Origin of the sequence: Streptomyces sp. MNU76 (assembly GCF_020982545.1) — a bacterium.
Classification (GTDB): Bacteria; Actinomycetota; Actinomycetes; order Streptomycetales; family Streptomycetaceae; genus Streptomyces.
The window spans coordinates 1-52,319 of record NZ_JAJKLK010000012.1; the positions used below are offsets into that span (position 1 = coordinate 1).

36 protein-coding genes, 2 rRNA genes and 5 pseudogenes are annotated in these 52,319 nt (G+C 68.3%); 31 read left to right on the plus strand and 12 right to left on the minus strand.

What is annotated here, in order from left to right; genetic code table 11:
• Positions 1 to 539 precede the first annotated feature (539 nt).
• The 10 genes and pseudogenes from E4N62_RS49630 (at position 540) to E4N62_RS49650 (ending at position 11,373) form a co-directional block, all read left to right on the plus strand.
• Positions 540 to 884, plus strand: coding sequence for a hypothetical protein (locus tag E4N62_RS49630; RefSeq protein ID WP_374117058.1), 345 nt, complete (start codon positions 540 to 542; stop codon positions 882 to 884).
• Positions 857 to 2,702 (plus strand): annotated as a pseudogene (gene infB / locus E4N62_RS25300) (translation initiation factor IF-2). Before E4N62_RS49630 ends, infB begins: the two are co-directional and overlap by 28 nt.
• A gap of 237 nt (positions 2,703 to 2,939) precedes the next feature.
• Entirely contained in the window at positions 2,940 to 3,233 is a 294-nt protein-coding gene (locus E4N62_RS25305; protein ID WP_184899995.1) for a DUF503 domain-containing protein, read from the plus strand.
• Positions 3,234 to 3,296: 63 nt separating this feature from the next.
• Positions 3,297 to 3,755: a 30S ribosome-binding factor RbfA gene (gene rbfA / locus E4N62_RS25310; RefSeq protein WP_230218110.1), complete on the plus strand. Its 459-nt coding sequence runs from the start codon at positions 3,297 to 3,299 to the stop codon at positions 3,753 to 3,755.
• Positions 3,752 to 4,666, plus strand: a complete 915-nt coding sequence (gene truB / locus E4N62_RS25315) for a tRNA pseudouridine(55) synthase TruB (RefSeq protein WP_230218113.1) — start codon at positions 3,752 to 3,754, stop codon at positions 4,664 to 4,666. The genes rbfA and truB overlap by 4 nt, the downstream gene beginning before the upstream one ends.
• Positions 4,667 to 5,231: 565 nt before the next feature.
• A pseudogene (locus tag E4N62_RS49635) lies at positions 5,232 to 6,239 on the plus strand (trypsin-like peptidase domain-containing protein); the annotation flags it as partial.
• A 203-nt stretch (positions 6,240 to 6,442) separates the two neighbouring features.
• Positions 6,443 to 6,941, plus strand: a pseudogene (locus tag E4N62_RS49640) (serine protease); the annotation flags it as partial.
• A 376-nt stretch (positions 6,942 to 7,317) separates the two neighbouring features.
• Positions 7,318 to 9,483 (plus strand): hypothetical protein, encoded by a 2,166-nt coding sequence (locus E4N62_RS49645; protein ID WP_374117059.1) that lies wholly within the window; start codon positions 7,318 to 7,320, stop codon positions 9,481 to 9,483.
• A 155-nt stretch (positions 9,484 to 9,638) separates the two neighbouring features.
• Entirely contained in the window at positions 9,639 to 10,601 is a 963-nt protein-coding gene (locus E4N62_RS25325; RefSeq protein ID WP_230218226.1) for a bifunctional riboflavin kinase/FAD synthetase, read from the plus strand.
• A gap of 424 nt (positions 10,602 to 11,025) precedes the next feature.
• Positions 11,026 to 11,373 carry a hypothetical protein gene (locus E4N62_RS49650; protein WP_374117060.1) on the plus strand — a complete coding sequence of 116 codons (348 nt, stop codon included), beginning with the start codon at positions 11,026 to 11,028 and terminating at the stop codon, positions 11,371 to 11,373.
• Here the strand turns inward: E4N62_RS49650 and E4N62_RS48850 are convergent.
• Positions 11,373 to 12,212, minus strand: a pseudogene (locus E4N62_RS48850) (AAA family ATPase); the annotation flags it as partial. The gene E4N62_RS49650 and the pseudogene E4N62_RS48850 overlap by 1 nt on opposite strands.
• Before the next feature lie 333 nt (positions 12,213 to 12,545).
• On the opposite strand from E4N62_RS48850, the gene E4N62_RS25340 reads away from it, so the two are divergent.
• Positions 12,546 to 12,893 carry a hypothetical protein gene (locus tag E4N62_RS25340; protein ID WP_230218116.1) on the plus strand — a complete coding sequence of 116 codons (348 nt, stop codon included), beginning with the start codon at positions 12,546 to 12,548 and terminating at the stop codon, positions 12,891 to 12,893.
• 1,337 nt (positions 12,894 to 14,230) lie between these two features.
• On the opposite strand, the pseudogene E4N62_RS49655 reads toward E4N62_RS25340, so the two are convergent.
• From E4N62_RS49655 to eccE, 3 genes and pseudogenes are all read right to left on the minus strand, one after another.
• Positions 14,231 to 14,314: pseudogene (locus E4N62_RS49655) on the minus strand (SCO5717 family growth-regulating ATPase); the annotation flags it as partial.
• A gap of 298 nt (positions 14,315 to 14,612) precedes the next feature.
• Positions 14,613 to 15,392: a hypothetical protein gene (locus E4N62_RS25345; protein WP_374117061.1), complete on the minus strand. Its 780-nt coding sequence runs from the start codon at positions 15,390 to 15,392 to the stop codon at positions 14,613 to 14,615.
• Positions 15,392 to 16,726 (minus strand): type VII secretion protein EccE, encoded by a 1,335-nt coding sequence (gene eccE / locus E4N62_RS25350; protein ID WP_230218126.1) that lies wholly within the window; start codon positions 16,724 to 16,726, stop codon positions 15,392 to 15,394. The genes E4N62_RS25345 and eccE overlap by 1 nt, the downstream gene beginning before the upstream one ends.
• 175 nt (positions 16,727 to 16,901) lie before the next feature.
• Between eccE and eccB the strand changes: the two genes are divergently transcribed.
• Positions 16,902 to 18,440 (plus strand): type VII secretion protein EccB, encoded by a 1,539-nt coding sequence (gene eccB / locus E4N62_RS25355; RefSeq protein WP_230218135.1) that lies wholly within the window; start codon positions 16,902 to 16,904, stop codon positions 18,438 to 18,440.
• 66 nt (positions 18,441 to 18,506) lie between these two features.
• Positions 18,507 to 19,745, plus strand: a complete 1,239-nt coding sequence (gene mycP / locus E4N62_RS25360; RefSeq protein ID WP_230218143.1) for a type VII secretion-associated serine protease mycosin — start codon at positions 18,507 to 18,509, stop codon at positions 19,743 to 19,745.
• A 107-nt stretch (positions 19,746 to 19,852) separates the two neighbouring features.
• Here the strand turns inward: mycP (E4N62_RS25360) and E4N62_RS25365 are convergent, their stop codons facing one another.
• Positions 19,853 to 20,188: a DUF397 domain-containing protein gene (locus tag E4N62_RS25365; RefSeq protein WP_230218145.1), complete on the minus strand. Its 336-nt coding sequence runs from the start codon at positions 20,186 to 20,188 to the stop codon at positions 19,853 to 19,855.
• Between the two features lie 403 nt (positions 20,189 to 20,591).
• Between E4N62_RS25365 and E4N62_RS25370 the strand changes: the two genes are divergently transcribed.
• The 7 genes from E4N62_RS25370 to E4N62_RS25400 all read left to right on the plus strand — a co-directional run bounded on the left by E4N62_RS25370 (position 20,592) and on the right by E4N62_RS25400 (position 26,775).
• Positions 20,592 to 20,981 (plus strand): WXG100 family type VII secretion target, encoded by a 390-nt coding sequence (locus E4N62_RS25370; RefSeq protein ID WP_230218148.1) that lies wholly within the window; start codon positions 20,592 to 20,594, stop codon positions 20,979 to 20,981.
• 19 nt (positions 20,982 to 21,000) lie between these two features.
• Positions 21,001 to 21,312, plus strand: coding sequence for a WXG100 family type VII secretion target (locus tag E4N62_RS25375; protein ID WP_230218150.1), 312 nt, complete (start codon positions 21,001 to 21,003; stop codon positions 21,310 to 21,312).
• A gap of 259 nt (positions 21,313 to 21,571) precedes the next feature.
• Positions 21,572 to 22,003, plus strand: coding sequence for a hypothetical protein (locus E4N62_RS25380; protein WP_230218152.1), 432 nt, complete (start codon positions 21,572 to 21,574; stop codon positions 22,001 to 22,003).
• A 20-nt stretch (positions 22,004 to 22,023) separates the two neighbouring features.
• A complete protein-coding gene (locus E4N62_RS25385) occupies positions 22,024 to 24,366 on the plus strand; it encodes a hypothetical protein (RefSeq protein ID WP_230218154.1) in 2,343 nt (780 codons plus the stop codon).
• Positions 24,367 to 24,395: 29 nt separating this feature from the next.
• The gene (locus E4N62_RS25390; protein ID WP_230218156.1) at positions 24,396 to 25,088 is read left to right on the plus strand and encodes a hypothetical protein; all 693 of its coding nucleotides are present in this window, start codon (positions 24,396 to 24,398) and stop codon (positions 25,086 to 25,088) included.
• Between the two features lie 366 nt (positions 25,089 to 25,454).
• Positions 25,455 to 25,838: a transposase family protein gene (locus tag E4N62_RS25395; protein WP_230218158.1), complete on the plus strand. Its 384-nt coding sequence runs from the start codon at positions 25,455 to 25,457 to the stop codon at positions 25,836 to 25,838.
• Positions 25,798 to 26,775: a transposase gene (locus E4N62_RS25400; protein WP_230218160.1), complete on the plus strand. Its 978-nt coding sequence runs from the start codon at positions 25,798 to 25,800 to the stop codon at positions 26,773 to 26,775. The genes E4N62_RS25395 and E4N62_RS25400 overlap by 41 nt, the downstream gene beginning before the upstream one ends.
• A 394-nt stretch (positions 26,776 to 27,169) precedes the next feature.
• Here the strand turns inward: E4N62_RS25400 and E4N62_RS25405 are convergent, their stop codons facing one another.
• The 6 genes from E4N62_RS25405 to eccCa form a co-directional block, all read right to left on the minus strand.
• Positions 27,170 to 28,396, minus strand: coding sequence for a hypothetical protein (locus tag E4N62_RS25405; RefSeq protein WP_230218162.1), 1,227 nt, complete (start codon positions 28,394 to 28,396; stop codon positions 27,170 to 27,172).
• A 22-nt stretch (positions 28,397 to 28,418) separates the two neighbouring features.
• Positions 28,419 to 28,850: a hypothetical protein gene (locus tag E4N62_RS25410; RefSeq protein WP_230218164.1), complete on the minus strand. Its 432-nt coding sequence runs from the start codon at positions 28,848 to 28,850 to the stop codon at positions 28,419 to 28,421.
• 43 nt (positions 28,851 to 28,893) lie between these two features.
• Entirely contained in the window at positions 28,894 to 30,273 is a 1,380-nt protein-coding gene (gene mycP, locus E4N62_RS25415; protein WP_230218166.1) for a type VII secretion-associated serine protease mycosin, read from the minus strand.
• 27 nt (positions 30,274 to 30,300) lie between these two features.
• Positions 30,301 to 31,821 carry a hypothetical protein gene (locus tag E4N62_RS25420; protein ID WP_230218176.1) on the minus strand — a complete coding sequence of 507 codons (1,521 nt, stop codon included), beginning with the start codon at positions 31,819 to 31,821 and terminating at the stop codon, positions 30,301 to 30,303.
• Positions 31,821 to 32,348, minus strand: a complete 528-nt coding sequence (locus E4N62_RS25425) for a hypothetical protein (RefSeq protein WP_230218178.1) — start codon at positions 32,346 to 32,348, stop codon at positions 31,821 to 31,823. Before E4N62_RS25425 ends, E4N62_RS25420 begins: the two co-directional genes overlap by 1 nt.
• Before the next feature lie 79 nt (positions 32,349 to 32,427).
• Positions 32,428 to 36,387, minus strand: a complete 3,960-nt coding sequence (eccCa, locus tag E4N62_RS25430; RefSeq protein WP_230218180.1) for a type VII secretion protein EccCa — start codon at positions 36,385 to 36,387, stop codon at positions 32,428 to 32,430.
• 163 nt (positions 36,388 to 36,550) lie between these two features.
• Between eccCa and eccD the strand changes: the two genes are divergently transcribed.
• The 6 genes from eccD (at position 36,551) to E4N62_RS25460 (ending at position 43,829) form a co-directional block, all read left to right on the plus strand.
• Positions 36,551 to 38,020, plus strand: coding sequence for a type VII secretion integral membrane protein EccD (gene eccD, locus E4N62_RS25435; RefSeq protein WP_230218188.1), 1,470 nt, complete (start codon positions 36,551 to 36,553; stop codon positions 38,018 to 38,020).
• A 196-nt stretch (positions 38,021 to 38,216) separates the two neighbouring features.
• Complete coding sequence (gene rpsO, locus E4N62_RS25440; protein ID WP_033529274.1) at positions 38,217 to 38,504, plus strand: 30S ribosomal protein S15; 288 nt, start codon at positions 38,217 to 38,219, stop codon at positions 38,502 to 38,504.
• A gap of 461 nt (positions 38,505 to 38,965) precedes the next feature.
• Positions 38,966 to 41,185, plus strand: a complete 2,220-nt coding sequence (locus E4N62_RS25445) for a polyribonucleotide nucleotidyltransferase (protein WP_184900024.1) — start codon at positions 38,966 to 38,968, stop codon at positions 41,183 to 41,185.
• Complete coding sequence (locus E4N62_RS25450; protein ID WP_230218197.1) at positions 41,182 to 42,561, plus strand: pitrilysin family protein; 1,380 nt, start codon at positions 41,182 to 41,184, stop codon at positions 42,559 to 42,561. Before E4N62_RS25445 ends, E4N62_RS25450 begins: the two co-directional genes overlap by 4 nt.
• 44 nt (positions 42,562 to 42,605) lie before the next feature.
• Positions 42,606 to 43,358, plus strand: coding sequence for a 4-hydroxy-tetrahydrodipicolinate reductase (gene dapB, locus E4N62_RS25455; protein ID WP_230218218.1), 753 nt, complete (start codon positions 42,606 to 42,608; stop codon positions 43,356 to 43,358).
• A gap of 15 nt (positions 43,359 to 43,373) precedes the next feature.
• Positions 43,374 to 43,829 carry a hypothetical protein gene (locus tag E4N62_RS25460; RefSeq protein ID WP_230218220.1) on the plus strand — a complete coding sequence of 152 codons (456 nt, stop codon included), beginning with the start codon at positions 43,374 to 43,376 and terminating at the stop codon, positions 43,827 to 43,829.
• Positions 43,830 to 43,965: 136 nt separating this feature from the next.
• On the opposite strand, the gene E4N62_RS25465 is transcribed toward E4N62_RS25460, so the two are convergent.
• Positions 43,966 to 44,523: a hypothetical protein gene (locus E4N62_RS25465; RefSeq protein ID WP_230218222.1), complete on the minus strand. Its 558-nt coding sequence runs from the start codon at positions 44,521 to 44,523 to the stop codon at positions 43,966 to 43,968.
• Positions 44,524 to 44,712: 189 nt separating this feature from the next.
• Between E4N62_RS25465 and thyX the strand changes: the two genes are divergently transcribed.
• From thyX to E4N62_RS25490, 5 genes are all read left to right on the plus strand, one after another.
• Complete coding sequence (gene thyX / locus E4N62_RS25470) at positions 44,713 to 45,453, plus strand: FAD-dependent thymidylate synthase (RefSeq protein WP_230218224.1); 741 nt, start codon at positions 44,713 to 44,715, stop codon at positions 45,451 to 45,453.
• A gap of 211 nt (positions 45,454 to 45,664) precedes the next feature.
• Positions 45,665 to 46,564, plus strand: coding sequence for a 4-hydroxy-tetrahydrodipicolinate synthase (gene dapA / locus E4N62_RS25475; RefSeq protein ID WP_215449295.1), 900 nt, complete (start codon positions 45,665 to 45,667; stop codon positions 46,562 to 46,564).
• Positions 46,565 to 46,745: 181 nt separating this feature from the next.
• On the plus strand, positions 46,746 to 48,431 hold the full coding sequence (locus E4N62_RS25480) for a ribonuclease J (protein ID WP_184900037.1): 1,686 nt from the start codon (positions 46,746 to 46,748) through the stop codon (positions 48,429 to 48,431).
• 508 nt (positions 48,432 to 48,939) lie between these two features.
• Positions 48,940 to 50,467 (plus strand): 16S ribosomal RNA (locus tag E4N62_RS25485).
• A 308-nt stretch (positions 50,468 to 50,775) separates the two neighbouring features.
• Positions 50,776 to 52,319, plus strand: a 23S ribosomal RNA gene (locus E4N62_RS25490); the annotation flags it as partial.

Here is a 52,319-nt window from a genome sequence, read left to right on the forward strand (position 1 = left end):
GGCTCCGGCCGCCCCCTCGTCGACCCCCGCGTCCGGGCGCCCGTCCGGGCCGGGTGCGCCGCGTCCCGGTGGCCAGCAGCGCCCGAGGCGGTCCCGGCCAGGAGCGTGGCGGCCAGGCCCCGCGCCCGGTGGTGGCCGTCCCGGCGCCGGTGCGCCCAAGCCGGGCGGTGCCCGTCCCGCGGGTCCGCGTCCCGGTAACAACCCCTTCACCTCCGGTGGCTCCACCGGCATGGGTCGCCCGCAGGGCCCCCGTCCCGGCGGTGCGCCTCGACCTGGTGGACACGGCGGCCAGGGCGGCCCCGGCGGTGCCCAGGGCGGTCCGCGTCCCGCGGCTCCCGGCCAGGCGCCCCGTCCGCAGGGTGCCGGCGGCGGTCCCCGTCCGCAGGCTCCGGGCGGCGCCCGTCCGACCCCGGGCGGCATGCCTCGTCCGCAGGGCGGCGGTCCCCGTCCCGGCGGCGGCCCCGGCGGCCCCCGTCCGAACCCCGGCATGATGCCGCAGCGTCCGGCTGCCGGCCCGCGTCCCGGCGGCGGTGGCCCCGGTGGCCGCGGTCCCGGTGGCGGTGGTCGTCCCGGTGGCGGTGGCGGCGGTCGTCCCGGTGGCGGCGGCGGTTTCGCCGGTCGTCCCGGTGGCGGCGGTGGCGGTTTCGCCGGTCGTCCGGGTGCTCCCGGTGGTGGCGGCGGTTTCGCCGGTCGTCCCGGTGGTCCGGGTGCCGGCGGCGGTGGCCGTCCCGGCTTCGGTGGTCGTCCAGGTGGTCCGGGTGCCCGTGGTGGCACGCAGGGCGCCTTCGGTCGTCCCGGTGGTCCCGCGCGTCGCGGTCGCAAGTCGAAGCGGCAGAGGCGCCAGGAGTACGAGGCCATGCAGGCCCCGTCGGTCGGCGGCGTGATGCTGCCTCGCGGCAACGGACAGTCCGTCCGCCTGTCGCGCGGTGCGTCCCTCACCGACTTCGCGGAGAAGATCAACGCCAACCCGGCGTCGCTCGTCGCCGTGATGATGAACCTCGGCGAGATGGTCACCGCCACGCAGTCCGTCTCCGACGAGACCCTCCAGCTGCTCGCCGGCGAGATGAACTACGTCGTCGAGATCGTCAGCCCGGAGGAGGAGGACCGCGAGCTGCTCGAGTCCTTCGACATCGAGTTCGGCGAGGACGAGGGTGGCGAGGAGTTCCTCGTCGCGCGTCCGCCGGTCGTGACCGTCATGGGTCACGTCGACCACGGTAAGACCCGACTGCTGGACACCATCCGCAAGACGAACGTCGTCGCGGGCGAGGCCGGCCGGCGGTATCACGCAGCACATCGGCGCGTACCAGGTCGCCACCCAGGTCAACGACGAAGAGCGCAGGATCACCTTCATCGACACCCCGGGTCACGAGGCGTTCACCGCCATGCGTGCCCGTGGTGCGAAGTCGACCGACATCGCGATCCTGGTCGTCGCGGCCAACGACGGCGTCATGCCGCAGACGGTCGAGGCGCTCAACCACGCCAAGGCGGCCGACGTCCCGATCGTCGTCGCGGTCAACAAGATCGACGTCGAGGGCGCGGACCCGACCAAGGTGCGCGGTCAGCTGACCGAGTACGGTCTGGTGGCCGAGGAGTACGGCGGCGACACCATGTTCGTCGACATCTCCGCCAAGCAGGGTCTCAACATCGACAGCCTGCTGGAGGCCGTGGTTCTCACCGCGGACGCCTCGCTCGACCTGCGGGCCAACCCGGAGCAGGACGCGCAGGGCATCGCGATCGAGTCCCACCTCGACCGCGGTCGCGGTGCCGTCTCGACGGTCCTGGTCCAGCGCGGCACGCTGCGTATCGGCGACACCATGGTCGTCGGCGACGCGTACGGCCGTGTCCGGGCGATGCTCGACGACAACGGCAACAACGTCGAGGAAGCGGGTCCGTCGACCCCCGTCCTGGTCCTGGGTCTCACCAACGTCCCGGGTGCCGGCGACAACTTCCTGGTCGTCGACGAGGACCGTACGGCCCGTCAGATCGCCGAGAAGCGGGCGGCGCGCGAGCGCAACGCCAACTTCGCCCGGCGTGGCGTCCGGTTCTCCCTGGAGAACCTGGACGAGGCGCTCAAGGCCGGTCTGGTGCAGGAACTCAACCTCATCATCAAGGGCGACGCGTCCGGTTCGGTGGAGGCCCTCGAGTCCTCGCTGCTCCAGCTCGACGTCGGCGAAGAGGTCGACATCCGCGTCCTGCACCGCGGCGTCGGTGCGGTCACGGAGTCCGACATCGACCTGGCGATGGGCTCCGACGCCATCGTGATCGGCTTCAACGTCCGCGCGGCCGGCCGTGCCGCGCAGATGGCCGAGCGCGAGGGCGTGGACGTCCGGTACTACTCGGTGATCTACCAGGCCATCGAGGAGATCGAGGCGGCCCTCAAGGGCATGCTCAAGCCGGAGTACGAGGAGGTCGAGCTCGGCACGGCGGAGATCCGCGAGGTCTTCAAGTCGTCCAAGCTGGGCAACATCGCCGGTGTCCTGGTCCGCTCGGGCGAGGTCAAGCGCAACACCAAGGCGCGCCTCGTCCGCGACGGCAAGGTCATCGCGGAGAACCTCACCATCTCCGGTCTGCGTCGCTTCAAGGACGACGTCACCGAGATCCGCGAAGGCTTCGAGGGTGGTATCAACCTCGGAAACTTCAACGACATCAAGGTCGACGACGTCATCGCGACGTACGAGATGCGCGAGAAGCCGCGGGCGTAAGCCGGTGGTTCACGCCGGCCGGGGGTGCCATCGGGCGCCCCCGGCCGGCGTGGCCGTTCCTGGGGGCTTCGCCCCCGGACCCCCTTCGCGCAGTTCCCCGCGCCCCTGATCACCCGGGCCGGGGTCGCGAACAAATCCCGTCGAGGGCGTACGCCTTTCGATGTACGGTTCTGATGTTGCCGCCCGGCCTACGGGTGGGCCATCGATCCCGTACCGGCGGGTGAACCGGATACACACATGTACGTGGGGACTCTGTCCTTCGATCTCCTCCTCGGCGACGTACGGTCGCTGAAGGAGAAGCGCTCCGTCGTCCGCCCGATCGTGGCCGAGCTGCACCGCAGGTTCGCGGTGAGCGTGGCGGAGGTCGACCATATGGATCTGCACCGCAGGGCCGTGATCGGCCTGGCGGCGGTGTCCGGTGACACGGGGCACCTGACCGACGTACTGGACCGGTGCGAGCGGCTGGTCGCCGCGCGCCCCGAGATCGAGCTGCTCTCGGTACGGCGGCGCCTGCACGGCGACGACGACTGAACCGGCGGCTCGGGGACAGTTGAAGAAGCAGTAGTCAAGCAGAACGAGCTAGGAGACGGACCAGTGGCCGACAACGCGCGTGCCAAGAGGCTGGCGGACCTCATCCGAGAGGTGGTGGCCCAGAAGCTGCTGCGCGGGATCAAGGACCCGCGGCTCGGCTCACACGTCACCATCACGGACACCCGGGTGACCGGGGACCTGCGGGAGGCGACCGTCTTCTACACCGTGTACGGGGACGACGAGGAGCGGGCGGCCGCCGCCGCGGGGCTGGAGAGCGCCAAGGGCATCCTCCGCTCCGAGGTCGGCCGCGCCGCGCAGGTGAAGTTCACACCGACCCTCACCTTCGTGGCCGACGCCCTCCCGGACACCGCCCGGACCATCGACGACCTCCTCGACAAGGCACGGGCCTCCGACGCCCAGGTCCGCGAGAGCGCGTCGGGCGCCAGGTACGCCGGTGAGGCCGACCCGTATCGCAAGCCGGGCGACGACACCGATGACGACGAGGATGCCGCCGCCGAATGACCCAGCAGCGCCAGAAGAACACCACGCCCGACGGCCTTGTCATCGTCGACAAGCCGTCGGGCTTCACTTCGCACGATGTCGTCGCCAAGATGCGGGGCATCGCCCGGACCCGACGGGTCGGGCACGCGGGGACGCTCGACCCGATGGCCACCGGAGTACTCGTCCTGGGGGTGGAGAAGGCGACCAAGCTGCTCGGTCACCTCGCCCTCACCGAGAAGGAGTACCTCGGCACCATCCGGCTCGGGCAGACAACGGTCACCGACGACGCCGAGGGCGAGATCACGGCGTCGGTCGACGCGTCGAAGGTCACCCGGGACGCGGTCGACGCCGGTGTGGCCGAGCTGACCGGAGAGATCATGCAGGTGCCGTCCAAGGTCAGCGCCATCAAGATCGACGGCGTGCGGTCGTACAAACGGGCCCGGGACGGCGAGGACTTCGAGATTCCCGCCCGGCCCGTCACCGTCTCCTCCTTCGCCGTGTACGACGTCCGCGAGGCCGTCGCCGAGGACGGCACCCCCGTGCTCGACCTGGTGGTGTCGGTGGTGTGCTCCTCCGGGACGTACATCCGTGCCCTCGCCCGCGACCTGGGCGCGGGACTGGGCGTCGGGGGCCACCTCACGGCGCTGCGCCGCACCCGCGTCGGCCCGTACAAGCTGGACTCCGCGCGCACCCTCGACCAGCTCCAGCAGGAGCTGACCGTCATGCCGGTCGCCGAGGCCGCCGCGGCCGCGTTCCCCCGCTGGGACGTGGACGAGAAGAGGGCCAGGCTCCTGCTGAACGGCGTCCGCCTGGAGATGCCCGAGGAGTACACGGACCGGGGCGCCACCGCAGTCTTCGACCCCACGGGCCGCTTCCTGGCCCTGGTCGAAAGCCAGAAGGGCAAGGCGAAGAGCCTGGCAGTCTTCGGCTGAGCCTGCGCCGACCCCGTGGGTCAGCCATGGGCCAGTCACGGGTCAGTCATGGGTGGGCACGGTGGCTGAGGGTTCTTGCGGCCCCGGGGCCTGCGGGTTTTCAGGGGCGCGGGGCCGGCGGGTTCTCAGGGGTGCGGGGCGCGGCGGGTTCTGGGAGGCGCGGGGCCCTGCGGTTTCTAGGGGCGCGGGGAACTGCGCGAGCAACCACGCACGACCCGCACCCACGAAACCCAGCGAGACAACCCGAGTGACAGGTAGGCGGGGCTCCCAGGGCGCAGCCCCTGCCCCTGCCCGGAGCCACACGCACCGCACCGCCCCCGTCACGACACGGCCGCCCCCAGCGGGCGTGGGCGGCGGTCACGGGGTAGCTGTTCCCGCCGCTCCACGGTCCCCCCTCGGTTCCCCCATCCAGAGGTGTATCCATCTGCTCGGAGCTATTCACCCCTTCGTGCAGGCGCTCGGAGTGAACCGAGGGAGCGGAAGGGGGCGCGTTCGCCGCGCGATCTGTTCCGCTGATCTTCACGTGCCTACCGTCGGAACACAGGTACGACGGGGAGGTCAGGACATGGTGGTACGGGGCCGTCGGGCGACCGACGACGGCCGCCGGGCGGCGCGGGACGAAGTCCTGGTGCGGGTCGGCGATCTGGCGGGACGACCACGCGGCACGGGCTTCGTCGCCGACCACCACGGCACGGTCGTCACCAGCCACGAGGTGGTGGACGGCCTGGCCCGGATCGTGGTGCGCGCCACCGGCGACCGTGTCTGCGTGGTCACGTCCGACGCGGTCACCCCGCTGCCCGCCCTCGATCTCGCGCTCATCCGCACCCAGGGCCTGTCCGTGGATCCGCTGCCCTTCGCCCCGAGGGACGGGGTCGAGACGGGCGCGTACGTCCTTATCGCGGCCGGCGGCTGGCGCGAGGCCCGGGTGCTGGGCACGGCGGACGTGACGTACACCGCGACCGACGGTTTCCATCTGTTGCGCGGTGCCCTGGAGTTGGCGATCGGCACCGCCGGGAGCGAGGCGCTGCGGCTGGGCGGTGGCGCGGCCGGGGGACCCGTGCTCGACATGACCACGGGTGCGGTCCTGGGTGTCCTCGGTACGGCGCTGGAGGCACAGCACCGGGCCACCGGCTTCGCCGTCCCCCTGCGCGGGTGGCGGGCCGAGCAGCCGCTGGCCGAGCTGCTCGCGCGCAACGCGGCGACCGTACCGGCGTACGGGACCGATCTGAACCTGGCGGGGGTACTGGAGCTCACGGCCACGACGGTGGGCTCGGACGGGCCGGGGCGGGTGCGGGGCCGTGGCGGCGACCGGTGCCGATCCCGTCGAACGGATCGATGCAGTAAGGGAGTTCAGCGCCTTCTCCGAGGGCCCCGCCACGGTTCTCGGTCTCGTCGGACCGCCCGGCAGCGGCCGTACGACGGAGCTGGCCGCGCTCGCCGCCCGACGCGGCCGGGGTCCCGCCCCGCTCCCACCCTCTGGCTCCGCGGCGCCGACCTCCTCTCCGACGACACCTCCGTGGCGGACGCGGCCCGCCGCGCCCTGGAGCGCGCGGGACGGATCGTGGCGGCGTCCACGGCGGCGGTCTCGGCGGTCGGGGCGGACGCGGAGAGTTCGACGGGGAGTGGGGCGCTTCGCCGGAGGCGGGGAGGCCGGTGGGTGGGCCGCGTCGGACTTCTCGGCCGCCTCCGCCGCTTCCCGCGGGTGCGTGCGGCGGTGAGAGTTCCTCGGGCGTTGGGGTGGGGCGGCCCTGGCTGCCCGGCCGCTACCAGGGTGAGTTGGGGGACATCCGGCCGGAGCGGCTGGCGCGGCTCGCGGAGGCCGAAGGGCGGCCGCTGCTGCTGCTCCTCGACGGACCCGAGGAGATGCCGCCGACGCTCGCGCACCGGCTGGCCGAGTGGACCGCGGGGACGGTCGAGTGGCTGCGGGCGAACGGGGCTCGGCTCGTGGTGGCCTGCCGCGCCGAGTACTGGGAGCGGGCGGGGCGCACTTCCCGGCGGACCTGCTGCACGGTGCGGGGCACCACCGACCGGCCTGCGTGCGCCTGGGCGACCTCACCGAGAGCGAGGCCCGCCGGGCCCGCATGCGATACGGGATCCCCGAGGACGCGCTCCCCGCGGCGGACGCCCGCCACCCCTCACCCTGCGACTCCTGTCCGAGGTCCGGGCCGCCCTCTCGGCCCCCATGAACGGCGGGCCCGGCGAGGATGGCGCCTTCGCCTACCACCGGACGAGCCCCCGGCTGGACCCACCTGGGCGGACCGGCCCGACGGGGCCTCGGAGGACCGAGTACCGGTGGACGGAGGGCCGGAGAAGCAAGGCCGGGGTGGTCGTGGGTCGGAGGACCAGGGCGGGTACGGCGGGGCGCCCGGGAACCGGGGCCGGGACGGTTGGGAAGGGAAGGGACCGGAGAAGCAGGGCGCGTACGGCGCGGTCTCCCCGTACGGCACGGCTTCCGCGTACGGCGCGGTCTCCCGTACGGCACGACATCCACGTACGGCGCGGCCTCCTCCCCGGATCCGATGGCCTCTTCTCCCGACTCGACCGGCTCCGGCCCGACCCCGACCACCCACGGCTCCGGCCCGACCCCGACCTCCTCCGGCCCAACCGCACCCCCAAACCCCCACCCCTCCAGCCTCCCCGGCAGGGACGACGTGTTGGCTGCCTATCTGGATCTGATGTGTCTGCGGGTCGCCGTGCGGCTCGCCGCGGTGAACGGGGTGCGAGGGGCCGGCGTACGGCGCCTGGCGGCGCAGGTCGCGGGGCAGGTGCACGAGGCCGCCCGGCGGTGTCTCGGCCCCGGGCAGGGGGAGTTGGACCGGGCGGCGTTCGAGGCCGTGTTCCCGTGGGGACCCGTGCCGGGACGGCGACTCGGCGGCACCACCGGCTGGGCCTCGGCCGTACTCACCGAGGGCCTGCTCGTCCCGGCCGGCGACGGCTACCGCTTCGCCCACGAGGAGCTGGCCGACTGGATCCAGGGCGCCCACCTGGACCTCGACGCCGCACTGCACGCGCTCGTGCACCACGGCTGGGTCGCCCAGGCCGAGGCACGGCGTGGCTGGGGCACGATGCCCTCGGAGGCGCGTGTCCGCAGGCAGGCCCGCCGGGCCACCCGCAACCTCCCCGTGCCCCGCCACCGGATCGGCCCCGTCGTCCACGCCCTTCTCCTCCTCGGCCGGCAACAGGGCCCCACCGAACTGGCCGGACGCCTGGAGGAGTTGCTCGACGCCCTGGACGCCCTGTTGCCCCCGGGCGCCCTCGCCCCGGACGACCCCACCTGGTGGGCCACCCGTCTCCTGGCCGAGGCCCTGCTCCGGGTGCCCGACGCGACGCCGTACACCAGGGTGCTGCGGTTCCTCACCGAGCGGATCGGTGCCTGGCGTGCCCAGAGCCGAGGCGTGCCGGCCGAGTTCGGGCCGGACTTCTGGGCCTCGCTGCCCCTGCCCGAGGCGGAACGGTTCGATCTGCTGCGACGCCTGGTCGTCGCCGACCCGGCCACCGGTGAGGGGCCTCGCTACCTGGACGCGGTCTCCCGGCTGCTGGCGGCCGACCCCGCCGCCGTACAACCGCTCCTCACCCGCTGGTTCCTGGACGACACCCCGTTGGTCGCGACCCCGGACGCCACCGTGGCGACGGCCGCGCAGGCACTGCTGCACACCCATCGCCGATGCGCCCTGGACGATCTGACCGAAGCCCTCGTCGAGAGCGCGCACCGGCGGGGCGACGAACTCCTCGCCGTACTGTCCGAGGAGGAGCCCTCGGCGGTGTGCCGGGCCGTCGACCGGTGGGCGCACGACGAGCGTCCGGCCCGGCGCGTCGCGGGGCTCGCGTACGGGCTGCGGACCGCTCCGCACGTCAGCACCGAGGCGGACCGCGAACTCCTCCGCCACGCGGCACTCGCCCTGCTGGGCCACCCCGCCGACGTCACCCTGCACAGCGGCGCCCTCGCCCTGCTCGTACGGGATCCGCGGACCCGGTCGCGGTATCTGCCGCAGGCGCTGGCGCGTTTCGCCGACGGTGACCCGCAGCTGCCCGCCGGCGCCGTGGTCACCGCGCTGGCCACCGACCCGGACCCGGTCCTGGAGGCCTTCCGCGCGCGGCTGCGCGTGCCGGGCGCCGAGGGCTCGGACGGGGAGGCCCTGCGTACGCTCGCCGAGGTCACCACGCCCGGCCTCGCGCGCCGCGTCACCGCCCTCGTACGGGAGGTCGTCGCCCTGCGCCCCGAGGTGGCCGGACACGTCGCCGTGTACGTCGACCGCAGACTGGAACACGGTCCGGGCACCCGCGCCGTACTGTTCCCGCTGGTCAGCGGCCTCATCGTCGACGGTCCCGTCCAGGTGCGCGCGGCCCTCGCGGCGGTCTTCGCCGAGCCGGGCACCGCCGCTTCCGGACCGCTGCGGCGCGAACTGCTCGACCTGCTGATGGCGACCGAGCGGGACCCCTCCGTCCTCGACGCGCTGCTGCGGGCGGTCGTCGCGAGCACGACGGGCAGATCGGATACGGCGGGCAGATCGGATACGGCGGGTGTGGCGAATACGGCGGGTACGGCGAACATGACGGGTGCGGCGGGCACGATCGACGGCGCGTCCGTCCGGGTGCTGGTCCACCGGATCGGCTTGCTCCTCGTCCGTACGCCCGAAGGGGCCACCCGGTTCGACTGGGCACTCGTCGACATGGCGCGCCATGTGCCCGGTTTCGCGGAGCTGGTGGCCGGCTGGCTCAGCGGCACGCCCCAGGAGTGGGCGGCCGTGGTCGGTCCCAGCACCCGCCGGATGATCGAGAACCTGGCGGGCGTACCGGGTGTGCGGGTGCCCGCGTGAGGAGGGACGCGCGTGCCGGGTCGAGGGGCTGGGTGCCGTGCTCCGGGTCACAGCCCGGATGCCGATGAGGGCGGAGCGCATCGGGCATGGCACCCTTAGACCTGCGCAAGGGTTAAGCGTCAATACGGACACGGGTTCGACGAGGAGCGGTCACAGTGCAGCGCTGGCGTGGCTTGGAGGACATCCCCGAGGACTGGGGGCGCAGCGTCGTCACCATCGGCTCCTACGACGGGGTGCACCGCGGGCACCAGCTGATCCTCCGGCACGCCGTGGAACGGGCCCGTGAGCTGGGCGTTCCCTCCGTCGTCGTCACCTTCGACCCGCACCCCAGCGAGGTCGTGCGCCCCGGTACGCATCCTCCGCTGCTCGCCCCGCACCACCGCCGTGCCGAACTGATGGCCGAGCTGGGCGTGGACGCGGTCCTGATCCTGCCCTTCACGACCGAGTTCTCGCGGCTGTCGCCGGCCGACTTCGTCGTCAAGGTGCTGGTCGACAAGCTGCACGCCAAGTTCGTCGTCGAGGGCCCCAACTTCCGCTTCGGCCACAAGGCCGCCGGGGACGTGGCGTTCCTGGCCGAGCAGGGCAAGACGTACGACTTCGACGTCGAGGTGGTCGATCTGTTCGTCACCGGCGAGGCGGGCGGCGGACAGCCGTTCTCCTCGACCCTGACCCGGCGGCTGGTGATCGAGGGCGATGTCGAGGGCGCGCGCGAGATCCTCGGCCGCCCCCACCGCGTCGAGGGTGTCGTCGTACGCGGCGCCCAGCGCGGCCGCGAGCTGGGTTTCCCCACGGCCAACGTCGAGACCCTCCCGCACACCGCGATCCCCGCCGACGGTGTCTACGCCGGCTGGCTGCACGCCGCCGGCGAGGCCATGCCCGCCGCGATCTCGGTCGGCACCAACCCGCAGTTCGACGGCACCGAACGCACGGTCGAGGCGTACGCCATCGACCGCGTCGGCCTTGACCTCTACGGCCTCCATGTCGCCGTCGACTTCCTCTCCTTCGTGCGCGGCCAGGCGAAGTTCGACTCGCTGGACGCGCTCCTCGTGGCGATGGGCGAGGACGTGAAGCGGTGCCGGGAGCTGATCGGCGCGTACGAGGGCGACGAGGCGAAGTAGCCGCCGAGACCTGGAGATGGACCGAGGCCCGTACCGTTCACGATCCGTGAACGGTACGGGCCTCGGTCGTGCCGCCGTGCGGCGCCCGGCTACTGCTGGGGTGGGGCCGGGGTGCGGCTGACCCTGCTGCGGCGGATACGGCTGTCCGGGGGCGGGCTGGCCGGGCTTGGCCGGGGTGGCCAGGGTGGCCGTAGGGCTGCGGGCCTGGCCGGGAGCCGGCTGACCCGGATAGGGCTGACCGGGATACGGCTGCTGCCCCTGCTGTGGATGCTGCGGGTACTGCGGCGCGTACGGCTGCTGACCGGGCGTCTGCTGACCGGGCGTCTGCTGGCCCGGCGTCTGCTGGCCCGGCATCGGCGGGGCGACGACCGGCGGCGGGTTGCCGTCCGACGTCCACAGGCCGTGCGACTGCTGGTGCCGGGCGATGTCCTCGGCGACCATCGCGGCGAGCGTGAAGTACGCCTCCCGCACCTTCGGCCGCATCATGTCGAGGTCCAACTCGGCGCCCGCGGAGAGGTGTTCGTCGAACGGCACGACCACGACGCCCCGGCAGCGCGTCTCGAAGTGGGAGACGATGTCCTCCACCTTGATCATCTTGCCGGTCTCGCGCACGCCCGAGATGACCGTGATGGAGCGTGCCACGAGATCCTGGTACCCGTGCGCGGAGAGCCAGTCCAGTGTCGTACTGGCGCTGCTCGCACCGTCCACGGACGGCGTCGAGATGATGATCAGCTGGTCGGCGAGGTCGAGCACTCCGCGCATCGCGCTGTAGAGGAGGCCGGTGCCCGAGTCGGTGAGGATGATCGGGTACTGCTTGCCGAGGATGTCGATCGCCCGCCGGTAGTCCTCGTCGTTGAACGTCGTGGAGACGGCGGGGTCCACGTCGTTGGCGATGATCTCCAGACCGGAGGCCGCCTGCGAGGTGAACCGCCGGATGTCCATGTACGAGTTGAGGTACGGGATCGCCTGGACGAGGTCGCGGATGGTGGCCCCGGTCTCGCGCCGCACCCGACGGCCGAGCGTGCCGGCGTCCGGGTTGGCGTCGATCGCGAGGATCTTGTCCTGCCGCTCGGTGGCGAGGGTCGAACCGAGGGCCGTGGTGGTCGTCGTCTTGCCCACGCCGCCCTTGAGGCTGATGACCGCGATGCGGTAGCAGGACAGCACCGGCGTCCTGATCAGCTCCAGCTTCCGCTGCCGCTCGGCCTCCTCCTTCTTGCCGCCCAGCTTGAACAGCCCGCCGCCCGAGGCCGGACGGCTGCTCTTCTGCTTCTGCTTCTTGCTGTTCAGCAGTCGGTCCGACGACAGCTCGACCGCTGCCGTGTAACCGAGCGGTGCCACACCCGGGTTGGTCGGCTGCCGCTGATCGTGCTGCACGGCCTGCGGCCAGGCGGCGCCGGTGCGGGGGTCGACGGGGCGGACGGCTGGGGCTGCCCACCGGGCTGACCGGCCTCCGGGCTGTCCCGGGTATCCCGGGCTGGCCGGGGAGGGGGCTGGGAAGGCTGGGGTTGACCGGGGTGGCCCGCCTGCCCCGGCTGGGCGGGGGCTGGGGAACCCAAACCGGCCTGCGGCGCAGGGGAGTTGGGCTGACCTGGAGGGGCGGCGCCGGGGCACCCGGAGCGGCGGCGGGCGGGAACCCGTAGCCGGGCTGGGGCGCCGGGGTACTGGGGGCCGGGCTGCCCCGCCTGCTGAGGAAAGCCGTAGCCCTGCTGCGGAGGAACGGGTGCCGCCGGGGGCCCCTGCTGCTCCGGCTGGACCGGCCCCGGCTGGCCCGGTTGGCCCGGTTGGGCCGGAGGCTGGGGAAGCCGTAGCCGCCTGCTGGGGATGGGTGCCTGCGGGGAGGGGAGCGCCGGGAGGCGGGAAGCCGTAACCGGGGTGGGCTGCGCGAGGGGTGCCGCGACGGGATGGGGCGATCGGCGGCTGGCCCGGATGCCCAGGCTGACCCGGATGTCCAAGCTGACCGGGCTGTTCTGCCTGTCCCTGCTCCTGCTGCTGTGCCTGCTGCTCCGGCTGGACCGGTCCCGGCTGGCCCGGTTGTGGCGGCTGGCCTGGCTGGGCCGGGAGGCTGGGGAAGCCGTAGCCGCTCTGCTGGGGATGGTGCCTGCGGCGGCACGGGCCCGCCCGCGGGCGGGAAGCCGTAACCGGCGGGGAGGGGCGCGGGCGCCTGCGGGAGGCGTCGGACCGGGTGCTGGGGTCGGCGCAGCGGAGGCGTCGGCGGGCGGCACGGGTGCGCCGGGGGCGGCGGCGTGGGACGCGGCGTCGACGGGGCTGCCCCAGGCGGAGGGCGCGCCCTGAGGGGCCTGCGGGTGGAACGGCTGCTGAGGCGGCACGGACGGCTCCTCTGCGCGGCCGTCGACTGCTGCCCGTCGGGCGTTTCGGGAACCACAGGTGTGGTCGGCGCCTGCGGTGCGGACGGGGCCAGGCGCCGCCGGGGCAGCCCGGGCGTCAGCGAGCTGAAACGCGGGCGGCAACGGCGGAGTCCACTCTGCGGCGGCGGAGGCGTCCAGGCGGGAGGCGCCTGCGGTACGGCGTTGGGGGCGCCGGAGCGGCAGCGGAGGACGGGGCAGCGGAGGACGGGGCAGCCTGAGGAGTGCCGGGCTGCGGCGGGAGGTGCTGGGGCAGGGTGGCCCGAGGAGTGGCACCCTGAGGCGCGGTGGCAGGGGAGCGGACTCCTGCGAAGCGGTGGCCCGGGGCTCGGCGCCGGGAGAGGAATCGGCGGCCTTGGGGGTGTCGGGAGCGGCGTCCTGCGGGGCGGGATCCTCAGGAAGGGCATCTTGCGGAGTCGCGTCCAGCGGAGCCGCGCCCTGCGGAGCGATGCCCTCGGTGGGAGCTCCCTGTGGGACGGCGCCGGGGGCGGGACTGTCCTGCGAATCCGGGCCCTGGGCGGACGGCTCCTGTGGGTCTGAGCCCTGAGCGGACGGTTCCTGCGGACCGGCAGGCTGCGCAACGGCGTCCTGAGATCCCGAACCCACCGGCTCGGCCGCATCGGTGACGCTTGCGGAGACGTCCTCGGAGGCCGCGACGCCGCCGGACTGCTCGCCCTCAGCGGCATCGGCAGAGCCAGACGCCACCTCGGCGGCAGAACCCTCGGCGCTGCCACTTCCCTCGCCGTGCTGACCGTGGCCGCTCGCCGCGCCGTGTCCCTCGCCGGATGGGGCGGCATCCCCCGACGTCTCGACGACCTCAGCGGCAGCGGAGGCGGCGCCACTGTCTTCGCTCGCACCCGAAGCCGCACCCGCACCCGCAGGCTCGCTGGAGGCACCCGTGGGCACGGCCACGTCCGCGATCTCACGCTTCAACGCGGTAGCGGAGATGCGCATGGTCGCGCCACTCTCGATGTCCGCACCTTGGCCGCCGGCCTCGGGCGCGGCGGCCACCGGAGGCCAGGGCGGCGGCAACGTGCCACCCGAAGCGCCAACCGGCGCACCGGACGTGTCGACAGGCGGACCGACCGGCGGCGCGGGCGGAGGCGTCACGGCCCCGCCGGGGGACGGCATGCTCCCCGCGCCCACCCCCGTGTCAGCGTTCGCAGCCGCACCCGAACCCGACCCCGATTCCGAACCGGCCCCCTGCGAAGAAGCGTTCTGCGTGTACCAGGCAGGCGGCGCGTAGTCGATGGTGAACTCGCCCGTCGCCTCGACGGCGGACTCCGCGTCGGACTGGTCATCGCCGGGTGTGGCCCAGCCCCCGCGGATCCCGTCCCGATCGCTGTTCACAATTCCTCCTGGTGTGGTCGAGCACCCTCAAAGCCGTGCCGGGGCCGACCGTTCTGGTCGTTCGAGCCGTGTCGTCGTGACGTCGTGATGTGCGCCCCCGGTCCCAGCCTAATCACCACAAGCGCCATGACGGCAGGCCCGTCCACCCCTCCGTGCCTGCCCGCTCCGTCACGCCCTGCCCTGAGATGGCACACATATCCCCAACGAGTGTCAACAAATCGGTCATTGCAGGTGAACAACTCGAAAGAAGAGGGAGGCGAAGGGTTACGGGACCGGTACCCCGAGGCGGTCGTATCCGTCAGTCCATCCGCCGGGGCGTACCCAGCAATCCGATCTCGGCGTCGGTCGGCTGGGTCATCACGTACTGCCGGTCACGGTCGGCACTCCAGAGAGTGACACCGTCGGCGAGCGAGGGCAACGACTCGACGTCCGCCCGGGGCAGAGCCATGGTGCGCCCCAACTCCGCCGCCTCGTCGGGCGAGACCCGCTGCACTCCGACCAGACGAGCCTGTCTGATGAGCCGCGGAGCCACCGGGCTGAGGTAAGGCAACAGCGTGAGTACGGACTGCCAGGGCCCGGCGACGACCCGACCGCGCGGCGGCCGCATACCGCAATCACGCACCACCAGCACGGGACCGGCGGCTGACGCACCCTGCGGCGGCACCCGCCCGACGTCGTACACGGCCAGACCGTTCTGGCCGCCGCCCATCGCGTGCACCAACTGCATCCAGGACTGCGCGCGCCCAGTCTCCACGGCGACCCGCGCCCCGGTGGCCGCCGCGCGCAGCGCGAGTACCTGGGCGGTCCACAGTCCGCCGATCAGGACGACGTCATAGGGGGTGGGTCGGTTGATCCCGAGGACGGCGGGTCGGCTCTCGGCGTCGACGCCGATGACGACGCCGTCGTCCCCGACGGGCAGCGCGAGCGAGTCGAACTGCTCCACTGACAGCGCGTGCCGTCCGTGCCGGGGCCCGATCAGTCCGAACCCGGAACGCAACCGCTCACGCATCCGCTCACCCATGGAAGGTTCCGGAACGGTGGAACCAGGTGCGTGGGGGCCCGTACCGGTCATGGTCATCACCGAACACCTCCCAGGGGCAGCGTGGCGAGGACGCCCGGCACCTGTTCACGATCGAGCCGCGCGAGCCCGGTCCCGGCCTGCCGGGCCGCGTGCTCCAACGCGCGACGGGCGACGACGAGTTCGTCGTCGCCACGGCCCGTCACCCGAACGTGTCCGGTGACCGTCACCTCCTGTCGCACTCCGCGTGCCACGGTCAGACTGAACGTGGTGGCGAGTGCGGGCAGGGCTGTCAGCTGTCCCACGAGCTGCGGAAGGGAGGGACCCCGGCCACCCAACTGCGGCCATCGCCGCACCCAGTAGGTGGTGTGCCGACGGTTGTCGCACCGCCAGTTGCGCCCGGACTCCTCGGTCCGTCGCTGCGGTGTCTCCGTACGCCCCGCCTCGGCCGTCACCAGGGGGTTGGCACAAGCCGAGGTGGCGACGGCGGTTATCAGCTCCTGCTCGTCGAGCACGGTCGTACGGAATCCGGACCCGGTGAGCCGACTGGCCAGATGGTCCGCGACCCGCACCACGCACTTCTGTGCCCCGAGGAGACCGCCCCCGCGCGCGGCCACGGCTTCCGGGCACAGCTCCGGATCGAGCTTCAGCGCGATCCAGGTGATCCGGATGGCCGGCGTACCCGTCTGGGCCTGCAGCGGCGCGTAGTTGCTCACGGCCACCGACTGCTGGGGCAACTGGATCGCGGGCGCCGGCTGGGTGTGCAGCACGATCTGCGCCCCCTCCAACCGGATCCCGTCGACCTCCAGCGAGTCCCGCACCAGGCCCAGCGGCAACGGCTGCCGGCTCCTGTCCGCCCGAAGCGCCGTGGCGTCCGCCTCGACCTGCAACACGGCACTGACGAACGTGCCGTCCCCGATGATCCCGACGGCACGCCGGTCCCGCCCGCGGTAGGTGTAGCTCCGCAGCGTCGGGTCGCACTCCACCGCCGGCGCGAGACCTGGCTCGGTCCCGGGCGGTATCACAGTCTCGGCTGCCTTCCGCTGCCGTGCCTTCAACGCCCTTGCCGTGGCCAGCCATTCGGGCAGCGAACGCCCCCGGCGACGTACCACTGCGAGCAGCACCAGCAGGCTCGCGACGAGGGCCGCGGGCACGAGAACGAGGGGGTGCACCGCCCAGCCGACGAGCAGCACGGCGGCGGCCGCTTCGACGAGGAGGACCTGCCGAAACCGGAATGCGCCGAAGTGCCCGGAACCCGCCTTGAGATGCGGTGCGAAGGGACCGGGAGCGAACGTCGTCACCGCGGGCGGGGCCGGGGAAACGGCGGAAGGAGCGGAACGCGGGTCGACCGCTTCAGTACGCGATCGTGATCGCGTCCGGCGTGCGGAAGCCATTGCTGCAAACCCCCCGTAGTCACCTGAAACGCCCCACTCGACAGCGGCCTCGATGGGGAACGAACCCTACCCGCCCCACGTGCGCAGTGGCGCAACAGGCATAGTAGGGGCGGGTCTGACAGCGGAGTGCGGGGGCGTTGCCCCCGGGACGCGGTACGGGGAGAAACAGGCACTCATGGCATCACGGCGGGACGAACTCAACGCCTACACGTTCGCGAAGCGACGCACTCTGGCCGCCTTTCTCCAGCCGTCCCCCTGGGGTTCGGAAGAAGGCGCTCCCAAGCCGTTGCGGGCCGTCGTACCCAGCTTGATCGCCGGCGCCCTCGTCCTGGGCGTCTTCGGTGCCTGGGGCATGTTCCAGCCGACCGCGCCCAAGGGGTGGAACCAGCCGGGCACCCGGGTCATCGTGGGAAAGCAGTCCACGACGCGCTACGTAGTCCTCAAGACGGACGGGACCACCCGCCTGCACCCTGTTCTCAATCTGGCCTCCGCCCGTCTGCTCATGAACGGCGCCGACTACCAGGTCGTCCAGATCAGTGACGAGATCCTCGACTCGGGCAAGCCGCCCCGCGGTCCGATCCTCGGCATCCCCTACGCGCCGGACCGGCTCCCGACCGCCGACGAGGCGGGCGTGGCCAAACGATGGGCGGTCTGCGAGCAGCCCGGCGGCAAGGGAAGCACGGTTCAGGAGGCGACGTTCGTCCTCGCCGATCGGGACGCGAAGAGGACGGACGGCTCCGAACGCCTTTCCGGCGGCGAGGTCCTGTACGTCAAGACCCGTACCGGGGAACGCTATCTGGTGGACGCCGCCGGGAAGGCGTACCCCGTCGCGGGGGCGGCCACGGAAGAGGACGACCGGAAGCTGACGGACGCGCTCGTGGGCTCCAAGCAGCCGCAGCTCGTCACGCAGGAGTGGATCGACACCCTGCACAAGGGCGACCCGATCGCGTTCCCCGAGCTCCCCGCAGGTGTCGGCTCTCCGGCCGGAGTCCCGGGCCAGCTCTCGAACGACGAGAACCGGGTCGGCATGGTACTCGAGACGGAGACGGGCGAAGGCAAGAAGTACTACGTCGTGCTGCCGGGCGAAGTGAAGCCCGTCAGCGAGTTCACCGCCTGGCTGCTGATCACCTCGCCCCGGACCGGCGTCCTCAACATGAACAGTGAGGCCGCCAAAGTGGGCCTCCAGGACTTCACCGCCGACAGCAGCCCCTTCGCCGGACAGCCGGCGAACTGGCCGGCACGGCGCGCCTCCATGGTCAACTCCGCCTCCGCGGAATCGGGCCGCAACACCGTCTGCAGCGTTCTGCGCGATGTGGACGACGACAACGACACCACGCTCAGCACCTGGGCGGGCAGCGAGTACCCTGCCGAGATCGCCGCAGGCGGCGCGAGCACGTACGTCACTCCCGGAACGGGACTGCTCTACACCCAGATCCAGGGCACCGACACCGACTCAGGATCACTCTTCCTCGTGACGGACACCGGCCTGCGGTACGCCGTCCAGGCGAACGGCGACAGCGACAGCGAGCAGTCCGGCGTCGGCACGGACGGCAAGCAGAAGACGTCGGACGGGACGCCTGAGCTGAGCGAGGCCCAGGTGAAGCTCGGCTACGAGAACGTCCGGCCGGCCAAGGTCCCGCTGGTCTGGTCGGAGTTCCTGGCCAAGGGCCCCCGCCTCGACACCAACAGCGCGCGACAGCCACAGGGTTCGTGAGGACGGGCGCCGGCCCACCACCTCTGCCACGGCTTCACACGACAGAAGGACGGGAGCGACGTACAGGTGTCGCCGAAGAAGAAATCGCTGCCGGCAGCGGCCGCGCTGTTGGCTGTGCTGAGCACCGCACCGCCTGAAACCGGAGTCGACGTCTCCGCCGATGCACGTGTGCCCGTGCGGCTGGACGGCAGCGGTGAGTGCACCTTCCCCGCCAAGCCGGTCAAGGGCACCCCCTGGGCACTGCAGCGGGTGCTCCTCGATGAGCTCTGGCAGGGTACGGACAAGGGCAAGGGCATTCGGATCGCGGTCATCGACACCGGAGTCGACGACAGGAACCCACAGTTGAAGACGGCGGTCGACAAGGCGGCCGGGCGTGACTTCCTGACCACCGGCAAGGGCGCCGATCCCACGAACGACCGGGAGGGACACGGGACGAAGGTCGCGGGCATCATCGCCGCCCGGCCGCACGACGACACGGGCTTCGTGGGCCTGGCCCCCAACGCCACGATCATCCCGATCCGCCAGAACGACGCCGAGAACAGCGGCGACTCGGACTCCATGGCGGAGGCGATCACCTACGCCGTGTCGCAGGGGGCTGACGTCATCAACATCTCCCAGGACACGACGAAACCCCTGTCCGGCACGTCCAGGCTCGCTCAGGCGGTACGCGCCGCCATCGCCCAGAACGTCGTCGTGGTCGCCTCCGCGGGCAACGACGGCCTCGACGGCACATACAAGAACACCTACCCGGCGGCTTTCCCCGGCGTCCTCGCGGTGGCGTCCTCCGACCGGAACAACGAACGAGCCTCCTTCTCACAGGCGGGCGAGTTCGTGGGCGTCGCGGCCCCCGGTGTCGACATCGTGTCCACGGTCCCGGGGGGCGGCCAGTGCACTGACAACGGCACCAGCTTCTCCGCGCCGTTCGTCGCCGGCGTTGTCGCGCTCTTGAAGGAGAAGCACCAGGACTGGTCGACCGCCCAGATCGTGACCCAGATCGAGCAGACGGCCGAACGCTCCGTCAACGGTCACGACAACTTCGTCGGCTGGGGGGTCGTGGACCCGGTCCGAGCCGTCCAGGACTCCGATCTAGAGGACCCACCCTCGTCACCGAGCCCGGACCCCGGGGTGTCGAAGCCCGCAGCCCCCGACACCGCCCGCTTCTCCCTCGCCGAGACCCCACACGAACGCGACGAGCGCTACGCCACGTACGCCCTCGGCCTCACCGCGGCCGTGGTCGCGGTCATCACGGGCACGGCGGTCGTTCTACGTGATCTGCGCCGTCGGAGGCGCGGAGGGGGCGCCTGAGCACGAACTTCGGGCCCCGCCTTCTCCGCTCACCTCGGGGCCCGGCGCACCGCGCGGCGGCCGTCAGGCCGGGCACCCGCCCCGCAGCTCCAGCCACTGACGCGCTCTCACCGGGGGGCGTCGACGTCTTGGTCGAGGCCGCCGTCACGACCACTGTTGTGAGGCGCCGGTTCCAGGTCGAACTCCCCGTCCCGCGCTCCGAGGACGAAGGCCCGCCACTCGGCCTCGGTGTACCGCAGCACCGTGTCCGGATCGAGCGACGACCTCATGGCCACGGCACCGTCGGGCAGGTACGCGATCTCCACCCGCTCCTCGTGCTCCTCGGTGCCCGGCGCGCTGTGCCACGCCACCCCCGAGATGTCGAGCGCGTACAGCTCGTCCTTCTCGCGCTCTTTGCGTTCCTTGAGTGCCCTCTCGGCATCCCTGTCCAGCCCATCGGCCATGACGGCGCGGTTCCTTCCCGACGTACGAACGAGCTACGCACTCACAGTACTTGTGTGGTGGCAACTCCGTGACCGACTGACCCAACAGCGACGTGTCACATGGAGCGATGCCTGCGTCACCGCCCGCTCGCACCCGAATTTCTCGTGCCACTCTTGTCCCGATAGTTGCTCAGCCCTTGAACTGCCCTGTTACGGCTTTGCAGTTGGAAGCGTCACGTCAAGTGACTAGAGTGGTATGCGGTATCACATGGGTGGTACGACACGGGGGCGGTGTAACGCTGTGGCCGCGCGACGCGTGGCAATCACGGTGATTCTTGCCCGCCTGGCATGTGGACGTCGGGCCTCGATGGACGCGTCGCGGCGGTCGGTGCCGCCGTTACTTCAAGAGGAGGGTGGAGAACCTGTGAGTGACATCACGGCGGACCAGAAACGCGAGAACGACCAACTCATCGCGCTTGCCAACAAGATCCAGAACTTCCACGTCGAGGTGAGTCGACGAGTGACGTCGCTCAACACCGTCGTGGACATGATCCAGGGCGGCTGGCAGGGTGCCGCGAGCCAGGAGTACGACAGGGTGCAACGCGAGGTGAACGTCCACCTCAAGAAGCTCCAGGACAACCTCGTCGACCTGGAAGACGTCATGCGCATGGCCGTCAACGGGTTCGAGGACCACGAGCAGGAGCGCATCGCGGAGATCCGGAAGGTGGACAACTCCGCGGAGTCCCAGGCCCAGGCCGAGGCCGGCATGGGAGGCCAGACGTACACCACCAACCGCATCACCAGCCTCGCCTGAGCCACGGAGGAGACCCACGATGAGTACAGGCTTCGACCGCACAGCGATCAACTACGCCACGGTCACCCAGGCGGCGAGTGACGTCCGCAAGACAGCCACTGACCTCACGCAGGAACTCGAAGTCCTCATGCAGGAGGTGAAGCGCGTCGCCGAGACCTGGGAGGGCGAGGCGAAGACGGCGTACGGAGACATCCAGCGCAAGAACACCACCGAGATGCAGGCCATGGCCCAGCAGCTCAATGTCATCGCCAGCCTCCTGGACAGGTCGGTCGTCGGTTACCAGGGCACAGACCTGGATGGCGCGAAGCGCATCCGCATGTTGATGGGCTGAAACACGGCTGAGGGGCGGGGGGCAGCGGGACACGCTGCCCCCCGTGGGCTGACAACGGTCACCCAACAGACTCCGGAGACTGAAGAGGAACCTCGGTCGGGCCGTCAGCTCGCTGCCGTGGAGCACGTGCTGTAGTGGTCCACCTGGCGCAGCCCCTGCCATCAACACCGCGCCCGCCTGTACCACCGCCGCTGGCACGCGTACGCCGACCGCACGGATGTGGTGGGGTGACCTGCCCGGATTGACTCGAGAGGAATTCATGGCGTTCGAACAAGAATGGGCCGAACTGCGCGCGGCGGCGGCCGAGCGGACTGCCATGCAGATCAACAGCGTTCCGGCCGCGGGCGGCGGAGGTGGTGGTGGCGGAAAAGACCTAGTGGTCAATCGGGACGACCTCGGCGCTATCGGCAATGAGGCGTATGACCTGCTGGGGCGGCTGGCGAAGGAGGGCGACATCGCCCGTCCCGCCACGTTCGACGCGGCGATAGCGCTGACCAACGGGAACTTCGTGAGCGGTTCATCCGTGCTGAAGGTGCATGACTACTGGCAGACCCACCTGAGGACGCTGCTGGACGCCTGCGCTCAGATTTCGAATCATCTCGATTACAGCAAGGCCCAAGACGCCAGGGACGAGGTGAAGATCGTGGGAGATCTGACCCGGATATCTGCGCTCACGGAACACATGAAATAGGGCTCGGGGGAGCGCACACTTTGCTGAAGTACGAGGACATCATCGACGCGCCGGTGGCGAAGCTGAAGGCCGCCGTCGACGACTGGTCGGAGATGGCGAAGAAGCTGGACACTCTTGCCACGGACGCCACCGACGGGATGAAGGCAAAGGCGGACAAAGCCTCTTGGGAGGGCGTCAACGCGGGGGTCACCAAGGCGTTCATCGGAAAGACGGCCAAGGAGTTCGCGGACGCCGCGGCCGAGGCCAAGGGCGTGAAGCAGATCCTGGAAGAGGGTCACGCGGCCATCAAGAAGGCCAAGGACGACCTGATCAACATCCGGGACCACGAGGGGCCCGCGGCCGGTATCCGGGTGGACGGCAGCGGCAAGGTCATGGCGAAAAACCCCTTGTCCCAGATCCCCGCGGCGCGCCACGACCCCGACTACAGCGATCTTCTACGGGAGGAACAGCGGAACATCGAGTCGTGGCAGAAGAGGATCGACCTAATCGTCGACAACTGCAACGACACCGATGTCGCCCTCAGGAACACCCTTGAGGCCAATGTCACCGACCGCAAGGACTTCAGCGCTCCGACGTACAAGAAGCTGGACCAGGAGGAAGCCGCCCGGGCCGCCGCTCTGGCGGGCAAGGGCCGAGACCTCACACACTCCGAACTTCAGCAGCTCAACGAACTGCTGAAGGACAACAGTAAGTCGGTGGAGTTCTCCAAGAACTTCTACGAGAGGCTCGGCCCCGAGAAGTCCCTCGCGTTCTTCGGTCAGCTCTCCACAGACACGTACGAGTACGGCAAGGTCGACCCGGAGCGACTCAAGGACGTCCAGCAGCTCCAGGAGAACCTCGGCCTCAACCTGGCCACCGCCTCCCATGACAAGGAATTCGCCGACAAGTGGAGTCCGGAGCTCCGCAAGTTGGGTACGGAGCGCATCCCGCTGTCCAAACACGACTACGGAGGGCCGTTCGGATACCAACTGCTCGGCGGGATCATGCGGTACGGGAACTACGACGCAAAGTTCCTCAACCCGATCGCCGAACACGTGGCGCAGTTGCACGCGAAGGACCCGTACATGTTCGCCGAGAACAAGGTGGTGAACAGTCCGTTCAAGAACCCGTTCAACCCTTCCGGAGTGAACGGGGCCGGCTACGACCCGGCCACCGCCATGCTGGAAGCGCTCGGCAACAGTCCGGAAGCGGCGAAGAAGTTCTTCACCGACCCCCCGACCGCGTACAACGAGGACGGCACGGTCAACCACGGTGCCACGGCCGCCCTCGGGAAAGGCAAGGACGGCGAGGCGATCGACAACTACTTCGACTTCTTCGGCAGCGATAAATGGGAGTCCTTCCCCGACGTCAACTCGCTCGACGAGAAGGAGCTCAAGGAGTCGCTCGACCAGATGCCCGACGCCCTTGGCCACGCCCTGGAGGCAGCGACCCTCGGCTATCCGGCCGGGCACCCGGACGCCGGCGTGGTGCGGGACGCGGACAACGCCGCGGTCATGCAGCAGGTCATGGAGAAGTACGGTGCGGACCCGGGTCTGCTGAAGGAACATCACGAGGCGTTGGCCGACAGCCTGGGCGTCATGGGCGGCGGCTACATCGACGACATCAACTGGGCGCTGGACAAGAACCATCCGGACAGCGTGTTCGCCCCGGGCAGGAATCCGGACGGGCACATCGACTTCGCGGACGGGAACGGGCGGAGTATCGTCCGGGGCTTCCTCAGCACCCTGGGGCAGCACCCGGACGCCTACGCGACGCTCTCGACCGCGGAGCAGGTCTACACCTGCAGCGTGCTGGAAGGGACAGTGGGCCCGGACGGAAAGATCAATGAGGGCGCTGCCAGGGCGACCGTGCTCGTGGGCGCCGAGGTGCAGGGCATGCTCGACCAGTCCCGGGCAGACCAGGTGGAGGCGACGAACCTCAAGACCCACGAGGACTACGAGAAGGCGGTCGCCAAGCGAGCGGGCTGGGTCCAGTTCGGGGCAGCGGCGGGCATCGCGGCAGGCGTCGCGTTCCTGCCCGCGACCGCGGCCGTGGGCACGGCCGCGGTGCTCATCCCGCTGGCGACCGATACCGCCAGTGGTGCTGCCGAACAGGTCATCGGTCAAATGGTCGGCGATATGTCCGAAAAATCCGTGGATGAGCACAAGGAGAAGATTGAGGAGCTCACCAGGGAGGAGAGGACGGCGATCTACTCCGGCGGTGAGCGCATGGCCGAGGCTCCGATGGAGGATTTCCTGGAGCGTCACGTCGCGGAACCCCTCAAAAGCCCGTTCGCACGGGACCTGCGCGAATCGATGGTGATCGGCTACGGGGTCGGCAACGACCGGGAGAACCAGCAGGGCAACGACCCGGAGACCGGCTGAGGCCGGTGGACGGCCGAGGACACGTGAGGATGCGGACAGTGATCAATCGCAGGTCGGTACGCGGGGGACTCCTCGCCGCGGCCATAGCCGGCTCGTTGTTTCTCGGGGCCACCGGTTGTGGAGGAGACGAAGACGACGACGGCCTTCCGAAGGACTACAAGGTCGTGGCGGGGACACAACTCTGCGGTGGCAGGGCCATGTCCGCCGACGCCTCCAGAGCGCTGAAGGTGATCACGGGGTCGTCGCGCTTCGAGGCGTCGGGAGAGCAGTACACCGTCGCGCAGGCCGCGTCGAACCTGGCCATGGCGTTCGGGGACCCCATGACGTATCGCGGGGACGCCTGCCGCGTCTACACGCCCCTCGGCACACCGGACTTCGAACTCAGAATCACTTGGAGGCTGGCCGACAGTGCCCCGACGGACGGGCCAGCGGCCCCGGAGTTCACCGTGCTGAAGATGGGGGAGGAGGCCTTGGCGGCGGCAGACAAGGCGTACGTCCAGTTCGCATGCAAGAGCGACAAGTTGGGTGACTCGTCGGATGCGGCCCATATTGTGATCGGCGTGGAGCACCGGGATCCATTTCATGAACCCGAGGGTGACCTCAAGGCGTTGAAGGACGCCTACGCGACCGTGGCCCACTCCGTCTCGCTTGCCATGGCCAAGCAACTGCGCTGCGAGAACGACGGAGGGCTCCCCGCTAAGCCAGTGCTGGATCCCGCGTAGCCCTTGACGTATGCGGAAACGGCCGTGATCAAGGCGCCTTTCTGTCACTGCAATGGCCTTGAGTCCGCCACCGGCACGAAATCCAAAGCGCCCGATCCCGACCGTTCGTGGCGGCGATACGGGTGTGCGACAGCGTGGACGTGTTCTGGCGCGGAAGCTCCAACCCGCTCCTCGACGACTCGTAGATCGACACACCAGAGTCGGCAACCTGGGTCTTCGAACTTGAGCGGTGCGTCGGTTCAGGCAGGCTGATTGGCTGTCACGTAGCGTGATGGTCAGTGTTGTTGGGGCCTGGCAGCAGGATGCCCGTGGCCATGAGTGTTCATTTCTGTTCTCTACGCAGACTGATCACCGGAAACCACCGGCTTGGACAACGATACGACGTTGCTGCTCGACCTGGACGGCCTGGCCGTCGTGCGGGTCGAGCAGATGGAGAACGGCATCCGCCGGGTGCACCTGGTCACGACTGACGAGCAAGCGCGCGCCTGCCCCGAGTGCGGGGTGTTCGCCACGAGAGCGAAAGGCTCGGCCATCACCCGGCCGCGCGACCTGCCCTTCGGCGAGCGCGGGCTGGAACTGGTGTGGCGCAAGCGCCGCTGGTACTGCACCGAACCCGCCTGCCCGCGCCGGACGTTCACCGAGCAGGTGAGCCAGGTCCCGGCCGGTGCCCGGATCACCTGCTCGGCTGCGGAACGCAGCGGGCCGGCGTGTGTGCGATGCCGGGTCCACGATCATTCAGGCGGGCCGTGACCTGCATCTTTCCTGGCCGACCGTGATGGACGCCTTCCGCGCCGCCGGGCAGGCGGTGACCGCGGCACCGCTTCAGCCGGTCCAGGTGCTGGGGATCGACGAGACCCGGCGCGGGCGCGCGCAGTGGCGGCAGAACCCGGACACCGGCCGCTGGGAGCTGGCCGCCAACCAGTGCCACACCGGCTCCGTCGATGCCTTCGGCATCCAGGGCCTGCTTGGACAGGTGGAGGGCCGTGCCCCCAGCGACGTCCTGGCCTGGCTGTCCACCACCCCGCTGCAGTGGCGTCGGCAGATCTGCTTCGACGCGATCGACATGTCCACCACCTACCGTGCGGCGATCCGCACGGGCCTGCCGCACGCCACCGTGGTCGTCGACCACTTCCACGTGGTCCAGCTCGCGAACAAGATGCTGAACATCGTCCGCCGCCGCATCACCGCCACCCTGCGCGGTCGGCGCGGCCGGGCCACCGACCCCGAGTGGAAGGCCAGGCGCCGGCTCCTGCGCAACCGCGAGGACCTGACCGACCAGCAGTTCACCAGCATGTGGAACGCACTCATCGATGCCGGAGCCATCGGCATGACCCTGCTGACCGCCTGGATCGCGAAAGAACGGCTGCGTGACCTGCTCGCCGTTGCCCGCACCGGCGCCGACCGGCACTGCATCGGCCAGCTCCGCTTCAAGTTTCTCACCTGGTGCGCCGACTCCGACATCCCCGAAGTCCGCCAGCTCGCCGTCACCGTCGACCGCTGGTGGCCCGAGATAGAGGCGTTCATTGCCACCGGCCACAGCAACGCCAAGAGCGAGGGCATCAACCGCATGATCAATCTCACCGCCTGCGCTGCCCACGGCTTCCGCAATCCCGCCAACCAACGCCTACGCACACGCTGCGTCACCACCCGCCGAGCCCGCGGACACCTCCGCACCGCTCAACTTTGAAGACCCTCATAGCCCCGGATCGTTCTGTTGCCAGGGCACTTCTGTGTGGCATGGGCTGGGCGTCACTCGGTTGGTGTGCAGGGCATGGATTTTAAGTGGATCGAAGATCGGGTGATTGAAGTCCGCGTGGGGATATATCGCCTGAGGTCGAGATTTCCCTCTGTGTCTTCGAGCGCTTTCAAGTCACCTGAAGAAGCCAACCATTATGAAGAACGCTCCGAGTGGGATCCAGAATCCGCCCACAATGCGCAGTGTTTGCGGGGTCGCAGTCCCAACGGTTGGAGTTAGTTGCGCATAGATTCGGAAGGCGCGTTCGGCGCTCTTGGCGATATTGAAAGCGAAGAGAACTCCGAGGGTGAAAAATAGGAGTCCGATGACACCGAAAGACATTTGCTTATTCCTCTTCTTCCCAAAGCGTCCAGCCATCCGCCTGACTGAATCCAGTGGATACTTCGTTTCCCACGCCTAGTCCTATGCCACCCGAGAACGTGGAAACATCTTCTCCCTTTGAGTTGGTCGCCCCAATTGCGTTCTGATGGCTCCCCCAGGCGCCGATTCCGGCATGAAATGAACCACTCTTGTCCCATCCCGTTCCTTTGAGCTGACTGATGTCGTCCGCGTTACTTTTTACTATCCCGACGTTGCCTGACGCGCCGAAGTCCCACCCGGCAGTTGTGGCTGTTTTGGAATACATCAAGTTGATCTGGGAGCGCCCGTCGGGTGTGAGAGTATTCACCAGTGAAACCTCTCCGCCGATGCCTACACCAAATCCAATGGATCCACTCAGGGAAATCCCTTTGGTGTTATTGAAGCCGGTGAATTCTGCAACCCCTTCGATGGTGGTGCCTACAAATTTTGTCCCCACGTCTCCCGGTTGCTTTGAAAATGTATCCACTGCATAGCTGATGCCCCTGATTATGGTCTTCAGGTTTTCTTCTTGGTCTCCCTCTTTTTCCTTCTCTCGTTCGGCCGCGGCTTTCCGTTCTTCTTCTTCCTTCTTGGCCCCTCTTTCGTATGTCTCTATGTCGTCGACAGCAGCCCCGTTGAACTTGTGCCCCTGTCCTAGCGCCTGATCGATCAGGCGTCCGGCCCAGCCCTTAATGCCGACTGCTTCACGCAGGGCGAGCTTTACACCCTGGTCGGCTTGGGCGACGGCCTGCACGGCGGTTTTGATCACTTCCGTCCAAGCGGCTTCGGCTTCCTTGGCCTTCGATACATGGGTAAGGTACTCGGGGTCATGTCGCATAGCGGTGAGCTTGCTGAAGTCGTATGTGGCCTCACCCATGGTGTTGATGTGCATATCGGCATGTTTGGCTTCTACGGCGAGATCCTTCACCCGTCCGACCAGCCGGGAGAACCGCTCATGAGCGTCCCGCAGAATCGAGGCGAGTGCGCGGGCCTCCACCTGGGCATCGGCGAACTGCTTCCGGGTGGCCGCGAACCGGTCTCCAGCTGCTCCCGCGCTGACTCCTATCCAAGTGCCATCGGTGGCGACCCCCTCCACCTTCGCTGCGTAAAGCGACTCCAATTCATCGAAGGCGCCCGCCATATCATCCCAGTCCTTGGCCGCCGTGCGCAGAACGTTGATCCGCACGGTGATCACATCCTGATAGGTGAGCACAATCTTCCCCCGCTGTCATCTGTTATGTTTTCGGGTCACTACCCGCGCGGATTTGCGCTATCTCGCTTTGAATTGCGAGGCCAAGGTACTGGAAGTCCCTTTTGATCCCTGTTAGTGCCTCTCGGTCTCCTTCAAGACGGCTCTTGAGGCTCTTTATCTGGAGCTTCCATTCGCTGTACGCATCCTTGAGGCCGGTGCCGGTTTCCCAGTCTGTGAACTCCCGTGCGGCCGCGCCTGAATTCTCCTCTACATGGCGTCCAGCTTTTTCCATTTCTAGGGGGAGGCCATCGGGCTGCAACAGCTTGATGGCCACCGTCTTGCCCAATGCGTTCGTTTTGAGATCCGCAGTGTTACTCCCACCCCCGTCAGCGGGCAGTAGGTTCAGCTGCATGTTGTTTTCTTGGCGGGCTGCAGCTGCGCCCCGCGCCTGCCCCCACGCTTCGTCGAACGACATTGCTATTTCCCTTCGTGTTGCTCACGGTATCCCGACGTCGTGGCTATGGACACTTGCGAGAGCTATCCCGCGTCGGGTCTGTCTCCGGGGGTTGAGCCGACACGTAATGCTGCGGTGGGCACGGATGAGTGGAACTGCTGGGCGCGGACATCGGTGGTCGCGGACTGGTCAGCAGCGCATCGCTTCGACGGTGAGCTCGGGCAAGGGAAACAGCGACTGCGGTACCGACAATGGCTGCCGCTCCAAGACCTAGACCGATCCAAAGGGCTGTTCTGTAGTCCTCCGGAGCGGACGTGGAGGAGGTAGGCTCTCCGTCCTCCTTGCTTTTACCAGAGGAGCTGGTGGATTTCGATGGCTCAGGGCTCGGGGACACAGAGGCTGCTGCAGTGAGATCGGACAGAGGGTACTCGTCGGCGGGGCCCGGGTCACCAGGGTTCTGCAGCGCGATTCGCGGACGGACCATGCCATAACCGATGGCGTTGTTCCAGGTCCACCTCTTTTCGTTGCCCTTCATCGTGTTGATCAGGACACGCAGAACCTGGTTGTTCGTCCAGGTCGGGTGCTTCGACCAGATGAGGGCGGCGGAGGCCGAGGCGATGGCGGCGGCGCCACTGGTTCCGTCGGACCTGCAGATCTGAGTTCCACCTGCGCAGGCGCTGTACATGTCCTCTCCAGGAGCGGCGACATCAATCTGAGGTCCCCACTGCGAGAAGGAGCTACGTTCGAGCTTCTCGTTGATCGATGCCACAGCAACCACTCCAGGTACGGCCGCTGGGTACCCGACCAGATTGTGCCCATCGCCTTCGTTTCCGGCGGCTGCGAAAATCAACTTACCTTTCCGAAGCGCGTACTTGACGGCAGAAGCAAGTCCCGGCGTATTCGCGTCTTCTTTGAAGCTCCCCCCGGACACATTGATAATTTTCGCCTCAGAATCTGCCGCGTATCTGATCGCTCTAGAAATTTCTGCGGCATAAGTCGATCCGGATTTAATATTCTCGAAGCTCTCACCGTTGGCGAGTGCCATGCGGATGGGGAGGATCTTGGCTCCTGGTGCCAGGCCATATGAGCCATTCAGGGCTCCTCTCCCACCGGTGGCGGCGATAAGCGCGGCAATACTGGTGCCGTGACCGTCGACATCAGTATGTTCGTCACCTGCCAGTCCTGAATAGTCCTCGCCGTCCAGGACCTGGCCTTTGAGGTCGGCCAAGGAATCATCGACACCCGTGTCGATTACAGCGACAGCGACGCCTTGACCGGTGCTTACCTTCCACATCTCTTCGGCATGCATGGCGTCGAGGTGCCACTGCCTCTCGCGGACCGACTCGGCATGAGCGGGGGATTCGGTGAGACCTACCAGCACCAGGCCAAGAGCAGCTGACAGCACCGACAGGGGCCGGAGTGTTCGTTTACCGCTGGAGAACATGTGCCTTCCTGGAAAGGTTGTTTGGCTTCAGTCGACGACCGGTGGAAGGGCGCGGCGCGTGCCACGATTCCACGTCTCCTCGTCCTCGACGAGGTAGTCGGGCCGTTCACCCTGTGGCTGATCTCGACGGGCGTCTGAGGTGTGGGCGTTGTGAGGGACTGATCCAGTGCGGCCGGCGGTCGTACGGTGCGTCTGGTCTGGGGCGCTGGAGCGACCTACCAGACCAGCTCCACCTGGCGTGAACGGGCGAGTGCCGGAGCGATCGGACTGCGCTGGACGACCGCCCATAACCCCGCCGCCTTCAGAGGCAAGGCGTCGGCCTCCGGCTACGCCACTTTGATGGACATTGGGGTTACCCATCGGCGTACCGGGGGCCACACCGCGTCCCATCGGCGTACGGCCCTGTGTGGCGTCGCCGCCGATGACCGTCCCGCGCGGAAGGCCGCCTGTGCGACCGGAAGTGGGTGGCACGGGACGGCCACCCACGATTCCGGTCTCGCGTGGCATGCGAACCCCACCGCCGCTGGCAGGTCCCTGCCCAGGCATAAGAGGAGGCCGTGTGGTCGAAGGAATGCGGCCGGGAATGGACTGGCCCGGTCCCTTTCCTCCGCCGTTGAAGGAGTGAGGAATCGGACTGGGCTGTGTGAGAGGCGCGGTCTCAGCGCGCTGAGCAGGTCCGTTGGCAGGTGGATTGGGCAGACTGGGAGCTGATGAATCGGGAAGCGTGGACAAGCCGTCGATTCCCATCGAGACGGGTCGCGAGCGGTCAGCTGGGTCTTGAGCGTGTCCCTGCGAAACTACTTGAGTAGTGGCATACGGACTGGTACCTCTTCCGCTCCCGGTTTGCGTGAACATGACCGAGTTAGCGCCGGACGCTCCTTGGGAGCTGCCAGGGGATACGTACTCGCGGCTCATCCAGTGGTCGGGACCCAAATGCTCCGCCGGCGGCGAAAACGTAGGCGGCTCCACAGAATTAACCTGCACAGCCGACTGCTGATAAGCCTGCGCCAGCTTCCGCATCTGCTGGGCCGCCTCGTACCGCGCCGCGTCGATCCGCCCCTGTGCCGCCGTCGCGTCGGACTGGGCGGTCTGGGCCAGTTTCTTGGAGTCGGGGTCGTTGCGAGCGCCGGGCTCCTTGGTCGCCGCGAGGGACTTCTCCGCGTTGCGGAGGTCCGCCTGCGCGGCCGTGGTCTCGGAGGTGTCCGGCATGACCGCCTTCGCCTCCGCGATCGCCTGGGAGACGATGCCCATCCACCGGGACGCCACCTCGGCGTACTCCCCGAGGTGGAGCGTCGCGCTCGCCGTCTGCCCGCCCCACTCACGGAAGGTGTCGCCGGCCTCGCCCTGCCATTCCAGGTCCTTGACGTACGTCATGAGGTCGTCGCCGATCTTGGTGATCGTCGAGGCGGCCTTGGAGAGCTTTGCGGCAAGGTCGTAGGCGCTCTCGGAGTTCGCCGAGTTGAGCATGGCCACCAGTTGGGCGTGGGTCATGGACTCGAAGTCGGTGTGCTGGGGCGTGGGTTGCTTCTGCCTGGGCTGCTCGCTCATTACAGGCCCTTCTCCGACTCCGTGACCTCCGCGACCGGCTCGCCCTGCTGTCGGCCCTGCTCCTCGCCCTGCCGTCGGGCATACGGATCACGGTCGGCGTCGTAGTACTTGTCGACCTCCGCGTTGACCTCCCGCATCCGCGCCTTGATGTCCTCGTCCAGGTTCTCGAAGCCCACCCGTGACGCGTGCACGGCCAGTCCCACCCCCTCGATCTGCGCGCTGAGCGCCTTGGAGAGGTTCTCCAACTCGTCGTGGACGATGGCGTACGACTCGTAGAGGAACTGTGCTTCCTTGAAGTCGGCGGACCCCAGATGGGCACGGGAGAGACGGTCCTGACCGACCTTGTCGGGGGAGGCCTCGGACCTGCCCAGCTCGATCAGCAGGTTGTCGACACGCTTCTTGAAGTCCTTCATGGCGTCGTGCTGGATGTCCAACGCCATCTGAGGGTTCACGCCGTACAAGCTGTCGAAGGACTTGCCGGTGTCCGGAGCACCTCCGCCACCGCTGCCGCCCCCGTCCGAACTCACGTCAGCCGCCTCCCCGTTCTCCCCGTTCGCCCATGTCAACCAAGGCTTCAATCAACAGTGTTGGTCACTCTTCATCACTCTAATGGCGTTGCGGAAGCAAGCCCACCTGGATAAGAGGGGCTCCGCGCTTCCGCGAGACGAACGTGCCCCGTCCCGGAGGCATGGGCCTGGCCCGGACGTTGCCGAGGATGTCGCCTTCCATCGGGTCGCCGGACAGGACGAGCCCCTGGGCGCCCAGCTCCTTCACCCGCTGCATGAACGACTCGTACATGGAGCGCGAGGCCCCCGCCGCGTTACGGGCGATGATGAACTTGACGCCCACGTCACGCGCGAAGGGCAGATGCTCGACGAGAGCCGACAGCGGGTTCCCGGAGTTGGTGGCGACCAGCTCGTAGTCGTCGACGATGATGAACAGCTGCGGGCCGCTCCACCAGCTGCGATCGCGCAGCTGCTGCGGCGTGATGTCGGGCTTGGGCGCGCGCATCTCCATGAACTGCCGGATGGCGTCCATGTGGATGTTCATCGCGGATGCCATCGGCGCGTACTCCAGCAAATGTTCCTCGGAGACCGCCTCCAGCATCGTCCTTCGATAGTCGCCGACGACGATCCGGGCCTCCGAGGGCGTGTAGCGCTCGGCGATCTGCTTCGCGATCAGGCGCAGCAGGTTGGTCTTGCCCGACTCGCTCTCTCCGAAGACCAGGAAGAAGGGGTCCGTGTCGAAGTCGATGAAGACCGGTTCGAGGTTGGCCTCGTCGATGCCGATCGCGATGCCGTGCTGCGGGAACTCGAAGCCCTTGGGCAGTTGGTCGGCAGGCAGCCTGCGGGGCAGCAGGCGGACCGTCGGGGCCGCGGGACCCTGCCAGTTGCCCTTGACCGCCTGCACCAGTTGAGCCGTGGCCTCCGACAGGTCGTTCGCGTCGGACGAGGAGTCGATACGCGGCAGCGCCGTCATGAAATGCAGTCTTTCCGGGACCTGACCACGGCCTGGGACACCCGCCGGCACGTTCGCCGCGACCCTGCGGTCGAACTCGGAATCCATGACGTCACCGAGGCGCAGCTCCAGTCGGCCCAGGATCTGGTCCTTGAGCGCGGACCGCACCTCCATGTAGCGCGAGGCGGAGAGGACGACATGGATGCCGTAGCCGAGGCCGCGGCCGGCGATGTCGTGGACGATGCCTTCGAGCCCCTCGTAGTCGCCCTTGAAGTTGCCCCAGCCGTCGATGACCAGGAAGACGTCACCCCACGCTTCGCCGGGCAGCTCGCCGGCCGCACGCCGCCGACGGTACGTGCCGATGGAGTCGATGCCGTTGGCACGGAAGAACTGCTCGCGGCGGTTGAGAATGCCCGCCACCTCCGCGACCGTGCGGCGGACCCGCTCGGGGTCCAGCCTGGAGGCGACCCCGCCGACGTGCGGCAGGTCCGACAGGGACGACAGGCCTCCACCGCCGAAGTCGAGGCAGTAGAACTGCACCTCGTGTGGCGTGTGGGTCACGGCGAAGGAGCCGATCAACGTGCGCAGCAGCGTGGACTTGCCGGACTGGGGGCCACCGACGACCATCATGTGGCCCGCCGCGCCGGAGAAGTCCCGGTAGAGCACCTCGCGCTTCTGCTCGAACGGCTTGTCGATCAGACCGACGGGAACCGTCAACCCGCCCAGTCGCGTGTACTCGGCGGCCTGCAGGCCCCGTTCGGCTGTCGACGCGAGCGACGGCAGCAACTGGTCCAGCGTCGGCGCCCTGTCCAGGGGCGGTAGCCATACCTGATGGGCGGGCACACCCTGGCCCTCCAGACGCTGCACGATGACGTCGAGGACCGTGTCCGCCAAGGCGTCGTCATCCTGGCGCGCGGGAGCTCGAGTCTGTGCGGGGTCCGCGGCCGCGTACGTGATCGGTACGTGGGCCGCGGTGAACAGCGCGGGCCGGCGCTCGATCGGTGTCCGGTCACCGGGGACCTCTGGGCCACCGGAGCGGTACGCACCCGACACGTACGCCGCCTTGAAGCGGGTCATCTCGTCCGTGCCGAACTTCAGATACCCGGAGCCCGGCACGGACGGCAGGTGGTAGGCGTCCGGAACCCCGAGCGCCGCGCGCGACTCCGCGGCCGAGAACGTCCGCAGACCGATCCGGTACGACAGATAGGTGTCCAGACCGCGCAGACGCCCTTCCTCCAGGCGCTGCGAGGCCAGCAGGAGGTGCACACCCAGGGAGCGGCCGATGCGGCCGATCTGGATGAACATGTCGATGAAGTCGGGCTTGGCCGTCAGCAGTTCGCTGAACTCGTCGATCACGAGGACGAGCGAGGCCAGCGGCTCCAGCGGAGCACCTGCGGCCCGCGCCTTCTCGTAGTCGTGGATGTTGGCGTAGTTGCCCGCCGAGCGCAGCAGCTCCTGGCGGCGCTGGAGTTCGCCGCGGATCGCGTCGCCCATGCGGTCGACGAGGGTCAGATCGTCGGAGAGGTTGGTGATGACGGCGGCGACGTGCGGCATCTGGGACATGCCGGCGAAGGTGGCGCCGCCCTTGAAGTCCGCGAGGACGAAGTTCAACGTTTCGGAGGAGTGGGTGACCGCGAGGCCGAGCACCAGCGTGCGCAGCAGCTCCGACTTGCCGGAACCGGTCGCGCCCACACACAGACCGTGCGGGCCCATGCCGTCCTGCGCGGCTTCTTTGAGGTCCAGCATCACGGGTCGGCCGTCCTCGCCGACGCCGATGGGGACCCGCAGGCGCTCCGGCGTCGACCGCGGCCGCCAGGTGCGAGTGACCTCCACGGAGGCGGCGTCGCCGAGGCCCAGCAGATCGGTGAAGTCCAGGTTGGCGAGCAGCGGTTCGTCGTCGTTCCCGCCGCCCATGCGCAGGGGCGCCAGCTGCCGGGCGAGTGCCTCCGCGGCGGGCTGGGACAGCCCGTCGGGGGTGCCCTCGTAGGCGAGAGGGGCACCCGTGTCCAGCCACAGCCGGTCCGGCTGTACGACGATGGAGAGGCCGCCCCGGGGCTGGTCGAGTTCGCCCGGGACCACCTCGATGATCGTCACGCCCTGCAAGCCCTCGGCGGCCGCGAAAGCGGAGGTCGGGGGCACGATTCCGCCGTCGAGGACGACGATGATGTGCGGCTGGTCCAGTACCGGCTGGCCGTCCCGGCTGAAACGCGGGCGGCCTTCGAGGTGGGCTGACAGCAGCTGTTCCAGCTCACCGAGGTCGTCCCCGAACAGCCGCCGGGTGCCTGCGCCGTCGAACTGCCCGGTCAACTGACTGTGCGGCAGCCACTTGGTCCAGTCCCAGCGGTCGACCGCGGCCGGGGCGGCGACGACGGCCAGCAGCAGGTCGTCGGGGGAGTGCAGGGTGGTGAGTTGGGCGACCAGGGCACGCGCCGCGGCCTGGGTACGCTCCGGCTCGCCGGAGACCGTCACGTGGTAGAAGGCCCGCATCGACACCGCGACCGGCAGCCCGTCCAACTGGCCGTGCACGGCGAGGAAACGCTGCATGGCGCCGGCGCACAGGGGCTCGAGTTCGTCTACGGGCGCTGTCTCGGGAGCCACCAGCGGAGAGGCCAGCTGCTGCGGTCCCAGACCGATCCGCGCCTGCCCGAAGTCCGCGTCCCCGACGCGGCGCTCCCACACCCGGCTGCCCTCGGCGACCACGGACCACAACTGTTCGGGAGAGGGGTGCAGATACAGCTGGGCGTCGCGCTGCTTCAAACCGACCCTGCGCACCGTACGCCGGGTCTGCGCGAGGTATTTGAGATAGTCGCGACGTACATCGGCCATTTGCCCCTGCGTACCGCGACGGTGTCGGACGATCTGCGCGATCACCATCGCGGCCGTCGACACGAGCATCACCACACCCATGATCCGCATGAACGGATGGGCGTTCGGGGAGGCGAAATAGAACACCACCGACGAGCCCATGCCGAGCGTCGGCAGGATCTGCATCAGCATGCCCTCCTGCTGACCCCGCGGCAGTTCTGGAGGAGCCTCCAGGCGCAGCTCATCGGTGGGTACTTCGGGCGGCAGGGAACGCGGTGGGCGCTTGATGACGATCTGGCTCACCGGTGCGTCAATCCCCCTACGCGGACAAGCAGTTTCCCACCGGCACCCCCGTGGTGACGGTCGCCCTCCGCTAGGCGGGGATCCTACTTGTCACCCCTGACGACACCTACCGGTAGGGTGACGCCCGCAGCGTGCGCATCCGCGAAGCAGGAGGTCAATCAAGGTGAGTACGACCGCGACGACCGGGTTCTGCCGAGTCACTGTCGTGGCACCCGACAGCCGCATCGACGTTGCCCTCCCGGTGGACATCACCATCGCCGACATCTATCCGGAGATCCTGCGCCTGACGGGCCAGACCCAGCCGGTGGGCACCCCGACGGGCTACCACCTGGTACGCCGGGACGGCGCAGCCCTCGACGGCGCCCGCTCGCTCGCGGAGGAACGGGTCCTCGACGGCGAGGTGCTCAGTCTCCGTCCCTTCGCCGAGTCGCTGCCCCCCGCCGTCCACGACGACGTCTCAGACGCGGTCGCCTCCGCGGTCGTTCGCGACCGCCATCTGTGGAGCGACGACCTGCTGCGCGTCGCCGGGCTGATCGGCGGCGCCCTGCTCCTGCTGCTCGTCGCTTTCGTGCTCTGGTACGCCGACCCGATCCACCACGACATGAGCGGCCTGCCCGGCATCATCGCGGGTGGCCTGGGCGTACTCCTGACCGCCTACGCGGCCGTGCGCGCACGCGTGTACGCCGACCGCGTGGCCGCGGCGGCCGTCGGCCTCGCCGCCCTGCCCCTGCTGTTCCTCGCGGGCTCCGGAATCATCGGCCCGGCTGCCGGAGAGGGGCCGGGCAAACTGCAGTTCATGCTGGGCTGCGTGGCGGTGCTGGTCGCCTCCGTCGCCCTTGTCGCGCTCGCCCCCAGCGGGGACGCGGCGTTCGTGGCCGCTACCTTCGCCGCTGCGGTCGGTACCGTGGCCACCTTCGTGGCGATCCTCGCCGACGCCTCCGCGACCGACATCGCCGCGGTGTGCGCCCCGGTCGCCATCGGTCTGGTTGCCTTCCTGCCCGGCCTGTCGGCACGCTTCGCCCGCCTGCCGATCGGTTACGCCTCCCCGCGCTCCGCCGTGTACGAGGACTTCGACCTCGACCCCTCACAGGGCCAGGACACCGAGCCCCTCGATGCCGAACGCATCGCCGCCCAGGCCCGGCGGGGCCACGAGATGCTGCTGGGCCTCGTCGGCGGCACCTCCGCCGTGGTGGTCGCCTCCGCCGCCGTCCTCGGCTTCGCGGACGACATGTGGGGCAGGCTCCTGGGCCTTGCCGCCGGCCTCGCCATGCTGATCCGAGCCCGCCTGTTCCGCTACACGTCACAGGTGGCCTGCACCCTCCTCGCCGGTGTCGCGGCCCTCGCCCTCCTGCTGATCGGCCTCGCACTCAATCCGTCGGCCGACGCCCTGACCGAGTTCACGCTCCACGCGGACCGGGGAGCCTTGGACCTCCGCACCATCTGGCTCACGGCCGCCCTCACCGCCGGAGCCGCGCTGCTCACCGCGATCGGTCTGATCATTCCCCAGAAGGGGCTCTCCCCCTTCTGGGGCCGTCTCCTCGACATCGCCGAGGCGTTCGTGCTGCTCACTTTGATCCCGCTGTGCCTGGCGGTGCTGGGCGTCCTCACCAAGGTCCGGTCGCTGACCGGCTGAGGGGCACCCCGACGGCCGGCTCAGCGCGTCTCACCAGCCTGGTACCCTGGCTGCGGCCGTTCGTGTTCGCACCCGGGCTCCTTCCAGGGACCCGGAGACCGCGCCGACGGACCCCGTCACCCGAGTCACGGAAGCCCCCCTGAGACGAAGACCAGGGGCACTCGGTGGCATCAATGAGACTCATGAGGAGTATCGCGTGTCGCTCGACGCCGCTACGAAGAAGCAGATCATCAGCGAGTTCGGTACCAAGGAGGGCGACACCGGCTCCCCCGAGGTCCAGGTCGCGATGCTCTCCCGCCGTATCTCGGACCTGACCGAGCACCTCAAGACCCACAAGCACGACCACCACTCCCGCCGTGGTCTGCTGATCCTGGTCGGTCAGCGCCGCCGTCTGCTGCAGTACCTCGCCAAGAAGGACATCCAGCGCTTCCGTACGCTGGTCGACCGCCTCGGCATCCGCCGCGGTGCGGCGGGCGCCAAGTAAGACGCCGTGCAGGGGAGCGGTTCCCGGGAAAAGGGGACCGCTCCTTTTGCTGTACTCGCGGTATTCGGTACTCGGTACTCGCGGTACTGGCCGACTTGCCGTACGCCCTCCACGGCACCCGCCGGATCCCGGCGCGACCTCGCCCGGAGGGGGCTCGCGGCCCCGCCGTGCGCGGGACGTACGGGCGGAAACGTGCGGAGTGTCACCACCCCTTTGTAGTGTGGTAGCACAACGCAAGAGACACGACACCGTGTGAGGACGCCCGGGCACGGGCGACCGCACGCACACCGAACGAGGAGAAGCGCACCTCGCCGCCGCCGGTCCTCGGTAGTGGCCCCCGGGGAATTGCGAACCCCGAGGGCTTCGATCGAAGACCGGCCCGCACCAGACGGCGCGCTTCTCCGCCACCGTCCCCCTGCCACACGGGCGGGATCCGGGACGAAGACGAGGAGAAATCACTAGTGGAGAACGAGACCCACTACGCCGAGGCCGTCATCGACAACGGTTCCTTCGGCACCCGCACCATCCGCTTCGAGACGGGCCGCCTGGCCAAGCAGGCCGCCGGCTCCGCCGTGGCGTACCTGGACGACGACACCATGGTGCTGTCGGCCACCACCGCCTCCAAGAACCCCAAGGACCAGCTCGACTTCTTCCCCCTCACGGTGGACGTCGAGGAGCGGATGTACGCCGCCGGCAAGATCCCCGGCAGCTTCTTCCGCCGCGAGGGCCGTCCCTCCGAGGACGCCATCCTCACCTGCCGCCTCATCGACCGCCCGCTGCGCCCGTCCTTCAAGAAGGGCCTGCGCAACGAGATCCAGGTCGTGGCCACGATCATGGCGCTCAACCCCGACCACCTGTACGACGTCGTGGCGATCAACGCCGCCTCCGCGTCCACGCAGCTGGCCGGTCTGCCCTTCTCCGGCCCGATCGGCGGCGTCCGCGTCGCGCTGATCAACGGCCAGTGGGTGGCCTTCCCGACGCACTCCGAGCTCGAGGACGCCGTCTTCGACATGGTCGTCGCGGGGCGCGCCCTGGAGGACGGCGACGTCGCGATCATGATGGTCGAGGCCGAGGCCACCGAGAAGACCATCCAGCTGGTCAAGGGCGGCGCCGAGGCGCCGACCGAGGAGGTCGTCGCCGCCGGTCTGGACGCCGCGAAGCCCTTCATCAAGGTCCTCTGCAAGGCCCAGGCCGACCTCGCGTCGAAGGCCGCCAAGCCCACCGGCGAGTTCCCGATCTTCCTCGACTACCAGGACGACATCCTGGAGGCCCTCACGGCCGCCGTCCGGGACGAGCTCGCCCAGGCCCTCACCATCGCCGGCAAGCAGGAGCGCGAGTCCGAGCTGGACCGCGTCAAGGCGCTCGCCGCCGAGAAGCTGCTCCCGCAGTTCGAGGGCCGCGAGAAGGAGATCTCCGCCGCGTACCGCTCGCTGACCAAGACCCTGGTCCGTGAGCGTGTCATCAAGGAGAAGAAGCGCATCGACGGCCGTGGCGTGACGGACATCCGTACGCTCGCCGCCGAGGTCGAGGCCATCCCGCGCGTGCACGGCTCCGCCGTGTTCGAGCGTGGCGAGACCCAGATCCTGGGCGTCACCACCCTCAACATGCTCCGCATGGAGCAGCAGCTGGACACGCTGTCGCCGGTGACGCGCAAGCGCTACATGCACAACTACAACTTCCCGCCGTACTCCACCGGCGAGACCGGCCGCGTCGGCTCCCCGAAGCGCCGCGAGATCGGTCACGGCGCCCTCGCCGAGCGAGCCCTCGTCCCGGTCCTGCCGACGCGTGAGGAGTTCCCCTACGCGATCCGCCAGGTCTCCGAGGCGCTCAGCTCGAACGGCTCGACGTCCATGGGCTCGGTCTGCGCCTCCACCATGTCGCTGCTGAACGCCGGTGTGCCGCTGAAGGCCCCCGTCGCCGGCATCGCCATGGGTCTGATCTCCCAGGAGATCGACGGCGAGACGCACTACGTCACCCTCACCGACATCCTCGGTGCGGAGGACGCCTTCGGCGACATGGACTTCAAGGTCGCCGGCACCAAGGAGTTCGTCACGGCCCTCCAGCTCGACACCAAGCTGGACGGCATCCCGGCCTCCGTCCTGGCCGCCGCCCTCAAGCAGGCCCGTGACGCCCGCCTCCACATCCTCGACGTGATGATGGAAGCGATCGACACGCCGGACGAGATGTCCCCGAACGCCCCGCGGATCATCACCGTCAAGATCCCCGTGGACAAGATCGGTGAGGTCATCGGCCCCAAGGGCAAGATGATCAACCAGATCCAGGAGGACACCGGCGCCGAGATCACGATCGAGGACGACGGCACCATCTACATCGGTGCCGCCGACGGCCCGGCCGCCGAGGCCGCCCGCGCCACGATCAACGGCATCGCCAACCCGACCATGCCGGAGGTCGGCGAGCGCTACCTGGGCACCGTCGTGAAGACGACGACCTTCGGCGCGTTCGTGTCGCTGCTCCCGGGCAAGGACGGTCTGCTGCACATCTCGCAGATCCGCAAGCTCGCCGGCGGCAAGCGCGTGGAGAACGTCGAGGACGTCGTCGGCGTGGGCCAGAAGGTCCAGGTCGAGATCGCCGAGATCGACTCCCGCGGCAAGCTCTCCCTCATCCCCGTGATCGAGGGCGAGGAAGGTTCTGAGGACAAGAAGGACGACGGCGACAAGTGACGTCCCGTAGCTCCAAGGCGACGGCCCGCACCTCCACGGAGGCGCGGGCCGTCGCCCGTACCCAAACCCTGATCAAGGGCAGGGACGGCATCGGCACGGTCCGCAAGACCACCCTCCCGGGCGGCCTGCGCATCGTCACCGAGACCCTGCCCTCGGTCCGCTCCGCGACCTTCGGAATCTGGGCGCACGTCGGCTCCCGCGACGAGACACCCGCGCTGAACGGCGCCACCCACTACCTGGAGCACCTGCTCTTCAAGGGCACCGCCCGCCGCAGCGCACTCGACATATCGTCCGCGATCGACGCGGTCGGCGGCGAGATGAACGCGTTCACGGCGAAGGAGTACACCTGCTACTACGCGCGTGTGCTCGACTCCGACCTGCCGCTGGCCATCGACACGGTCTGCGACATGCTCACCGGCTCGCTCATCCGTGAGGAGGACGTCGACGTCGAACGCGGCGCCATCCTCGAGGAGATCGCGATGACCGAGGACGACCCGGGTGACTGCGTGCACGACCTGTTCGCGCACACGATGTTCGGCGACACCCCTCTCGGCCGCCCGGTCCTCGGCACGGTGGACACGGTCAACGCCCTCAGCGCCGACCGCATCCGCCGCTTCTACAAGAAGCACTACGACCCCACCCACCTCGTGGTCGCCTGCGCCGGCAACATCGACCACAACAAGGTCGTACGCCAGGTCCGCGCCGCCTTCGAGAGCGCCGGCGCCCTCACCCGCGTCGACGCCACCCCGATCGCCCCGCGCGAGGGCACCCGGGGCCTGCGCACGGCCGGTCGAGTCGAGCTGATCGGGCGCAAGACCGAGCAGGCGCACGTCGTCCTCGGCATGCCCGGCCTCTCCCGCACCGACGACCGCCGCTGGGCCCTCGGCGTCCTCAACACCGCCCTCGGCGGCGGTATGTCCTCCCGCCTCTTCCAGGAGGTCCGGGAGAAGCGCGGCCTCGCCTACAGCGTGTACTCGTACACCTCCGGCTTCGCCGACTGCGGACTCTTCGGCGTCTACGCCGGCTGCCGCCCGTCCCAGGTCCACGACGTGCTCAAGATCTGTCGCGACGAACTCGACCAGGTCGCCGAGCACGGGCTGCCCGACGAAGAGATCGCACGCGCCATCGGCCAGCTCCGCGGCTCCACGGTCCTGGGCCTGGAGGACACCGGCGCGATCATGAACCGCATCGGCAAGAGCGAGCTGTGCTGGGGCGAGCAGATGTCCGTCGACGAGATGCTGACCCGGATAGCCATGGTGACCCCGGACGAGATCCGTGCCGTGGCCCGCGAGATCCTGGGCCGGCGCCCCTCCCTGTCGGTGATCGGCCCGCTCAAGGACAAACAGGCGTCCCGTCTCCACGAAGCCGTCGCCTGACGCCTGACGTCGTCGCCCGACAACCCCAGTTAAGGAACCAAGCAATGAGCAAGCTGCGCGTGGCGGTCCTCGGTGCCCGGGGCCGTATCGGCTCCGAGGCCGTACGGGCCGTCGAGGCCGCCGAGGACATGGAGCTGGTCGCCGCCCTGAGCCGGGGCGACAAGCTGGAGACGCTGGCGGAGACCGGCGCCCAGGTGGCCGTCGAACTGACCACCCCCGCCTCGGTCATGGACAACCTCGACTACTGCGTCCGCCACGGCATCCACGCGGTCGTCGGCACGACGGGCTGGACCGACGAGCGCCTCGCGCAGCTGAACGGCTGGCTGGCCGCGTCCCCGGAGACCGGTGTGCTGATCGCGCCCAACTTCTCCATCGGGGCCGTCCTGAACATGAAGTTCGCGCAGATCGCCGCCCCCTACTTCGAGTCGGTGGAGGTCGTCGAACTGCACCACCCGAAGAAGGTCGACGCCCCTTCGGGCACCGCCACGCGCACGGCTCAGCTCATCGCCGAGTCACGGCGCGCGGCAGGCACGGCCCCGGCTCCGGACGCCACGGAGACGGCTCTGGACGGCGCGCGCGGCGCGGACGTCGACGGCATCCCCGTCCACTCCGTCCGGCTGCGCGGCCTCCTGGCCCACCAGGAGGTCCTCCTCGGCGGCGAGGGCGAGACCCTCACCATCCGCCACGACTCCCTCCACCACAGCAGCTTCATGCCGGGCATCCTGCTCGGCGCCCGCCGCGTGGTGACCACCCCGGGCCTCACCTTCGGCCTCGAACACTTCCTCGATCTGGGCTGACAGGCCGGGAACGTCATGCGCGCGAAGATCACCTACGCCGTCACGGCAGCCGTCCTGGTCGTCTACTTCGTCCTGGTCGGCAGCCGCGGGATCCTGCTCATAGAGACGGGCACACCGGTCACGATCGCCTTCGGCGTCGCCGTGCTCGTTCTGCCGGCGATCGGCCTGTGGTTCCTGTGGAAGAACACCCAGTTCGTCCGCCGGGCCAACCAGCTGGCCGCCGAACTCGACGCGGAAGGGGGCCTGCCCGTCGACGAGTTGAAGCGGACCCCGAGCGGCCGCATCGACCGTGACTCGGCCGACGCGGTCTTCGCGCAGCGCAAGGCGGAGACCGAGGACGCCCCCGACGACTGGCGTACCTGGTTCCGTCTCGCCGTCGCCTACCACGACGCCCGCGACACACCGAGGGCCCGCAAGGCCATGCAGCGCGCCATCGCCCTGCACGACGGCAGGCCGGCGCCGACCGTCTGACCCGCCGTCCCGCGGAGACAGCGAGGAGGGGCCGGTCCGCGCCCGCGGACCGGCCCCTCCTCGCTGTCTGCGGCCCTCGCTGTCTGCGGCCCTCGCTGTCTGCGGCCCTCGCTGTCTGCGGCCCTCGGGGTCTCGACTACGCGGCGGGTCCGTACTCCGCGGCCCACGCCTCGATCGTGTCGGCCGCCCGGTCGAAGGCCTCCGTACGGGCCAGGAAGTCGGCGTTGTGCGTGGTCATCAGCGGCGTCACGTACTCCTGCACCCGGTCCCTGCGGACGAGGAGCAGCGCCTGCCCCTGCACGGACCGCGGGAGCCCGAGCCAGCGCACCGGCTGCTGCACGGTACGCACGGAGACGCTCGCCTCCCAGGAGGCCGTACGCGTGCGGAAGAAGCTCACCTGCCGCACCCCGCGCGCGCTCACCCAGATGCCGACCCGCAGCAGCCGCAGGGCGCAGATGATGACGAGCAGCGCGCCCCCGAAGCAGATCGCGCCCGCCTGAAGTGTCTCGGCCGCCGCGATGATGACCGCCGCGACCAGCACGTAGGAGGCGAGCAGCAGCAGGAGCGCGGCCGCGCCGACCCGCCAGGGGCCGGGCCGGTAGGGACGCCGCCAGCGGTCACGGTCCTCGTACGGCAGCGCTTCGTCCGCCACCTGGTCGAAGGCGCGGTCGGCGGTCAGGAAGGGCAGGGGCACGGGTGATCCTCACTCGATCCACGCACGGCTATCGCCGGGTGAGGCTACCGAGCCGGACCTCTCCCCACCACTTTCGGGGGCCCAACAGGGGCACAAGAGTGCGCAACTCGGGGCATCCGGCCCCTTGTCGGTGTCGGCCCGTAGAGTGGGCGCCGCCCGAGAGCAGCCATGGGAAGGACCCTCCGAGCCGTGACCGACACTCCCGTCGACGATCTCAAGCCCAGCTTCCGCAGCGATGTCACCGTCGAGTTGGTGAAGCACAGCGCCGCCGACTCGGACGTGCTGTGGGCCGCCCGCGTCTCCACCGCCGGCGAGCAGTCCCTGGAGGAGCTGCAGAAGGACCCCGAGCGCTCCAAGGGCCTCATCAACTACCTCATGCGGGACCGGCACGGCAGCCCCTTCGAGCACAACTCGATGACCTTCTTCATCAGCGCCCCGATCTTCGTCTTCCGCGAGTTCATGCGCCACCGGGTGGGCTGGTCGTACAACGAGGAGTCCGGGAGGTACCGGGAGCTCCAGCCCGTCTTCTACGTCCCGGACGAGGCCCGCAAGCTCGTCCAGGAGGGGCGTCCCGGCAAGTACGTCTTCGTGGAGGGCACCCAGGCACAGCAGGAGCTGGTCGGGCGGGTCATGGAGGACTCGTACGTCCACGCCTACGAGGCGTACCAGGAGATGCTGGCCGCCGGGGTCGCCCGCGAGGTCGCCCGCTCGGTCCTCCCGGTCGGACTTTTCTCGTCGATGTACGCAACCTGCAACGCCCGCTCGCTGATGCACTTCCTCGGTCTGCGCACCCAGCACGAGCTCGCCAGGGTCCCGTCCTTCCCGCAGCGGGAGATCGAGATGGTGGGCGAGCGGATGGAGACGGAGTGGGCGCGGCTCATGCCCCTGACGCACGCCGCGTTCAACGCGAACGGCCGTGTGGCGCCGTAGCGGACCATCGACTTTCGGCCAGGCACAGATGTGCGGGTCAGCCGAGCGAAGTGTCCGTATTGCGGCATTTCGCGAAGTTCATCTAGCCTGATCAAACGGACCCGGCACTGCTTGAACCCCCGAGCAGGCAGTGCCGGGCTCCGCATTTGTCCGGACTTTTCCTGCCCCCCGAGGGCAGACCGCGCCCTGAGCAGCGAGTAGCGTGTTACCCATGGCTCCGACCTCGACTCCGCAGACCCCCTTCGGGCGGGTCCTCACCGCCATGGTCACGCCCTTCACGGCGGACGGCGCACTCGACCTCGACGGCGCGCAGCGGCTCGCCACCCACCTGGTGGACGCAGGCAACGACGGCCTGGTCATCAACGGCACCACCGGCGAGTCCCCCACCACCGGTGACGCGGAGAAATCGGACCTGGTACGAGCCGTCCTCGAAGCCGTCGGCGACCGCGCGCACATCATCGCCGGCGTCGGCACGAACGACACCCACCACAGCATGGAGCTGGCCCGCGCCGCCGAGAAGGTCGGTGCCCACGGCCTCCTCGTCGTCACGCCGTACTACAACAAGCCCCCTCAGGAGGGCCTGTACCGCCACTTCAAGGCGATCGCCGACGCCGCCGACCTCCCGGTCATGCTCTACGACATCCCGGGCCGCAGCGGCGTCCCGATCGACACGGAGACGATCGTCCGGCTCGCCGAGCACCCGCGCATCGTCGCCAACAAGGACGCCAAGGGCGACCTCGGCCGGGCCAGCTGGGCCATCGCCCGCTCCGGCCTCGCCTGGTACTCCGGCGACGACATGCTCAACCTCCCGCTGCTCTCCGTGGGCGCGGTCGGCTTCGTCTCGGTCGTCGGCCATGTCGTCACCCCCGAGCTGCGCGCCCTCGTCGAGGCGTACGTCTCCGGTGACGTCCAGAAAGCCACCGAGATCCACCAGAAGCTGCTCCCGGTCTTCACCGGCATGTTCCGCACCCAGGGCGTGATGACCACCAAGGCGGCGCTCGCCCTCCAGGGCCTGCCCGCCGGACCGCTGCGCGCCCCCATGGTGGAACTTTCGCCCGAGGAGACCGCCCAGCTCAAGATCGATCTTGGTGCCGGCGGGGTACAGCTCTAACACCGGACTTCGTACGACGCACCACCCAATGCCAGACCTGACACATCTGACACACCCGAGACTTCACAACTGAATAGGCAGGACGAAAGCGCCTGCGTTCCCATCCACAACTGCTTTTGCACGAACGTCATGCGCGCCACGTGCCACAGAGGTACGTGGCGTGCGTGGTGAGGAGAGTCTTTTGAGTCATCCGCATCCTGAACTCGGCCCGCCGCCGCCGCTTCCCGAAGGTGGCCTCCGGGTCACCCCCCTGGGCGGCCTCGGCGAGATCGGCCGGAACATGACCGTCTTCGAATACGGCGGCCGGCTGCTGATCGTCGACTGCGGGGTGCTCTTCCCCGAGGAGGAGCAGCCCGGAATCGACCTGATCCTGCCGGACTTCTCGTCCGTCAGGGACCGCCTCGACGACATCGAGGGCATCGTCCTCACGCACGGCCACGAGGACCACATCGGTGCGGTCCCGTACCTGCTGCGCGAGAAGCCCGACATCCCGCTGATCGGCTCCAAGCTGACCCTCGCCCTGATCGAGGCCAAGCTCCAGGAGCATCGCATCCGCCCGTACACCCTTGAGGTGGCCGAGGGGAACCGCGAGCGCATCGGCCCCTTCGACTGCGAGTTCGTCGCGGTCAACCACTCCATCCCTGACGCCCTCGCCGTGGCCATCCGCACCCCCGCGGGCATGGTGGTCCACACGGGTGACTTCAAGATGGACCAGCTCCCGCTGGACAACCGCCTCACCGATCTCCACGCTTTCGCACGGCTGAGCGAAGAGGGCATCGACCTCCTTCTCTCCGACTCCACGAACGCGGAGGTCCCGGGGTTCGTTCCCCCCGAGCGCGACATCTCCAACGTCCTGCGTCAGGTCTTCGCGGGCGCCAGCAAGCGGATCATCGTGGCCAGCTTCGCCAGCCACATCCACCGCATCCAGCAGATCCTCGACGCCGCCCACGAATACGGCCGCCGGGTCGCCTTCGTCGGCCGCTCGATGGTCCGGAACATGGGCATCGCCAGGGACCTGGGCTACCTCAGGGTTCCGCCGGGCCTGGTCGTGGACGTCAAGACCCTCGACGACCTGCCGCAGCACGAGATCGTCCTCGTCTGCACCGGATCGCAGGGCGAACCGATGGCCGCCCTGTCCCGCATGGCCAACAGGGATCACCAGATCCGCATCGTCCAGGGCGACACGGTGATCCTGGCCTCGTCCCTGATCCCGGGCAACGAGAACGCGGTCTACCGCGTCATCAACGGCCTGACCCGCTGGGGCGCCAACGTCGTCCACAAGGGCAACGCCAAGGTCCACGTCTCCGGACATGCCTCGGCCGGCGAGCTGCTGTACTTCTACAACATCTGCCGCCCGAAGAACCTGATGCCGGTGCACGGCGAATGGCGCCACCTGCGGGCCAACGCGGAGCTGGGCGCCCTGACCGGCGTACCGCACGACCGCATCGTCATCGCCGAGGACGGTGTGGTCGTCGACCTCATCGAGGGCAAGGCCAAGATCGCGGGCAAGGTCCAGGCCGGTTATGTGTACGTCGACGGCCTCTCGGTCGGTGACGTCGGGGAGCCGGCGCTCAAGGACCGCAAGATCCTGGGGGACGAGGGCATCATCTCCGTCTTCGTCGTCGTGGACTCCTCCACCGGCAAGATCACCGGCGGTCCGCACATCCAGGCCCGGGGTTCCGGGATCGAGGACTCCGCGTTCGCCGCGGTCGCCCCGAAGATCACCGAAGTTCTGGAACGTTCGGCACAGGACGGGGTCGTCGAGCCCCACCAGCTGCAGCAACTCATCCGTCGCACCCTCGGCAAGTGGGTGTCCGACACCTACCGCCGCAGGCCGATGATCCTGCCTGTGGTGGTTGAGGTCTGACCCTCCGTCAGCGCTCAGCCGGAGCGGGGCTCCTCGATTTGCATCGGGGCGCCCCGCTCCAGTACGTTTACGGCTCCGCCGAGGGGGAACCCGGCGCAACTGATGCGCCAGGAGCCCGCCGGACCGGGTGGAAATTCCGACTCAGAACCTCTGATAAAGTCGGAACCGCCGGAAAGGGAAACGCGGAAGCGGAAACCTGGAAAGCACCGAGGAAATCGGATCGGAAAACGATCTGATAGAGTCGGAAACGCAAGACAGCAAGACCGAAGGGAAACTGCCCGGAGGAAAGCCCGAGAACAGCTTGGGTGAGTACAAAGGAAGCGTCCGTTCCTTGAGAACTCAACAGCGTGCCAAAAATCAACGCCAGATATGTTGATACCCCGTTCTCAGCCGATTCCGGTTGGGGCGAGGTTCCTTTGAAACAAACACAGCGAGGATGCTGTGAACCATCGGACTATTCCTCCGGTGGTTCCGCTCTCGTGTGTGTGCACCGGATTACCGGTAAACATTCACGGAGAGTTTGATCCTGGCTCAGGACGAACGCTGGCGGCGTGCTTAACACATGCAAGTCGAACGATGAACCACTTCGGTGGGGATTAGTGGCGAACGGGTGAGTAACACGTGGGCAATCTGCCCTTCACTCTGGGACAAGCCCTGGAAACGGGGTCTAATACCGGATACAACCACTAGGGGCATCTCTTGGTGGTGGAAAGCTCCGGCGGTGAAGGATGAGCCCGCGGCCTATCAGCTTGTTGGTGAGGTAACGGCTCACCAAGGCGACGACGGGTAGCCGGCCTGAGAGGGCGACCGGCCACACTGGGACTGAGACACGGCCCAGACTCCTACGGGAGGCAGCAGTGGGGAATATTGCACAATGGGCGAAAGCCTGATGCAGCGACGCCGCGTGAGGGATGACGGCCTTCGGGTTGTAAACCTCTTTCAGCAGGGAAGAAGCGAAAGTGACGGTACCTGCAGAAGAAGCGCCGGCTAACTACGTGCCAGCAGCCGCGGTAATACGTAGGGCGCGAGCGTTGTCCGGAATTATTGGGCGTAAAGAGCTCGTAGGCGGTCTGTCGCGTCGGATGTGAAAGCCCGGGGGCTTAACCCCGGGTCTGCATTCGATACGGGCAGACTAGAGTGTGGTAGGGGAGATCGGAATTCCTGGTGTAGCGGTGAAATGCGCAGATATCAGGAGGAACACCGGTGGCGAAGGCGGATCTCTGGGCCATTACTGACGCTGAGGAGCGAAAGCGTGGGGAGCGAACAGGATTAGATACCCTGGTAGTCCACGCCGTAAACGGTGGGAACTAGGTGTTGGCGACATTCCACGTCGTCGGTGCCGCAGCTAACGCATTAAGTTCCCCGCCTGGGGAGTACGGCCGCAAGGCTAAAACTCAAAGGAATTGACGGGGGGCCCGCACAAGCAGCGGAGCATGTGGCTTAATTCGACGCAACGCGAAGAACCTTACCAAGGCTTGACATACACCGGAAACGGCCAGAGATGGTCGCCCCCTTGTGGTCGGTGTACAGGTGGTGCATGGCTGTCGTCAGCTCGTGTCGTGAGATGTTGGGTTAAGTCCCGCAACGAGCGCAACCCTTGTTCTGTGTTGCCAGCATGCCCTTCGGGGTGATGGGGACTCACAGGAGACTGCCGGGGTCAACTCGGAGGAAGGTGGGGACGACGTCAAGTCATCATGCCCCTTATGTCTTGGGCTGCACACGTGCTACAATGGCAGGTACAATGAGCTGCGAAGCCGTGAGGCGGAGCGAATCTCAAAAAGCCTGTCTCAGTTCGGATTGGGGTCTGCAACTCGACCCCATGAAGTCGGAGTTGCTAGTAATCGCAGATCAGCAGTGCTGCGGTGAATACGTTCCCGGGCCTTGTACACACCGCCCGTCACGTCACGAAAGTCGGTAACACCCGAAGCCGGTGGCCCAACCCGTAAGGGAGGGAGCTGTCGAAGGTGGGACTGGCGATTGGGACGAAGTCGTAACAAGGTAGCCGTACCGGAAGGTGCGGCTGGATCACCTCCTTTCTAAGGAGCATCTAGCTGCCGCAAGGCAGCCAGGGCCACAACGTCGGCGAACGTCCGACGGTGGTTGCTCATGGGTGGAACGTTGATTATTCGGCCGGTTTCACGGGCCGGAGGCTGTTAGTACTGCTCGCAAGAGCGTGGAAAACATGATCTCCGGACGGAATCTGGTCGGGCACGCTGTTGGGTGTCTGAGGGCACGGCCGTATGGCTGCCTTCAGTGCCGGCCCCAGTGCACTCGAATCTACTGGTTCGGGGTGATGGGTGGTTGGTCGTTGTTTGAGAACTGCACAGTGGACGCGAGCATCTGTGGCCAAGTTTTTAAGGGCGCACGGTGGATGCCTTGGCACCAGGAACCGATGAAGGACGTGGGAGGCCACGATAGTCCCCGGGAGTCGTCAACCAGGCTTTGATCCGGGGGTTTCCGAATGGGGAAACCCGGCAGTCGTCATGGGCTGTCACCCGCTGCTGAACACATAGGCAGTGTGGAGGGAACGCGGGGAAGTGAAACATCTCAGTACCCGCAGGAAGAGAAAACAACCGTGATTCCGGGAGTAGTGGCGAGCGAAACTGGATGAGGCCAAACCGTATGCGTGTGAGACCCGGCAGGGGTTGCGTATACGGGGTTGTGGGATCTCTCTTCTGTTGTCTGCCGGCAACAGGACGAGTCAGAAACCGTATGGATAGGCGAAGGACATGCGAAAGGTCCGGCGTAGAGGGTAAGACCCCCGTAGCTGAAATCTGTACGGCTCGTTTGAGAGACACCCAAGTAGCACGGGGCCGAGAATCCCGTGTGAATCTGGCGGGACCACCCGCTAAGCCTAAATATTCCCTGGTGACCGATAGCGGATAGTACCGTGAGGGAATGGTGAAAAGTACCGCGGGAGCGGAGTGAAATAGTACCTGAAACCGTGTGCCTACAAGCCGTGGGAGCGTCGGAACGAGGTTTGCCTTGTTCTCGTGACTGCGTGCCTTTTGAAGAATGAGCCTGCGAGTTTGCGGTGTGTTGCGAGGTTAACCCGGGTGGGGTAGCCGTAGCGAAAGCGAGTCCGAACAGGGCGATTCAGTAGCACGCTCAAGACCCGAAGCGGAGTGATCTAGCCATGGGCAGGTTGAAGCGGAGGTAAGACTTCGTGGAGGACCGAACCCACCAGGGTTGAAAACCTGGGGGATGACCTGTGGTTAGGGGTGAAAGGCCAATCAAACTCCGTGATAGCTGGTTCTCCCCGAAATGCATTTAGGTGCAGCGTCGTGTGTTTCTTGCCGGAGGTAGAGCACTGGATAGGCGATGGGCCCTACCGGGTTACTGACCTTAGCCAAACTCCGAATGCCGGTAAGTGAGAGCGCGGCAGTGAGACTGTGGGGGATAAGCTCCATGGTCGAGAGGGAAACAGCCCAGAGCATCGACTAAGGCCCCTAAGCGTACGCTAAGTGGGAAAGGATGTGGAGTCGCAGAGACAACCAGGAGGTTGGCTTAGAAGCAGCCACCCTTGAAAGAGTGCGTAATAGCTCACTGGTCTAGTGATTCCGCGCCGACAATGTAGCGGGGCTCAAGCGTACCGCCGAAGTCGTGTCATTCCAGCATGAGGGCCAACGCCCGCTGGGATGGGTAGGGGAGCGTCGTGTGCCGGGTGAAGCAGCCGCGGAAGCGAGTTGTGGACGGTTCACGAGTGAGAATGCAGGCATGAGTAGCGATACAAACGTGAGAAACGTTTGCGCCGATTGACCAAGGGTTCCTGGGTCAAGCTGATCTGCCCAGGGTAAGTCGGGACCTAAGGCGAGGCCGACAGGCGTAGTCGATGGATAACCGGTTGATATTCCGGTACCCGCTGTGAAGCGTCAAACATTGAACCTG

Coding starts and splice junctions, on each gene's coding strand:
- E4N62_RS25305 (WP_184899995.1), top strand. CDS start 2,940: ATGTACGTGGGGACTCTGTCCTTCGATCTCCTCCTCGGCGACGTACGG.
- truB (WP_230218113.1), top strand. CDS start 3,752: ATGACCCAGCAGCGCCAGAAGAACACCACGCCCGACGGCCTTGTCATC.
- E4N62_RS49650 (WP_374117060.1), top strand. CDS start 11,026: ATGTCCTCGGCGACCATCGCGGCGAGCGTGAAGTACGCCTCCCGCACC.
- E4N62_RS25340 (WP_230218116.1), top strand. CDS start 12,546: ATGTCCAAGCTGACCGGGCTGTTCTGCCTGTCCCTGCTCCTGCTGCTG.
- E4N62_RS25345 (WP_374117061.1), bottom strand. CDS start 15,392: ATGACCATGACCGGTACGGGCCCCCACGCACCTGGTTCCACCGTTCCG.
- eccE (WP_230218126.1), bottom strand. CDS start 16,726: ATGGCTTCCGCACGCCGGACGCGATCACGATCGCGTACTGAAGCGGTC.
- eccB (WP_230218135.1), top strand. CDS start 16,902: ATGGCATCACGGCGGGACGAACTCAACGCCTACACGTTCGCGAAGCGA.
- E4N62_RS25365 (WP_230218145.1), bottom strand. CDS start 20,188: ATGGCCGATGGGCTGGACAGGGATGCCGAGAGGGCACTCAAGGAACGC.
- E4N62_RS25375 (WP_230218150.1), top strand. CDS start 21,001: ATGAGTACAGGCTTCGACCGCACAGCGATCAACTACGCCACGGTCACC.
- E4N62_RS25380 (WP_230218152.1), top strand. CDS start 21,572: ATGGCGTTCGAACAAGAATGGGCCGAACTGCGCGCGGCGGCGGCCGAG.
- E4N62_RS25390 (WP_230218156.1), top strand. CDS start 24,396: ATGCGGACAGTGATCAATCGCAGGTCGGTACGCGGGGGACTCCTCGCC.
- E4N62_RS25410 (WP_230218164.1), bottom strand. CDS start 28,850: ATGTCGTTCGACGAAGCGTGGGGGCAGGCGCGGGGCGCAGCTGCAGCC.
- mycP (WP_230218166.1), bottom strand. CDS start 30,273: ATGTTCTCCAGCGGTAAACGAACACTCCGGCCCCTGTCGGTGCTGTCA.
- E4N62_RS25420 (WP_230218176.1), bottom strand. CDS start 31,821: ATGAGCGAGCAGCCCAGGCAGAAGCAACCCACGCCCCAGCACACCGAC.
- dapB (WP_230218218.1), top strand. CDS start 42,606: ATGAGCAAGCTGCGCGTGGCGGTCCTCGGTGCCCGGGGCCGTATCGGC.
- E4N62_RS25460 (WP_230218220.1), top strand. CDS start 43,374: ATGCGCGCGAAGATCACCTACGCCGTCACGGCAGCCGTCCTGGTCGTC.
- dapA (WP_215449295.1), top strand. CDS start 45,665: ATGGCTCCGACCTCGACTCCGCAGACCCCCTTCGGGCGGGTCCTCACC.